This is a genomic window from Serratia sp. GW822-FHT06E05 (assembly GCF_058799445.1).
Map to the genome: position 1 here is coordinate 228,745 of NZ_JBXALM010000005.1, position 56,300 is coordinate 285,044.

Consider the following 56,300-nt stretch of genomic DNA (forward strand, 5'->3'; position numbering starts at 1 on the left):
TGGTGCAGCGCCATGGATTGGGCGTGATTAACTTCTTCTCGCTGGCCAGCGGTTTCCTGACCGGCAAATACCGCAGTGAAAAAGATATCGGCAAGAGCCAACGTGGTGACACCATCGTTGAGCGCTACCTTAATCCACGCGGTTTCAAGATCTTGGCTGCGCTGGATCGGGTTGCGGAAAAACACCACACCTCGCCAACGCAGGTTTCACTGGCCTGGCTGATAGCGCGGCCGGACATCACCGCGCCGATCGTCAGCGCCACGTCGCTAAAGCAGTTGGATGAGCTGATCAGCGCTACCCGGCTGCGGCTGGATGCCGAGGATATCCGCATCCTGAACGACACCAGCGCCTGGTGACCTGCTCAGTTGCCGACGGCGTTAATCAAGGACAGCAACTGAGCCACGGTGGCTTCCACTGGCTGGCCTGCGGTATCAATACGGGCCACCGGGGTATGCCAGGGTAGGTAATCGTGGCGGGTGACGCTGTGCCAGTTAGGGAGGCGCAGTCCGGCAACGTCCCCGTCGCGGGTTTCAACCCTGCGACGGTGTTCGGCACTGTCTGAGCAAACCACCTCAAAATCTATGCAGGCTACACCAGCCCGTTGTGCGACGTTATGCCAGGCTTCGCGAGTGACCGGCAACGGGTTGACCGAGTCGGCAATCACCCAGTGGCCCAGACGCAGGTTGTCTTCGGCAACGCCATAAGCGGCAAAATACCCGGCGGGGCCGACGTCATCAGCCAGGGAGCCACTGTTACGGATAGCTTGTTCAAGGGTATCGATACGCAGATGCATTGCCGGTAATGCGCGAGCCAGCGCCCGTGCGAGCGTGGTTTTACCGCTGCCTGGCAGCCCGGAAAGAACGATCAGCATTGTTGTTCCTGCCATGATTATGGTTCCAGCCGATACAGTACCTGATTTCGCAGCGAATGGCTTGGCGGCAGGGCGCGGCATTGAGCTACCGCGCCCTGGTGCTCTTAACGGAACAGCGTCTGCGCCCAGCGAGCCAACCCGGCGGTGACCGAGCCGAAGTCGTTGCCGCCGACGATAGGAATGCCCGGCAACTGCTGTTGTAGCGCGGCGCGCAACAGCGGGGAACGTGCGCTGCCGCCGGTGAGATAAATCACCTGCGGTGCGGTCTGGCTACTGGCCAGCGCGGCGCTGACCTGCTCCTGAATGCGCAGCAGCGGCTGTGAGATGGCCTCGGCAAGCTGATCCTGGCTGATGGTTTCTGCCAAATCAGTCTGGACGAAGGCCAGCGGAGCGCTGATGTTTTGCTGTGCCGACAGGGCGATTTTACTCTCCTCCGCGGCGCGCACCAGACGGTAGCTCAGGCGTTGCTGATGCACTTTCAGCAGGCGTTTAACTTTTTCAGGCTCGGCGGCATCGCGGATCAAATCGCGCAGCATGCGGCCATTGGCAGCGCTGTAAAAGTCGATCTGCGCCGGAACGTCGTTGGTGGCTACCGCGTTCCAGTAAGGCAACGCAGGCAAAGCGATGCCTTTTTCAGTTTCGCCACCCATACCGAACAGCGGCATCAACTGCTTGAACGCCAGCATGATGTCCAGATCGTTACCGCCAACGCGGCAACCGCTGTGGCCCAGCAGGCTTTGCTGGCGATCGGCACGGTCACGCCATTGCGGCCCCATCAACAGCACCGAACAGTCGGTTGTCCCGCCGCCGATATCCACCACCAGCACGGTTTTTTCTTCTTCCAGGGTCGCTTCGAAATCCAGGCCTGCAGCGACCGGTTCGAACTGGAATTCAATGTCTTTAAAGCCTGCACGCTCGGCAGCGCGGTGCAAAATACCCTGCGCCTGGCGGTTGGCTTCTTCGCCACCGATGCCCTGGAAGTTGATCGGACGGCCGATCACCGCCTGGCTGATGCTGTCTTGCAGTACGTTTTCCGCCTGACGTTTGATGTGGAACATCATGGCGCACACCAGATCTTCAAACAGCGCGATCTGTTGTGGTTTCAGGCCGTTGGCGCCGAGGAAGGATTTCGGGGAGCGGACAAAATACACTTCTTCCGGATCTTCAACGTAGTGCGCCAGAGCCTGCAGGCCAAACAGCACGCTGTCGCTGGCGACCGGGATATCTTCTTCGCGGTTATAGTTGATTGCCCGGCGCAGCAGTTGCTGGTTTTCCTCGCTGGCGGTCGGCACCTGCCAGTGGCGGTGCAAACACTCGCTGACGGCTTCGCGCGTCGGAGCACACAGCATCGACGGCAGATAGGGTTCGTTGTTTTCCAGCGTCAGCAGCTCGGGGCCATTTTCTCGCATCACTGCGACGGAACAGTTGGCCGTTCCGTAGTCAAATCCAATAAACATGTCTTTTCTCTATCCCCATGCCAATGAAGGGGGGCGACTTTACCCGAGACTCGGCCCCTGGGCAATCTGAGAGCGCTTAACTGATGAAAAATTTAGCGGCGACGGCGCTAGCATGCTTAACTTAATGTCCGAATCCCGCACGTCAGCGCACCCATCGAGTCGCATAATGCACAAAAAACTGACCCCGAGCGTGGCTATGAAAAACCAACAGCAGGCGTTGTATGAGGCACTGAGCGCGCGCGATCGCAAATTTGACGGTCGCTTCTTCGTCGGCGTTTCGTCGACCGGTATTTATTGTCGCCCGGTGTGCAGCGCCCGTACGCCAAAAATTGAAAACTGCACGTTTTACCCGAGCGCGGCGGCGGCGGAACTGGCGGGGTTTCGCCCCTGCCTGAAGTGTCGGCCGGAATTGGCGCCGGGGTTGGCATTGATCGATCTCGGCAATCGCTATGCTCAGGTGGCGGTGCAGTTGATCGAGCAGGGGTATCTGTCTGAGCACAGCTGCGAGCAACTGGCGACGCGGCTAGGCATTTCGGATCGCCACCTGCGGCGTATTTTTGCCGATCAGTTTGGCGCCTCGCCGATTGATTATGCCCAGTCGCACCGGCTGTTGCAGGCCAAACGCCTGCTGGCGGATACCGATATGCCGCTGAGTGAGGTGGCCTTTGCCGCCGGTTTCGGCAGCCTGCGGCGTTTTAACGAACTGTTCAAGGCGCGCTACCGGCTGATCCCCTCGGCACTGCGCAGCAGCAGCGGCCGTAACGAACGTACCGTCGCCAGCGGGCTGGTGTTTCATCTGGGCTATCGACCGCCCTATGACTGGTCGCGCATGCTGGGTTTTTTGCAAACCCGTGCGGTGAGCGGTGTGGAGCGGGTGGAGGGGCAACAGTACCTGCGGGCGATAGCCATCACTCAGGGCGGCATCGAATATCGTGGCTGGGTCAGCGTGCAACCGGAAGAGGCACATAATCGGGTACGGGTGGAAATTGCACCTTCCCTGAGCCGGGTGACGACGGAAGTGCTGCGCCGCACTCGCCAACTGTTTGATCTCGACGCCGCGCCGGACCTTATCGCTCAGGCGTTGGGGCCGTTGGCTGCCGAGGCGCCGGGCCTGCGGCTGCCTGGCTGCGTCAACGCATTCGAACAGGCGACCCGCGCAGTGCTTGGGCAGTTGGTCAGCGTCAAAATGGCGGCGATCTTTGCCGGACGGATGGCTGAACTCTGGGGCACCCCGCTGGAACAGCCCTACGGTGGCATTACCCACGTCTTTCCCACTGCCGAACAGATTGCGCGATTACAGCCTGAGGCGCTACGCCCGCTGGGGGTGCAGTTAAAACGAGCGGCGGCGTTAATCGGTATTGCGCAGGCGGTTACCGCAGGGCGGTTGCAATTGGAGAACGTGCTGGATATTGAGCAGGGGATCAAGGCGCTGACTGCGCTGCCGGGGATTGGCAGTTGGACCGCCAGCTATATCGCCATGCGAGCCTGGTCGTGGCCGGACGTGTTCCTGGCGGGGGATTATCTGATCAAACAGCGTTTTCCCGGCATGACGCCACGCCAGATTGAGCGCTATGCTGAAAGCTGGCGACCCTGGCGTTCCTACGCCACGCTGCATCTGTGGCATAACGATGGCTGGGCGCCGTCAACGGAGGCTGTCGGGTAGCGGCGACGGGCTAGTCTTTGGCGGCAATGCGCGTCAGCAGGCCGTCTATTCCTTCGCGCATCAGGAAGGCCAGTACCTTCTCGCGTTCGTTTTCGTTCAGGTGATAGTAATATTCGACCCACACCGCCAGCGGATCCTGACGTTCAACCTGGTATTCAGCGGGATCTTCTCGCAGTATCAGCAGGCTGCGCGCTCCGGTCGGCAGGCTATTGATGTGGTATTCCACCGCTTTGCCCTGCACGCCTTTGCGACGGCGACTGATCCAGCCTTCGCGGCGGGCCATTAAATTGATGCCCTGTGGCGAGGAGGGCAGTCCTGCAATGCCGGTCAGCTCTCTGGCGGCAAACCACTCTTTTTTCATAGCCATTCATCCCTGAACAATTAGGTGTATTGAGAGAGGAAAAAATTAACTCGCATGCTGATTTCCGTATCGAGGTGTTATGCAAGCGATTAACTTTGACCTGTTAGTTATACCACTAACCTCAGGTGGGCTAAGCAAAAAAAGCAGAATGGATGAGATGTGGCGGCGAGGCCGCCGCTCGAAAGGCAGGGGGATATTGCTGGGAATGGCGACTAGCGGATACCAAAGTAACCGCCGCTGAGCAGTTCCGTCAGCGATTGTTCCAGTGCGATGGCGTCGCCGTCCGACAGATCGATGCCAATCGCCTGCAGGGTGTTCAGCGTTATCTGCTGGTGTGCCGGGCCGGCCAGCGTTTGGGCGTGCACCCGATGCGTCGCCCCATTGAGCATCGATACCATCAGTTCGTCCATCTGGTTGCAGTGCACGTTGGTGATGAAGCGTTCGTCGACGCGGATATAGTCAATCTTTTGGCCATGCAACTCGTCAAAGGCGTTGAGGCTGTGCCCAAAACCGTTAACGATCAGCTTGCAGCCCCGTTGCTGCAACTGCTGGAGGAACGGCCTGCAAATACCGGCGTGCTCCAGCACCACCGCATCATCGACCGCCAGCAGCAATGCTCCTGGTTGCAAGGGGGAGGCGTCCAGCGCTGTCAGCAGATCGTCCTGGAAGCTGGCGTCCAGCAGGCTGTCGGTTGTCAGCGGCAGTGCGATGGACAACCCCTTGCGGGCAATATCAGGGGCGCGCTGCGTCAAAATCTGCCCGATGATCCAGCGGTCAACCTCTTGCGTCAGATCGTATAGCCGGGCAGCGGAGATAAAATCGTCGCTCGCCAGCGCCTGACCGTCCTGATCCCTCACCTGCAGTTTCAACTGATAGAAACAGACTGCCAGCGGCGTTTTTGGCGGTGCGACCGCCCTGACATGCAGCAACAATTGCCCATCGTTGATGATGTCCGTCACTTCCTGACGCGTCAGCAGTTCATGCTGACGTTCCAGGATCATTTTTTGACGCGCCTCATAGAGATAAACCTGGCCACGTCCGCGATGCTTGGCGGTATAACAGGCAATATCCGCCTGCGCCAGCAGCTCGCTGCTCTTGCCGGCATCGGCATCAATACGGGTTACGCCTGCACTGGCGCCGACGTGGTAAATCTTCCCTTCCCAAAAGAACGGGTGCTGGCTGATGTGATTAACCAATTGCTGTATCAGCGACTGGGCCTGTTCCCGCGTGCAGTCGAATAGGATCAGCCCGAACTCATCGCCGCCAAGCCGGGCCAGACAGTCGCTGTTACGCAGATGGTGCCGCATCAACAGGGAAAGATCTTTCAACAGCGCGTCGCCCGCGGCGTGGCCGGCATTGTCATTGACCGCCTTGAAACGGTCGAGATCGAGGAACACCAGCGCGTGCTGTAGTCGTTTTTCAGTGGCGTTGGCGATAGCGGCCTTCAGGCGCTTTTCAAAACTGGTGCGATTGGGCAGCGTGGTCAGGGCATCGTGCGACGCGCTGTAACTCAACTTCTGCATCAGTTCGCGCGAGGCCGTGACATCCTGCAGTACCATCACCGCGCCCATGACGTTGCCGTCGATCGTTTTCAATGGCGATACCGACTGCTGGATGTCAAAACAGCGACCGTCGCGACCATGCAGCACCAGGGCATAGTCTGCGGACAGCTGCCGGTTTTCCTGCAGGCAGCACTGGATCGGGTTTTCTACCTCTTCGCCGTCTTTGCCGTTGGTCATTCGAACCACGCCGGCGACGGGCATGCCGATCGCCAGACTGAGCGGCCAGCCGCACATTTGTTCGGCCACCGGGTTCATAAAGGTAATGTGCATTTCGTCGTCGGTGGATATCACCGCTTCGCCGATCGCATCGAGCGTAATGTGCAGGCGCTCTTTTTCTTCGTGCAGTGCTTCGGTCAGATTACGGACTTCCGTCATGTCGATATTGGTGCCGATCATGCGCAGCGGCAGACCCTGAGCGTCTAAAATAACGTTACCTTGGCCGCGGATATGCCGCACTTTTCCCTCGCGGGTGAGCAGTCGGAACTCCAGAACAAAGGGGCCCGGCCGCTTCAACAATGTGGCCATCTCACGGTCGGTGCGTTCACGATCCTCCGGTACCAGCAGCGTCCGCCATAGCGAAAACGTTGGCGTCTGGTCCGGGCTGAGGTCGTAAAGTTCAAACATACGCTTGTCCCAGGTAAGCTCTTCGCCGTGCATCATCCATTCCCAAACGCCGATGCCGCCCACTTTATTCGCCAGCGTAATGCGCTCCATCAGTCGATGGTTCTCTGCGGCCGTGCGTTTCAATTCGCTGATGTCTTCTACCTGCGAAATAAAATACAGCGGCAACCCTTCGGCATCGCGCACCAGCGATACGGCCAGTAGCGCCCAGACGTGCTCGCCGTCGCTGCGAATATAGCGTTTCTCCAGGGTGTAACTGCTGATATGCCCGTCGAGCAGATCGTGCAGCTGCGTCAGATCGGCGTTCAGATCGTCCGGGTGGGTGATTTCCTGGAAAGTCAGGCGCCGCAGAGCCTCCGGGGTATAGTCGAGCAGTTTGCACAACGCCTGATTGACCTGCAGCCATTTCCCCTGCGGTGACACCAGCGCCATGCCGATGGCCGAATATTCCAACGCATTACGAAAGCGAGTTTCACTCTCGACGATATGCTGTTTCTCCACCCGGAAGGCGTGCATCACCATGGCCATCGAGTGCGCCGGGATCAAAATCAACAGGATCGGCAGGTAAATCTCGATATCGCTGAACGGACCGGTGGGCGCATGAAAATGCAGCAACCCGATGGAAATCATCACGGTGATCATCAGCGTGGTGCAAAAGCAGATGACGAAAGCCTCGAGCCGCGGCAGCGCGATTGCCGCCCACAGCAGCGGCAGAATGACGAAGGTGAACGGAAAGGGCAGGTAGCTCAGCGCCAGATAGCTGAAGGTCAGCGCGACTATCAACGTCAGCAGCAGAGTGTACAGATTCAGCGTATCCAGCATGCGACGGCGATAGACCAGCCCGATGGGCGTCAGTGACAGTACGCCGATGGCTTCTGAAATAAACCAGGTACTGAAGGGGTGCCAGAAAGGGTGCCCCGGGGCGGGAACCCACCAGGCGGCCAGCAGGGCGCTGAACAACGGGGTGAATATCACCGCGCAGACGACAAATTTAAGCCAACTGGCCAGGCTGTTCAGCGGATCGTCCTGCAGCAGCATGCGGCGCAACAGCAGGGTGCAAACCACGGCTTCCAGCAGGTTGATCAGGGTCAGTTTTACCGGGAACCAGCTAAAGCCGAACAGCGTGAAGCTGGCGGCCACGATGCCAACCCCGCATGTCAGTAGCGGTAACCCCCATTGGCGTGGCGAGTGGCGGAACAGTACGGCAATAATGGCGGCAGTGGGGAACCACAGCGGGGTAAAGTGGCTGGATTCGTTCGACAGCGTCAGGCACAGCAATGCCAGTAAAAATACCGCCATCGCCGCCAGCAGGCTGTGCGTCAACAAGGCGCCCTGACGCGTGATGAGATGATTCGGTGCGCTGATATCCATAGACAACCCTTAACTCTGGCATCTGTCACTGAACGAGGTCATGACGCGAATGAGATGGAAAGTTTATTGGCAAAGGGTAGTACAGCGCGGCAATAAAACCCACTGAATCAGACAGCTTTAGTGAGCAAACGCAAAAGCCGGCGCGTGGCCGGCCTTCTGGAGGTTTAAAGCAGGAACAAGGTAGCCAGTCCGAGGAAGATAAAGAAGCCGCCGGTATCGGTCAGAGCGGTGATCAATACGCTGGAACCTACCGCCGGATCGCGCCCCAGTTTGAGCATGGTCATCGGGATCACCACCCCCATCAGCGCGGCTACCAGCAGGTTGAGGATCATCGCCAGCGTCATGACGCCGCCCATCGCCCAGTCGCCGTACAGCAGCCAGGTCACGACGCCCATGATGCCGCCCCAGACCACGCCGTTGATAATGGCCACCCCCAGTTCTCTGAACATCAGGCGGGAAATGTTGCCGACCTCAATTTGGTGCAGTGCCAGCGCGCGTACGATCATGGTGATAGTCTGATTACCGGTATTGCCGCCGATCCCCGCGACGATCGGCATTAACGCCGCCAGCGCCACCAGTTGTGAAATGGTGTGTTCGAACAGACCGATGACGCGCGAGGCGATAAACGCGGTACACAGGTTGATGGCCAGCCATGCCCAACGGGTTTTCACCGCCTTGCTGACCGGGGCAAACACATCTTCTTCCGGGCTTAAGCCCCCCATGCGGCGCAGGTTGCTGTCGCTTTCTTCATTGACCACATCGACGATTTCTTCGATAGTCAAACGGCCCATCAGCTTGCCCTTGGCGTCGACCACCGGGGCGCTGATCAGGTCATAACGTTCGAATGCGCTGGCTGCCGCTTCGGCCTTGTCATCCGGCTGGAAGCGGGTAGGGTCGCTGTCCATCACCGTCTGGACCAGGGTTTCCGGGTCATTAAGCAGCACGGCGGTGAGCGGCAGTTCACCCAGCAGAGTATTTTTACGATCGGTGACGAAGAGCTTGTCGGTGGCTTCCGGGATGGTTTTGCGCAGGCGCAAGAAGCGATGTACGGCACCGATAGTGACGTCGGGGCGTACCGTGACCAGTTCAAAATCCATCATCCAGCCGACGGTGTCCTTGCCGTAGTGGATCATCTCGCGCACCTGTGCGCGTTGATCCGGTTCCATGGAGGTCAACAGGCGGCCCATCAGGTTACGCGGCAGGTATTGTGCCAAATAGGCCTGTTCATCGACGTCCAGCGTCTTGATCGCTTTGAGCAGGTCCTTGTCGCTCATCTCTTCGATCAGGCTGTCCCACACGGGCTCGGCAACTTCCACCAGCGTTTGACCGCGTTTGGCGTTCCCCACCAGCCGCCACAGTGCCAGGCGCTCGTCTTGGGGCAGCGCTTCCAGCAGGTCCGCCAGGTCAGCGGCGTGCATGTCGTCCAGCAGGCCGGTGATTTCTGCCGTCTGGTTTAGCAGCTCGCTTTTGCTGAGGGCGTTCTCATCCCCTGGCCGGCCGAGAATGCCATCGACCAGATCTTTATTGTTTAACAGCAGAGAAAGAATGCGCTGGCGGTACTCAGCGACTTTTTTAACGTTATGTGTTGCAGCTGACATGGTCTTCCTTACTGGCACTCAGTGATCGTTAAGACCCACTCTGGACTAGATAGAGCATAGTGAATGCAGGCGTCATTTTTATGAAATGGGAGCAGTTGCTGAGGAATAAGTAAGGGGTCTGGCGCGCCGAGATACTGGCCGACGGCAGGCTGCTTAACTATTCGCAAGCCCTGCGGGATAACTTGAATCTGTGAGTTCAGGGAGTGGTGTCCCGGTTTTCGTCGCTCATCTCAGTGGTGCTTTGCTGAGGGGCGAGTTTTTTTTCCTGATGGTGGGGCACCGCGACGACCGCGGCATACAGCAGACGGCCGACTAAAATGATAAAGCTGACAAACAGCACTATTTTGGTCATCTGTCCGGTGGATTTTCTACGCATATATCACCCGGCATGCCGGTTTCCTGTGTTATGCCCGCCATCTTTCACGCTGGCCGTGCTGCGGCCACTTGAAATTTATAGAGATATTGAACGCTGATGCAGGCCGATAGAGTGTAAACGGAATTCTAGCCATTGATGACAAATATTGTCTATTTATTTCCGGGCAGCAAAACCCGGTATCTCGCCCCTGTTTAGCTTAAGTTTGGCTTTATCTGTCGGATCAGCAGCTTAAGATGAGACAAAAAATAGGCTTACACATTTTTACCCAACTTTTCCTCTTTGGTTGATCGGAGTCAAGCCTCACCCCCGCCTGGCGCCTAAAATTTCCGCCATTCTCCTGTCGCATATGATACTTTCAGCTTGCCTCATGAATGGATAGAGGTACGAAAAGGAACCTGCCTTGTTACCCGAACGCGTGAATGGAATTACGCCCTGACGGACTCGTTATTTTTATGATCAAGCCAATATTCTGGAAGCATTTACGCGAGCGCTGGTGGGGGTGTCCCCTCCTCTGGAGCCTGTTATTGATCCCGTTCGCAGGTTGGCTATCGCCGCGGATAATGCTGCCTGAAGGCAAAGTCTATCTGCTCTATCTACCGCTCACCGCCTGTATTGCACTGTTGATGGTCTACGACTGGCGGGCGCTGCCGGGTATTGCCCTCGCCATCATGCTGCGTTACGCCCACCGGCTGGGGCTGGAAAGTGGCCTGCTGGTGACGCTGCTGTACCTGTCTTGCCTGAGCCTGTGTTGGCTGGGGTATCGCAGGCAAACGCAACGCCGTTGGTGTGCGGCCCCGGGGGGTGCGGCGCTGGTGAAGGAGCGGCTAATCTGGTTGGTGGTGCTACCGGCATTGCTGTTTGTCTTCGGCCTGAAGCTGCTGGTCGCCTTTGCCCGGTTGCCCGACGAACTCGGGATGATGCCCGGCGATAACAGCTACCTGATGGCGCTGGTTAATTTTCAAGCGCTGCTGCTGGGCTGTCTCTCCGCCATGCCCTTGCTCTACATCATGTTGCGCATCTTGAATAAACCCCGTTTTGCCCTGACGCTCTGGCGACGCTTTGGTCGTGAAATGGCGCCAAACGTCGATAAAAAAGAGCTGTCGCTGTGGCTGTTGGTGCTGGTGGGGATGGTGGCGGTGCTGTCCCATCACGCTAAAGAGGCCATTCCCCTGTTGCTCGGGGGGTACGGATTGGTCTTACTGCTGCCGGTAATGCTCTACGGTGCGATGCGTTTTGGCTATCAATTCAACTGCCTTATCTGGTCTGCCACTCTGTTGGTGCTGTTTTTTCATTATCCCGGCGCTTCACAACCCGACAACCTGTTGCATAACCTGGCGGTCATCTCTTCGATGATGGTGGTGTTTACCCTGTGCATTTTCCTGATGTCGGCGCTCAATACTCACCAACGGTTAAGCCATGCCAGGGCACAAAGCGCCTCGCTGCAAGATCCGGTAATTGGCCTGCCGAACCTGCGTGCCCTCAAGCGCGATCTGTCTCAGTCTCCGCCTTCAACCCTGTGTTTCCTGCGCGTCAGCGAACTGGATTTGCTGAGCCGTAACTATGGCATGCAGCTTCGTATTCGTTTCAAACAGCAACTGGCGGCGCTGCTGCATCAGGTATTGGCCCCCGGTGAAGGGGTTTATCATCTGCCGGGCTACGATTTGTTGCTGCGAGTGGATGCGGACAATAGCGAAGAAAAGGTCGAAGCGATTTACCGCGCGTTGGAAAAATTCCGCCTGATCTGGAACGGTTTGCCGCTCCATCCTCCGCTGGGGTTAGGGTATTGCAGCGTGCAGCCCGATTTTGAACACCTCTACCAGTTGCTGGGAGAGCTTAGCGCGTTGGCGGAAGTGTCGCTGACCAGCGGTAAGCCGGAGAATGTGCAGAGCAGCGGCAATTTGGTGCAGGATGAAGTCAAACGCAAGGTGGCGCTCTTGCATGGGGTACAACGTTCGCTGGATAACGACGGCTTTATCTTGATGGCGCAGCCGATAGTGGGCCTGCGAGGTGATCGTTATTATGAGATTCTGCTGCGTATGCGCGACGATCAGGGGAACACAGTATCGCCGAATGATTTTCTGCCGGTGGCGCATGAGTTTGGCCTGGCTTATCGGCTGGATCTGTGGGTGCTGCGCAATACGTTGAAGTTTATGGACCAGCACCGTATTGCGCTGCCCAGTGCGCGCTTTGCGGTGAACTTGTCGCCTTCTTCGCTGTGCCGTCCAATGCTCAGCCAGGATGTGCGCAACCTGATACAGCGGTACCGAATTGAGCCATATCAACTGACGTTGGAAGTGACCGAATCGCATTTGCTGCAGAATACGGATTACGCCGGCGCCAACCTGCAGGCGCTGCGTGAAATGGGCTGCCGCATTGCTCTGGATGATTTCGGCACCGGTTATGCCGGTTACGATCGGCTCAAGATGTTGCCGGTTGATATGCTGAAAATCGACGGCAGCTTTGTACGTGACATGCTGACCAGCGCGGTGGATTTCCAGGTGATTGCCTCTATCTGTAAAGTCGCGCGAATGAAGCGCTTGACCATTGTGGCGGAATACGTAGAAAGCCTGGAGCAATTGGTCGCGTTGAAAGGGGTGGGCGTAGACTATATGCAGGGGTATTTCGTCGGCGAACCGCAACCCTTGGTGACGTTGCTATCAGAACAGAATTGATGGTCGCCCCCGCAGTACGGGGGCGACAGACTCAGGCCGAGCGCTGCTCGTCTTGCGAACCTTCCTCTTCGCAAATCAGTTTCCAGCCCACGACGTCGTTCCAATAGGCTTGTTCACGTTCGAGATCCAGTTGCACCAGGTTGTTCAGCGCCAGATAACCGGCCGGGAAGCGCAGCGTCCAGTGGTTATCGTCGGTGCTCAGGCGCAACGTTTCCGGCGTGGTGGTCGACTGGCGCTGGTTGTTGAGCAGGGTACTCAGACGCAACAGTTGGATCAGCGGCAGGTAATGCTTTTTCTTGAACAGGTTCAGGCGCGGCAATTCTTCCAGCTTGATACCCTTGCGATGGAAGCGTACTAGCGCTGACAGCAGCAACTGCTGCTCCTGGTTGAAGCCCGGCAGGTTGGTGTTTTGCAGAATGTAGGCCGAGTGGCGATGCATGCCGCTGTGGTTGATGCTCAACCCCACCTCGTGCAACATCGCTGCCCATTTCAGCAAGGCTTCCAACTGCGGGTTCGCCAGCTTGGTATTTTGCGCCATCCACTGCGCATACAATAGCTCAGTGGTATCCAGCACCCGTTTGGCCTGCTCGCGGTCGATATTGTAGTGATCGGCCAGGCTCTTGGCGGTGCGGCTGCGAATGTCCTGATGACGGAAACGGCCCTCCATCTCATACAGCACGCCTTCGCGCAGCGCACCGTCGGAAAGGCGCAGGTCGCGGATCGCCAACGCATCGAACACGCCGCACAGAATTGCCAACCCCGGCACAAACACCGACTGGCGGTCTTCCGACAGCCCCGGCAGGCTCATTGCGCTGAAATTTTTAAACTGCAGCACCTGTTCCGCCATCATTTCCAGTCGCTCGAGGGTGATCAGGCCATCTTTTTCGCCCATTGCCACCAGCACTTCGTGCGCGGCCTTGATGGTGCCCGACGCGCCCAGAGCATATTGCCAGCCCTGAATGCGGTACTGCCAGGCCAGCGTTTCCAGCTTCTGTGCCGCCGCCAGGCGTGCGCGTTTGAAGTTGTTTTTGCTGATTTCTCCGCCCGGGAAGAACTGTTGGGCGAAGCTGACGCAGCCCATGCGGCGGCTTTCCGCCAGCAGGGGTTCAAAATCTTCGCCGATCACCAGCTCGGTAGAACCGCCGCCGATGTCGATCACCAGCTTGCGGCCTTTTTCCGGTTGGGTATGTTCCACACCCATAAAGATCAGGCGCGCCTCTTCCTGCCCGGCGATGATTTCGATCGGGTAGGGGATCACTTTGGCTGCGCGCTTGAGGAATACCTCGGCGTTCACCGCCTGGCGCAAGGTGTGGGTACCGACGATGGTGACGTTATCCGCCGGGAAGCCTTGCAGCCGTTCGGCGAACAGCGCCAGGCAGGCCAGGCCGCGTTCTATTGCCTCTTCACTGAGCACATTGTTGCTGTCCAATCCATCGGCGAGGTGGACCCGCTGTTTTAAACGCCCCAATACCTGTAAGGCGCCATTGACGACGCGGGCAATCACCATGTGGAAGCTGTTCGACCCGAGGTCGATGGCAGCGATTTCCTGCGGTTTGTTCGTTGCAGTGCTTTTTAGCGGCATAGTTGCTGGCCTACTGTCCTGGTTGTTCCAGAGCTTTTAAATACTCGTAAATGGCAACCTGAGAACGGACTTTGCGGCGGTTGCCGCGCGGCACGTACTGGTTGCTCAGTTCTTTATCGAGGTAACGCGCCTTGACCGTGTCGCTGAACAGGATTTCCAGAATATCCAGAACCCGTTGTTTCAGCGTTGGATCCAGCAGCGAGACCGCGACTTCGATGCGGTAATCTATGTTACGGGTCATCCAGTCGGCAGAGGACAGATAAACCAGTTTGTCACCTTTGTTTTCGAAAACGTAAACCCGATCGTGTTCCAGATAGCGGTCGACGATGCTGATTATCTGAATATTGTCACTGATCCCCGGCAGGTTGGGAATCAAAGAACACATCCCGCGCACCAACAGGCGGATTTTTACGCCGGCGCCGGAGGCGGTATATAACCGATCTACCAGCCCTTTATCCACCAGATTGTTGATTTTCAGCATAATGCCGGCCGGAAGCCCGGCTTCGGCGTTGGCAATTTCGTTGTCGATCAACTCATACAGTTTCAGACGCGAGTTCTGCGGCGACACCATCAGGTTGTCGAAGGTGACCGGCCGGTACGGGTTTTCGATAAAGTTGAACACCCGGCGTACTTCGTTGGTGATGCGCGAATCGGCGGTCAGCAATGAATAGTCGGTGTAAATGCGCGCGGTTTTCTCGTTAAAGTTACCGGTGCCGATATGAGCATAGCGCACAATCTCGTCGCCTTCACGGCGTGAGATCAGGAACAGTTTGGCGTGAATTTTCAAGCCAGGCGCGGAGAAAATAACGTGTACCCCAGCTTCCGTCAGGCGCTTGGCCCAGTGGATATTGGCCTCTTCATCAAAGCGCGCCTGCAGCTCCACCACCACCGTGACTTTTTTGCCGTTATGGGCGGCGTGGATCATCGATTCGATGATGCGCGAGTCTTTTGCCACGCGGTAAATATTGATTTTGATCGCCAGCACGCTGGGGTCGAACGACGCCTGGCGCACCAGCTCCAGCACGTGTTCAAAGGTGTGGTACGGGTAGTAAAGCAGCACGTCGTGCTCGCGAATGGCGTCAAACCCGTTGCGGAATTTTTCGAACCAGGTATGGCGCAGGCGCGGCAGCGGTTTGTTGACCAGATTGGCCTTGCCGACGTTCGGAAAACCGATGAAGTCTTTGAAATTATGGTAACGGCCGCCGGCAATGACCGAATCATAGTTGGAAATACCGAGCTTGCCGCGCAGCAGTTCCACCATTTCATTGGGCATGTCGCGCTGATAAACAAAGCGCACCGGCTCTGCAGTCAGGCGCTGCTTCAGGCTGGAAGACATCAGTTCCAGCAGGCTGGATTCCATCTCGGTAACCAGATCGTATTCCGCATCGCGGGTCATTTTCATCGAATAGGCGTTGAGCGCGTCGTAATCGAAGAAGCCCTTGAAGATGTCGTCCAGGCAGTAGCGAAGAATGTTATCCAGCAGGATCATCGGCTTGCGGCGACGAGGGGCTTCCGGCGGCAGGTTGACGAAGCGCGGTACCTTGTCGGACGGGATCTCCAGCAGCGCGTAATCGATGCGCGTACCGCGGATAATCTCCACCGCCAGATAGGTGTAATCGTCTTTCAGGAACTGCACCAGGTTGGTTTCATTGTTGATCAGGATCGGCGTGATGTGCTGGCGCAGATGCTGTTTAAAGTATTGCCGCAGCCAGATTTGCTGGTTTTCCGACACCTGGCGTTCGTTGATCAGGAAGATCTGGTTGCGTGCCATTTCCAGCAGCAAATCGTTATACAGGCTGTCGAATTCTTGATCGGTTTTTAATACCTTGGCCTGGATCTTTTTCAGCAGATGGCGTGAAGCGCCGCCAGAGCCCTGTTCTTCGCTGATCAGAATGCGTCGTTTGAGATCGGCAAAGCGGACCTTATAGAACTCGTCAAGGTTATTGGAATAAATGCCCAGAAAACGCATGCGCTCAATCAGGGGATTGCTCTTATCTGCGGCTTCCTGCAACACGCGTTCATTAAAGGATAACCAGCTTAGTTCTTTTTCGATGTAGAGCTTTTCCTGACCCATTGCCACTCCAGTTCAATTTTAGAAAAGGATCCGGGACGCAGCGCCCGAATGCCGCTCTAGTGTCCTTCATCATTATTGCGAGAGATTGACAGGAAAGTCCAACATATCCATTACCTTGGGGCGAGGCATTTTAAGGCGTAAAAATATTCTCTGCGGCGTCCGGGGCGTTGAACATGTCGGAGCAATATAAAATGAAGACAATAATGCTAAATATCTCTACAGATGATCGGCTTAACCATCATTTTTCAGCAATATATAGGGTTAATAATGCTAATGAATAGCGTTAAATTCGATATTGGCGGCAGGCAACTTTGTCATGCAAACGTCACAAAACTGACATAAGATGCCCGGTTATTCTATGGCGCAAGCCTGCTTACATCAGCGACAGCGAGAGACATGGCACAAACTACGGTAAACCAACATCCCCGGGATCGCCTGCGCGCGCGCATCGACCGTAGCGTTCAGGCGGCGGTTACCGTCAGCGGGCTGCTGGTGTTGATGACGCTGATGCTGATCTTCGTTTACCTGCTGTTTGCGGTGCTGCCGCTGTTTAAACCGGCGGCAATGGGGCAGGCGAAACCGCTGACGATCAGTGCCTCTGCACCTGCGCTGGCGCTGGGTATGGATGTGCAGCAACGGATAGGTTACCGCATCGATGCGCAAGGGCAGGGGCAGTTCTATCCTCTGACGCAGCAGAACGCCCATCCTCTGACGCAACAGACGCTGCTGGCCAAACCGACGCTGCTGACTCAGGCGGCCGGCGAACGCGATCTGTTTGCTTTGGCACAGGCCGACGGCCGGTTTATCGTCGCCAGCGCGGACTTCGCAGCAGCCGGGACGTCGGCACCGCAGTGGTTGTTTCCGCTTGGGCAACGACCGCTGACGTTGGATAAACAGGGGCGAGCATTAACGCTGCTGACGTTGGCTGAAGCACGCCGTGGGCAGTACCTTCTGGCCGGTGTTACCGAAGATCGTCGTTTGGTGTTTGGCCGTTTCGGCAGCGACCACCCGCCGCAGCTAAGTGAGATCACGCTGGACAGTGCGGTGCAGCAGTTGGTGTTGACGCCCGACGGTCGCCAATTGTATCTGCTGGCGGGGAATCGGCTGGCGCGCTACCAAATTAACGACACGCAGCTGCAGCTAAAAGAAACGCGTACGCTTGGCGAACAGTCTCCTTATCAACTGACGGCGTTGCCTGGCGGCAGCGCGTTGCTGATCGAAGCGCCTGACGGCAGCGTACGCGAATGGTTTGATGTCGAAAAAGATCGGCGCTGGCAACTGACGCCGGTGCAGCATTTCGACCACCAGTCCGAGCCGCAGGATTTGCTGGTGGCCGAACCTTATCGCCGGGTGTTCGCCACCCTGAGACCGGACGGCGGCTTCTCGCTGTTTTCCAGCATCCAGCCGCAGCCACTGTTGAACGGCAGGCTGAGCGCCGGGGTACAGCAGATGGCGTTCGCTCCACGCGGTGATGGCCTGCTGCTGGAAACGGCACAGGGCTGGCAACATTATGCGATCGACAACCCTTATCCCGACGTCACCTGGCGCTCGCTTTGGCACAAGGTGTGGTACGAGAATTACCCCGAACCGGCTTACGTCTGGCAATCCACCTCTGGTGAGGACAGCTACCAGGCCAAATTCAGCCTGATGCCGGTGATTTTTGGCACCTTCAAGGCTGCGGCCTATGCCATGCTGTTCGCCATTCCGCTGGCGCTGGCCGGGGCCGTTTATACCGCCTATTTCATGTCGGCCGGACTGCGGCGGGTGATTAAACCGGCGATTGAGGTGATGGGGGCTTTACCGACGGTGGTGATCGGGCTGGTGGCGGGCATCTGGCTGGCGCCGGTGATTGAATATTATCTGCTGGCGGTGTTGTCGCTTCCCTTGCTGTTGGCGGCGGTGGTGCTGGCATGCGGTGCGCTGATGAACCGGTTTGCCCCGCGGCGCCTGCCGCCGGGCGTCGATCTGCTGATCCTGTTGCCGCTGATCGTACAGACCGTCTGGCTGGCGTTTAGCGTGGGGCCCTGGCTGGAAGTGAAACTGTTTGGCGAGCCGCTGCATTTCTGGCTGGGCGATGATTATGACCAGCGCAATGCGCTGGTGGTTGGCGTGGCGATGGGCTTTGCGTTAGTGCCGATTATTTTCTCGCTGGCGGAAGACGCGTTGTTCAGCGTACCGGCAACCCTGAGCCAAGGGTCGCTGGCGTTGGGGGCGACCCAGTGGCAAACCGTGATACGCGTGGTGCTGCCTTCGGCCAGCGCCGGCATTTTCTCGGCGCTGATGATTGGCTTTGGCCGTGCGGTGGGGGAGACCATGATTGTGCTGATGGCGACCGGAAATACGCCGGTTATCGACGGCAGCCTGTTCCAGGGCCTGCGTGCCCTGGCGGCCAATATCGCCATAGAAATGCCGGAAGCGGTCGCCGGCAGCAGCCATTATCGGGTGCTGTTCCTGACTGCGCTGGTGCTGTTTATTTTCACCTTTGTCTTCAACACGCTGGCGGAGGCGATCCGACTGCGGCTGCGTGAGCGCTATACCCTGAACCAGGAGGCGCCATGAAGCGCTGGGCGAAGAGCGGTTCGCCGTGGATCTGGCTGACCGCCGGGTCGGTGGCCGTCAGCCTGTTGGCGCTGATCGGCATCATGCTGCTGCTGGCCGGACAGGGGATGCGCTATTTCTGGCCGAGCCCGGTCTATCAGTTTGAGCTCAACCAGAGTGCCGCAGGGCCGGTGACGATGATCGGCGAGCTGTATCAGCAGCAAAGCATTCCGCGCCGGCAACTGCTGGAGTCCGGTATCGCACTGCCGCCGGGAAATGCGCAGAGTTTTGAGCGCTATCTGATTAAGGTGGGCAACCGCGAGAGCGAAGGACAAGACTTCCGTACGCTGCTGGCCGGTGACATTGTTCGCCAAAGCACACCGCGCGATCTGCTGGTGCTGGAACGTAATAACAACGGCACCGCTTACGGTTATCTGGCCGGTATGCTGGAGGATGGTCAGCCGCTGACCGGCCGCAATCTTAGCCAGGCGCTGCTGCAGCGTTTGCCGCAGATTGCCGCGCTTTCGCGTCAGGCCCATGATATTCAGTTTCGCGATATGGCGCGTATTAACCAGCGGTTCGATACGCTGCGTCTGCGAGAGAAAAGCTTACAGCGGGAAGATAAGCTAGACGCCCGCGCACAGGCGTCAATCAACGCCGAGCGGCTGGAACTGCAACGTCAATATCGACTGCTTTCCGATCGTCTGGAAGGTTTGAACCGCGATCGCCACCGCGATGCGCTGTTGCTGCGTGACATGCATGGCCAGACCCATACCATTGCGCTAAGCCAGGTGCGCGATGCCTGGTACCCCAACGCGATGAATACCACGCAAAAGCTGGTGCACTGGGCCGAACAGGTGAAGAAATTCCTCAGCGACAGCCCGCGAGAGGCCAATACCGAAGGCGGCGTATTCCCGGCGATTTTCGGCACGGTGCTGATGGTGATCCTGATGTCGATCGTGGTGATGCCGTTTGGCGTGATTGCCGCCGTTTACCTGCATGAATACGCAGGCAATAATCTGCTGACGCGGCTGATCCGCATTGCCGTGGTTAATCTGGCCGGCGTACCGTCGATTGTCTATGGCGTGTTTGGCCTTGGCTTCTTCGTCTATATGATTGGCGGCACGCTCGATCAGCTGTTCTACCCGGAGTCGTTGCCTAACCCGACCTTTGGCACGCCGGGCGTGCTGTGGGCGGCTTTGACGCTGGCGCTGTTGACGTTGCCGGTGGTGATTGTCGCTACCGAAGAGGGGTTGTCGCGCATTCCTGCTTCGTTGCGCCAGGGCTCGTTGGCGTTGGGCGCCAGCCGGGCTGAAACGCTGTGGCGTATTGTGTTGCCGATGGCGGCGCCGGCGATGATGACCGGCCTGATCCTGGCGGTGGCGCGCGCCGCCGGGGAGACGGCACCATTAATGCTGGTGGGGGTAGTGAAATCCGTGCCGGTGCTGCCGGTAGATGATATTTTCCCGTATATGCATCTGGAGCGGAAGTTTATGCACCTGAGCTTCCAGATCTACGATATGGCCTTCCAGAGCCCGAGCGTGGAGGCCGCCCGGCCGCTGGTGTTCGCCACCGCCTTCCTGCTGGTGGCGATTGTCGTGGGCTTGAATCTGGCGGCGATGGGTATTCGCCATTCGCTGAGGGAGCGGTACAGAGCATGGTCGCAGTAACAACGATGTTATTCCTGGGGAGTGCCTAATGAGTTTGATGACGCCAGGCAGTTTGCCCCGGTTGGATGTCCAGCACCTTGATGATGAACATACCGCGCTGGCGGTAAACGACCTCAACCTGTTTTATGGCGAAAAACAGGTGCTGCACGATATCTCGCTGCGTATTCCCAAGCACCGGGTGACGGCGCTGATCGGCCCGTCCGGCTGCGGCAAATCCACGCTGCTGCGTTGTTTCAACCGTATGAATGATTTGGTGGACAACTGCCGGATTGAAGGCGATTTGCAACTGAACGGTCAAAGCATTGGCGGCGCGCAAATCGACGTTGCGGCGTTAAGACGGCGGGTCGGCATGGTTTTCCAACGGCCGAACCCTTTCCCGAAATCGATTTATGAAAACGTGGTTTACGGCCTGCGTCTGCAGGGCGTGCGTGACCGACGGATCCTTGATGAGGCGGTGGAGCGTTCGCTGCGTGCCGCCGCGCTGTGGCACGAGGTCAAAGACCGGCTGCGCGAGAACGCGTTTCGTCTTTCCAGCGGCCAGCAGCAAAGGTTGGTGATTGCACGGGCGATAGCCATCGAGCCGGAAGTGCTGCTGCTGGATGAGCCGACCTCGGCGTTGGATCCGATCTCCACATTGACCATTGAAGAGCTGATTTCCGCGCTGAAGCAGCAGTATAGCGTGGTGCTGGTGACGCACAACATGCAGCAGGCGGCACGCGTCTCGGATTACACGGCGTTTATTCACCAAGGCCGATTGGTGGAATACAACGACACCGACGACATCTTTACTTCACCGCGCCAGCGCCGCACCGAGGATTATATTACCGGGCGCTATGGTTGATGTCGCAGCTGTCTTATTCTGCCGTTGGGATAAGCCCGAATATCATGATAGTAAAAACCCGCTCTCGCGGGTTTTTTATTGTCACTTAACCAAAGGTTGATCGCTGGCGGCGGTTTTGAATTTCGCCATGTACTGCGGCTGGAAGATGCACATGCGCAGCACGGTACGGTATTCACCGTTAACGAAGAATTCGTCAATCAGCTCGCCTTCGACTTCAAAGCCCAATTTGCTGTAGATGTGGATTGCCTTCGGGTTTTCTTTATCGACGATCAGGTACAGCTTGTACAGGTTCAGTACCGAGAAACCGTAGTCCATCGCCAGCTTGGCGGCGATAGTGGCGTAGCCTTTGCCCTGATGCGTCGGGTCGATGATGATCTGAAATTCCGCGCGGCGGTGGATATGGTCGATCTCCACCAGTTCCACCAGCCCGACCTTGGCACCCTGGTGTTCGATGATAAAGCGGCGTTCGCTCTGGTCGTGGATATGTTTGTCGTAGAGATCGGAAAGTTCTACGAAGGCTTCATAGGGTTCTTCAAACCAGTAGCGCATCACGCTGGCGTTGTTGTCCATCTGATGGACAAACGTCAAATCATCCCGTTCCAGTGGGCGTAGCCTGACGTTGGTAGTGCTGGACATGGGGGTTCCTCAATGTCGTTATTGATAGGGGCGGTTGCCACTGTGGGCAAGTATAACGTCGGCGATGGGTTGCGGCGAAAAAAAAACGGCGCCGTGAGCGGCACCGTTTAGAAGGGGTTAAGATTGGCTTTTTAGTCTGCCGCATGCCCTTGTTCGGGCAGGCGCTCGCCATCCAGCCAGGCGGCGTTATCGCGCATCGCCAGGCGGCCTTCGACAAACCAGTTCACCACCAGCGGGTAAAGGGTATGTTCCTGAGACTGTACCCGTTCAACCACCTCGTCTTCCTCGTCACCGGGGAAGATTGGCACCTTGGCCTGCAGGATCACCGGGCCGCCGTCGAGCTGTTCGGTCACGAAGTGCACCGAAGTGCCGTGTTCGCTGTCGCCGTTGTCGATGGCCTGACGGTGAGTATGCAGCCCAGGGTATTTGGGCAGCAGGGAAGGGTGGATATTCAGCATGCGTCCGGCATAGCGCTGCACGAACTGCGGGCTGAGAATGCGCATGTAACCGGCCAGCACCACCAGATCCGGTTGGTATTGGTCGATGGCATCCGCCAGGGCGACGTCAAACGCGGCCCGGTCGGCAAAGGCCTTGGCGTCCAGTGCATGAGCGGCAATACCTGCCGCTTCTGCACGCTGCAAACCGTAAGCCTGCGCCCTGTTGCTGAACACCGCCACAATCTCGCCGGCAATTCTGCCCTGCTGGCAGGCGTCAATCAGCGCCTGGAGATTACTCCCCTGGCCGGAGACCAACACCACGATCTTTTTCATCCGTTGATGACCACTTGTTGTTCGTCAGAAGAAGCGGTCAGTTTACCGATCTTCCACGCTTTTTCACCGGCTGCGGTCAACAATGCGATGGCGGATCCCACGGCTTCTTCCGGCAGCGCGATCACCATGCCCACGCCACAGTTAAAGGTGCGGTACATTTCGTGACGGCTGACGTTGCCGTTTTGCTGCAGCCAGTTGAAGACGGCCGGCCATTGCCAGCTGGATTCTTCGATCACGGCCTGCATGCCTTCCGGCAGCACGCGCGGGATGTTTTCCCAGAAGCCGCCACCGGTCAGGTGGGCGATAGCGTGCACGTCGATTTTCTCGATCAGCTCCAGCACCGATTTCACGTAAATTTTGGTCGGCGCCAGCAGGTGGTCCGCCAGCGGTTTGCCTGAAAGTAAGGTAGTGGTCGGGTCGGTGTTGCTGACTTCCAGAATTTTGCGTACCAGCGAGTAGCCGTTGGAGTGCGGGCCGGAAGCGCCCAGGGCGATCAGTGCGTCGCCGGACTGCACCTTGCTGCCGTCGATAATCTCGGACTTTTCGACCACGCCGACGCAAAAGCCGGCCACGTCGTAGTCTTCGCCGTGGTACATGCCCGGCATTTCAGCGGTTTCACCGCCCACCAGAGCACAGCCAGACTGCTTACAGCCTTCGGCGATGCCGGTGATCACGCTGGCCGCGGTGTCCACGTCCAGTTTGCCGGTGGCAAAGTAATCCAGGAAGAACAGCGGCTCAGCGCCCTGAACCACCAGGTCGTTCACACACATTGCGACCAGATCGATGCCGATGGTGTCGTGTCGTTTCAGGTCCATCGCCAGACGCAGCTTGGTGCCTACGCCGTCGGTACCGGAAACCAGTATCGGCTCGCGGTATTTCTGCGGCAACGCACACAGGGCGCCAAAACCGCCCAGACCACCCATCACTTCCGGGCGGCGGGTCTGTTTTACTACACCTTTGATGCGGTCTACCAATGCATTGCCAGCATCGATATCGACACCTGCGTCTTTATAGCTGAGAGAGGTTTTGTCGGTCACTGCGCGATCCCCACGACGGTTTGCGGTTTGAATACTGTGCTTCCGGCATTGATTCCGGAATAAGGCGCGGCAATTCTAACAGCGCAGGCAAACGTTTGCGAGTGGCTTGTGAACCAGCTCCGCTTTTTCGTCATCTATACTGTTATTCAAACTTTTGTTGATCCCGATCGGGCTATTGTGGGTGGCGCAGTCGGCAAAAGGAGGTATAATCCGGCGATTTTTTTGGCCGTAAACCACCTTAATAGGAGAAAAATGATGAAGATCGTTGAGGTGAAACACCCGCTGGTGAAACACAAGCTTGGCCTGATGCGTGAAAATGATATCAGCACCAAACGCTTCCGTGAGCTGGCCTCAGAAGTGGGTAGTTTGCTGACCTATGAAGCGACCGCCGATCTGGAAACAGAGAAAGTCACCATCGATGGCTGGTGCGGCCCGGTTGAAATAGACCAGATTAAAGGGAAAAAAATTACCGTTGTGCCTATTCTGCGTGCCGGTCTGGGCATGATGGAAGGGGTATTGGAAAACGTACCGAGCGCACGTATCAGCGTGGTTGGCGTTTACCGTGACGAAGAAACTCTGGAGCCGGTGCCGTATTTCCAAAAGCTGGTGTCCAACATCGAAGAGCGTTTGGCACTGGTTGTCGACCCTATGCTGGCTACCGGCGGCTCGATGATCGCCACTATCGATCTGCTGAAGAAAGCCGGCTGCAACAGCATCAAGGTGCTGGTGCTGGTTGCCGCGCCGGAAGGGATCGCCGCGCTGGAGAAAGCGCACCCGGACGTCGAGCTGTATACGGCCTCCATCGATCAATGCCTGAACGAGAAGGGCTACATCGTACCGGGCCTGGGTGATGCGGGCGACAAGATATTTGGTACCAAATAAACAAAAATAAAGCCGACTGATGAGTCGGCTTTTTAATGCTCGTCGTCTTTCAAGCTACAGCGTTGTTGTCTGCGGGCGCTAACCCCAGTCACTTATTATAAATAAGCTCCTGGGGATTAACGCCCTTGCCGCCTAGCTGTAACTTGAAATCCATTGAGCATATATCATTAGGCTTACACAACTGATAACGACCCAGAGGAAAAACATCCATGACCCGTCGCGTGATAGGCGTAAGCGAACGCCCGCCGCTACTCCAGACTATTCCGCTCAGCTTCCAACACCTGTTCGCCATGTTTGGCGCGACCGTGCTGGTGCCTATTTTGTTCAAGATTAACCCGGCGACGGTGTTGCTGTTTAACGGCGTCGGAACCTTGCTGTACCTGTTTATCTGCAAGGGCAAGATCCCGGCCTATCTCGGCTCCAGCTTTGCGTTTATTTCCCCGGTGCTGCTGCTGTTGCCGTTGGGTTATGAAGTGGCGTTGGGCGGTTTTATCATGTGCGGGGTGCTGTTTTGCCTGGTCGCGTTGCTGGTAAAAAAAGCCGGTACCGGCTGGCTGGACGTCATTTTTCCTCCAGCGGCGATGGGGGCGATTGTGGCGGTCATCGGCCTGGAATTGGCCGGTGTGGCGGCGAACATGGCGGGCTTGTTGCCGGCTGACGGCGTCAGCGCAGACACCACTACCATCACTATCTCGCTGGTGACGCTGGGCGTGACCATCCTGGGTTCCGTGCTGTTCCGCGGTTTTCTGGCGATTATCCCGATCCTGATCGGTGTGCTGGTAGGGTATGCGCTGTCGTTCTTTATGGGCGTGGTGGATCTGACCCCGATCCGCGAGGCGCACTGGTTCGCGCTGCCGACGTTCTACACCCCGCGTTTTGAATGGTTCGCCATCTTCACCATCCTGCCGGCGGCGCTGGTGGTGATCGCCGAGCACGTCGGCCACTTGGTGGTGACTGCGAATATCGTCAAAAAAGACCTGCTCCGTGACCCTGGCCTGCACCGTTCAATGTTCGCTAATGGCATATCGACAGTGATTTCAGGCTTCTTCGGTTCCACACCAAATACCACCTACGGTGAGAATATCGGCGTGATGGCTATCACCAAGGTATACAGCACCTGGGTGATCGGCGGCGCGGCGGTTCTGGCCATTCTGCTGTCCTGCGTCGGTAAACTGGCGGCGGCTATCCAGGCGGTACCGGTGCCGGTGATGGGCGGGGTCTCTTTGCTGCTGTATGGGGTGATCGGCGCGTCAGGTATTCGTGTGCTGATTGAATCCAAAGTGGATTACAACAAGGCGCAAAACCTGATCCTGACCTCGGTGATCCTGATTATCGGCGTCAGCGGGGCCAAGGTGCACATCGGTGCTGCCGAATTGAAAGGCATGGCGCTGGCGACTATCGTCGGCATCGGCCTCAGCCTGCTGTTTAAGGTCATCAGCCTGTACCGCAAGGAAGAGGAAGTGATCGAAGCGCCGGACGAGTCGGCCGAACAGAAGTAGTAAGGAAAACGGGCAGCCAATGGGCTGCCCGTCAGATTATTGACAAAGGGGATAAAAGCGTGGTTTTTCCCCCTTTGTGTTATCAGCCGAAAATCAATGAATTGATTTTCCTGATTTATTTTCAAAACCTTTAGCGCCTGCCGCCAAACATTATATGTTTGTCAGCCGTCTCACGGGCAGCCAATGGGCTGCCCGTTTTGTTGATGCGCAATAAATTAACTGCGGATTTTACGGTATACAAACAGCACCACGATGGCACCAATCACCGCCACCACGAAGCTGCCGAAGTTGAAACCGTCAACTCTGCCGTAGCCAAAGAAGGTGCTGATATAGCCCCCAACCACGGCACCGACGATACCCAGGACAACGGTCAGAATAAAACCGCCGCCGTCTTTGCCTGGCATAATCCACTTGGCTAAAATACCGGCGATCAGACCGAAGATAATCCAGGAAATAATCCCCATTTACTGCTCCTTTCTTTATTGCTAAGTATTATTGTTGTGCGGCCGGCGGGGTATTTTCTTTCCCTGCTGCGTCGGCATCACTTTTTAATTCTTCCGCTTTATTTTCTGCGCTGTTTTTAATCGCTTCGGTTTTCGCTTTGGCTTGCTCGGTCAAATCATTGGCACCATTAATGGCATCGTTCTTAATGGTTTTAGCCTGATCGACCAACTGCTGGCTTTGCTTGCTGGCATCTTCTTTGATGGCGTCAGCCTTGGCTTTCGCATCATTGGTGATGGCATCAGCCTGCTTGGCGGCATCGTCTTTGATTGCCGAAGCCTTGTCTTTCAATTGGTCGGCCTGAGTGGTGGCCTCTTTCTTGATGTCCTTGGCCACTGCGGCGGCTTTATCGGTCAGATCGTCCGCTTTTTTCTGTGCGGCATCTTTCATTTGCTCAGCGCTGTCTTTGGCTTTTTCAAGATTGGCGTCGACTTTGGATGAGTCATCACAGCCGGCAAGCAATAGCCCAATGATTGAGGCCAAAAGCACTTTATTCCATACTTTCATTGTCTATATCCTTGTAGAAACCTTGTTTAAGGAGATTGCGTTTCGCCCCTCTATACTAGGATAACTCTTGGATAAAATACAAATTTCACCGGTGAAAGTCGTTGGCAATTTAATCTTGCTGCCGAGCGTTGTTCACTATTACGCCATAAAATCCTGCCGGTTCAACAGAGCCCGTTTTCTGTGGTAGACTTACCGCGTTTTCCTGCCAGTTTTGGTTGAGGTGCTTTTCTGAATACGCCGGCACAGCTTTCACTGCCACTTTATCTTCCCGATGATGAGACTTTCGCCAGTTTTTATCCGGGGGAGAACCCATCCCTATTGAGCGCGATCCAGTCCGCCGTTCGTCAGGAACATGGCAGCTATATCTATTTCTGGTCACGCGAGGGCGGTGGGCGCAGTCACCTGTTGCATGCGGCCTGTGCGGAGCTTTCGCAGCGCGGTGAAGCCGTGGGCTATGTGCCGCTGGATAAGCGAGCCTATTTCGTGCCGGAAGTCTTGGACGGGATGGAGCAGCTGGCGCTGGTGTGCATCGACAATATCGAATGCATTGCCGGTGACGAAGAGTGGGAAATGGCGATCTTTAATCTCTACAACCGCATTCTGGAAACTGGCCGCACGCGCCTGTTCATTACCGGCGATCGTCCGCCACGTCAATTGAACCTTCATCTACCCGACCTCGCTTCTCGCCTGGACTGGGGGCAAATCTACAAGTTACAGCCGCTGTCAGATGAAGAAAAACTGCTGGCCCTGCAACTGCGTGGCAAACTGCGCGGCTTTGAGCTGCCGGAAGACGTCGGCCGCTTCCTGTTGAAGCGGCTGGATCGCGAAATGCGCACCTTGTTTATGACCTTGGATCAACTCGATCACGCCTCGATCACCGCCCAACGCAAGCTGACTATCCCGTTTGTGAAAGAGATCCTCGGGTTATAATTCTGGCTCGCCAGGCTCAATTCTCGCCGTGCTCCAGCAGGGTTACGTAGCTATCGATCTGGCTGCGTTGATTGCTGGCCCGGAGCTGCAACGCTAAATTGATATTTTCCAGATACTGCGCATTCTCGGCCAGTGCCTGGCCAATTTTCCCCTTGCTTGCCAACCAGGCCGCAACGCTATGCCAACGCCACAAAGGGGATGACCCCTTAAGCCTTTGAATGGGAGAAGGGAAGTCTCCAGAGCCGCGAGTACCGTCCTTTAGCATCGCGATAGCTTGCCGAGACATGCCGGTGAGTGCTGCGATATCACTTAATCCTACCAGATGAGAATCGACTGCCATTACCTGCGCGTCCAGACCGGCGGATTCGATATTTTTGATGGCCCCAAGAATGGCGTTGGCGAAGCTATCGCTTTCTCTATCGAACTCCACGTAAACCGCTTTGCCATAGAAACAAATCAACCCGTCATCGCAACCACTGGCGTAGAGAGCATCTTCCAAACCCGGAGTTTGCGACGTCACGCCGGAGAGTGTTAACGAGAAATTATAGAGCGCCATGATGGACCTCCTTTATCCTTTCTGGGAAAGAGCCAGACATTCATCGACTTTACGGCGTATCTGTTTGGCATGTTGTTCTGGGTTCTTCGGCGTAGACCAGATACTCATCATATGCTCCCTGTGCTGAGGAAGAGCGCACTGGAGGCGGCCGAACGCATGTCCATTACTGGCGCGAAATAACCAACCCTGCGAAATGGCATAGGCTAACGCAGCCTGAATATGTTTATTAGGATGGTTTTTCATCACCTGCCTGCCGTCTTTATTGAGGATATTTTAGCTGTTGACATATGTCAACGCTGGCTGTGAGTTAATACAACACACCGGGGGGATAATATCAGTCAGGACTCAGGGGGATGATGAAAAGTATTTATATAACAATCAATTAAAAATAGCCCAGGTAAGGGCTATTATCATAATGTTGCTCAATAAAGTGCCGGGAGACTTACAAAATCTCCAGCACCTGTTCCGGTGGCCGACCGATGCGTGCCTGGGTGCCTTTGACCACGATGGGACGCTCAATCAGCTTTGGATTGTCTACCATCGCCTGCAACAGTTGGGCTTCGCTCAGGCTTTCATCCGCCAGCTTCAATGCCTTGTACAGATCTTCTTTTTTGCGCATTAACTCGCGTGCGGAACTGAAACCCAGTTCTTTCAGCAGTTTCTTCAGTTGGTCTACCGACGGCGGCGTTTCCAGATACAGCACCACGTCGGGCGTCACGCCATGCTGTTCCAACAGCGCCAGGGTTTCACGGCTCTTGGAGCAGCGTGGGTTGTGGTAAATAGTGACGTTTTTCATTTAACTTCATCCTTTATGAAAATCAGCTGCGCTGGTACTGGCGGAAACGCTGTTGCAACTGGCGCAGTTGGTCGATGCGAGCATCATAACGCGCCTGTTTCAGGCTGCCGAGTTTTTGCAGTGAACTGGCATTGCTGAGCAAGCCAATAGCCTGATCGAGACGGCCGGTCAGGGCCAGGCTTTCGGCACGGGCGGAAAGCTCTTCATCGCGTAGCCCCTGTGCGGCGCTGGCCTGCGCCAGCAGATCCCAGGCGTTGGGATCGTCCGGATGGGCGAAGGTGTAACGGTTGAGAATTTTTGACGCCTGCGCCGGTTGGTTACCTTCCACGTAGGCGTTGGCCAGGTTGAGTTGCAGCACCGGGTTGTTGCTTTGAGCGGCATTGGCGGCCTGCAGACGGGCAATCGCCTGCGGTGCACGTTTCTGACCGAGGTCGATATCGGTCATCAGATCGATCAGCCAGACGTTTTTCGGATCTTGCGTCAGCAGTGGCTGAATGATGTTACGGGCATCGTCATACTTTTTGGCCTCGTAGAACAAAATGGCACGGCCATATTTGGCTGCCGCCTGCTCGCGTACGTTACCTTTGCTGTAAGTATCGAGCAGCTCTTCACGCAGGCCGTACCCCTCTGAGCTGTACATACCAAGCGAACGCACCTTGGCCATCAGATAATCCTGCGTCGATTGCACCAGGTGCTTGGGCATCTGGTTGGCGCGGTTGCGCGCATCGGACAGGCGGCTGTCGGGCAGGGGGTGGGTCAACAGCATTTCCGGCGGTTTGGAGGCGTAGCGTGACTGATCGGACAGCTTTTGCAAAAAGTCGGGCATGGCTTCAGGATCGAACCCGGCGCGTTGCAGCACCTGAATGCCAATACGATCGGCTTCCTGTTCGTTCGATTGGGTAAAACTGATCATGCCTTGCTGGGTACCGGCCAGAGTGCCGCTCAACGCCGCCATCCCCATGGTTGGGTTGGCCATCGCCAGCAGGATGGAGCCAAGGGCGCCTACCCAGGTCAGCGGGGCGTTGCGTTGCTGGTCTTCCATCGCTCGCGCCAGGTGGCGTTGAGTCACGTGCGAGATTTCGTGCGCCAGTACCGAGGCGAGTTGGCTTTCGTTGTCGGTTTCGCGGAACAGGGCTGAGTGCAACACCACGTTACCGCCAAAGAAGGCGAAGGCGTTGATCTCGTCGTTGCGCACCAGATAAAAATGAAACGGCGTGCGTACCGAATAGGCGCTCGCCACCAACCGGTTACCCAATTGGTTAATATATTGTGTGAGTAGGGGATCGTTGATCAGGGGCGCGCTGGCGCGAAGCTGACGCACGTAAAAATCACCCATCGCCATTTCCTGGCCAATACTCAGGGTGCCACCCGCAGAGGTGCCCATATCCGGCAGTTGATCCTGGGTTTCCGCCTGCACCGGCGCCAGTGCCGTGGCGTTGAGTGTGCCGAGCAACAGTACTGCAATCGCTGTTTTGGTCAACCGGGTGGTCATAGTCAGGCCTTTCCCTTAAATAGTCATCTCTAAGACGTCAGCATCACACAAGAGTTCTTCTTCCTTGCCGGACTCGCCAAAACAATCAGTGCGAAAGCGTGTTGGCTCACAAAAATGCACGCATTGCGGCGCCCTGTCGGCAGATAACATCATAGTCAGCCGAAGACGACAAGGAAACTTCTGTTCGGCAATAATCAGACAGAATTGTTTGATTTTTCATTTCTGAATCTTCCCTTGATGATCAACGTCCTTGGGCCTCGTCGATGCCGCTTTTTCGCCACCCATAAAAACAAAGACAAAGTTTGTCCGTGTTTTAATTGACAGAATAAACGTGGACTAATATAGTCTGCGTTATTGAATTCAAGAGTGCAGCGCAAACCCAATATGGCTTACATCACTACCAGCGTTGAATACGGCATCCACTGCTTGCTTTGGTTGGTCGGCGAGGATCAACGCGCGTTAAGCAGTCGCGATCTCGCGGAACTGCAGGGAATTTCACCCAGTTTCCTGGCCAAGATTTTCCCCAAGCTGGAGAAGGCGGGGATCGTCGCCGCCAGCGAAGGCGTGCGCGGTGGGTATCGGTTGGCCCGTCCGGCAGAGGAGATCACTTTCCTGGAGATTATCGATGCCATTGAAGGACACAAGCCGTTGTTCGATTGTCAGGAAGTCCGCGGTCGCTGCGCGGTATTCGATGATAACCCGCCTGACTGGGCCATATCAGGCAAGTGTGCGATCCATGCAGTGATGCTGCAGGCCGAAAAGGCCATGCGCGATGCGCTGGCGCTACAAACACTGGGCACTGTCGCCTCTCGTTTTGGGCGCAAGGCGCCGGAAGGGTTCTTTGGCGAGGTCAATATCTGGCTTGATGAACGCCTGAGCGAGCGTACGACTCGCAGCGGCAAGCCCCCTCGCGCCAAACCGCAATAACGCCCCCGTCATTTTTCTGATGCTTTTTACCCGCCTGTGTGCCACAGGCGGTCACCCTTCTGCACCCTTTTTCTGGGGGGCAGCGGTAAAACTCGCCTGAAAAATACGTCAGGCGCTCGACAACAGGTATTTGAAGGAGTCATTCCATGACGCAGAAAATAGTGATCGCCGGTTCTGGTTTTGCCGGGTTTTGGGCCGCTGTCTCCGCCATGCGAGCCGTAGCGCTTGCCGGTAAGGAACAGAGCGTTGAAGTGACGATGGTTTCGCCGACCCCGAACGTCACCATCCGCCCTAGATTGTACGAAGCCGTACTGGAAAATATGAGCCCGGACATTTCGGCACAGCTCGCTGCGATTGGCGTTCGTCATTTGGCCGGTCTGGTTGAGCAGATAGATGGCGAAAACAAGACGCTGGTGGTGGAGAGCGCCGAAGGGAAAAAACTTCAGTTGGCGTATGACCGGCTGGTACTGGCAACCGGCAGCAAACTGTTCGTGCCTGCGGTCGCCGGTTTTGCCGAGCATGGTTTTAATGTTGATACGCTGCAAAGCGCGCAACGGCTGGATGCCCATTTAAAAGCGTTGGTGACTCAACCTGAGACCCCGGCACGCAATACCGTGGTGGTGGTCGGTGGTGGGCTTACCGGGCTGGAAAGTGCTGCTGAAATGCCGATGCGCTTACGTGCCATTTTGGGCAACCAGGCCGATATTCGCGTGGTGATTGTCGATACGGCGGCCGAGGTTGGCGCCGGCATGGGGGCTGAACCTGCCGTGGTGATCCGCCAGGCACTGGAAGAATGTGGCGTTGAGTCTCGAGCCGGGGTTCGCGTTACGGCTATTGACGCAGGCAGTGTGACCTTGTCTAGCGGTGAGCGCATCGCCACCGATACGGTGATTCTGGCCGCCGGGGTACGGGCGCATCCATTAGTTGAGCAAATCCCGGGTGAGCGCGACAGTGCCGGACGTATTGTCGGTGATGCCTTCCTGCACGCGCCTGCGGCGGACGGCGTGTTTGTTAGCGGGGACACGGTCAAGGCAGCGACCGACGAGCTGGGCAATAACAACCTGATGACCTGCCAGCATGCGATGAGTCTGGGCCGTGTAGCGGGCCATAATGCCGCAGCGGAACTGGTAGGTTTGCCGCTGCACCCTTACAGCCAGCCAAAGTATGTGACCTGTCTTGATCTTGGAGCCTGGGGCGCGCTCTACACCGAAGGTTGGGATCGTCAGGTGCGCTTTACGCGTGAAGAGGGCAAAAAGATCAAACAGGAAATCAATACGCAGTGGATTTATCCACCGGCAGCGGATCGGCAGGCGTTGTTCGCCGTTGCCAATCCCGACTACGTGATTGTGCCCTGAATACCCTATGGGAGCGGAGACGCTCCCATTTTTTTCACCAGAACGGCAGCCCAGAGTGCGGTAATGACCTGGTAACACCCGTAAAAGCAAGGTAATCGGCGCTACTTATCGCTCCAGCCACTCAATCGCCAATTCGCGCGCTTCATCCAAATTGACATCACGACCTTCGCGGGTGATCGCCGTTTTAAGCTCATTAATTACGTCCGCTTTTTGCGTTTCATGCTCTTCATTGGCCAACGCCAGAAAGGCATCGCCTACCACCGTGCATATGCCGATGTACAAGGCCTTTGAGTCCTCGAAACCACTGTTCATAACTGTATCCTTCTGGATTTGATTGTGATCTACAACGGCAGAAAGGGCCGGTCCTGCACCACGCTTTTCATCACCAGCGTGGAGGTCAGGCGTTGAACGCCGGGCAGGGCGGAAAGCTGTTCGTCGTAAAGCCGCTGAAAAGCCGGTAAATCGCGGGCGATGACATGCAACAGGTAGTCGGGATCGCCGAACAATCGCTGCGCCTGGATAACCTGGGGAATATCCACCATGGCGTTTTCGAAGGCTTCAACAGCCTGGCGATCCCCTTCCCGCATGGTGACGAAAACCAGCGCGGAAAAGTTAAAGCCCAGACTGCCGGGATCGAGGTGAGCACGATAGCCTCTGATCACGCCAGATTGTTCCAACGCTCGCACCCTGCGGTGGCAGGGGGAAACGCTCAGCCCAATTCGGTCAGCCAGGTCGGTAACAGAAAGACGCCCATCAAACTGAAGTTCAGCAAGGATTTTGCGGTCAATCTTGTCCATTTGGAAAAATTTCCCTCAATTTGCGATTTATAAGCAAATAATTGAAACCACATTCTAACAACTTGGGGATATTCTTTTCAATAATTGAACAACTTTGGACATAAATGGCTTTTGGCCTGTTAACGCTGTCCAGCGGAGGAACGCGAAGTGATGAAATGGATAAGCCAGACTGCTGGGTGTCGGTGGCGGGGGCGATATTTATGACGCTCGCCATTTTTGCGGCTTTCTGGGCCGTTTCGATTCTGTTCGTTATTACGCCGGGGTTGGACTGGGCGTACATCATCTCGGCCGGCATCCGTGGGCGGGTGGTGGTGCCTGCGGTAGTAGGGTTGCTGTGTGGGCACCTTATCGCTATAGCGATCGTGGCGGCAGGCGTGGGCGCTTTGGTGACAGGTAGTCCTATGGCCCTCACGGCGCTCACCCTGCTGGGGGCCGGCTACCTGTTGTGGATTGGCATCAACATGCTGCGCCATCCCCCGACGCCGAGCGCCGGCGATGCGCAGGCGTCTGGCTCCTGGCTGCGTTGGGCCGGCAAGGGCATTTGCGTCAGCGGCCTGAACCCCAAGGTATTCCTGCTATTTTTGGCTTTACTGCCTCAGTTCACCGATGCGGGTGCCAGTTGGTCGATCCCCAACCAAATTCTCGCGCTTGGCTTGTTGCATCTGATCAGCTGCGGGGTGGTTTATTTGATCGTGGGGTATGGCTCGCAGTCGGTACTGCAGACGCGCCCGCAGGCTGCACGGGTTGTCAGCCGTTTTTCCGGCGCGGCCATGGTGTTGATCGCCGTCGGGCTGCTTGTCGAGCAGGGGATAAAGTAATGTCTCAGGCAGTTGCCTCACTAAAAAGCCCGCCGATGCGGGCTTGAAAGGGCCTGGAAACTACGCCCTGACGGCAAGCAGCACGGAGGAGGCTTTGACCAGAGCGATGACACGGGCCCCGTTCTTTAACGCCATCTCCTGCAGGCTTTCATTGGTGATCACCGAGGTCAGTTTGAAACCGGCATCCGTTTTAATGTGCACGGTGCTGTTCACCGCCCCTTGCTCCACTGCACTGACTTCCCCGGCGAATTGATTGCGGGCGGAGAAACGCAGTCCGCAGTCTTCCGAAGCCAAAATAACCCAGGGGGCCTTAATCAGCGCCACCGCTTCCTTACCGGCGACCAGGCCAAGCGACTGCTGGCTTTGTACCGTCACAATAGCGACTAACTTCTCGCCGCCCGGCAAAGTGATTTCCACCTCGTCATTTACGGCGCCTTTAGCGACGGCAGACACGATGCCGGATAACTGGTTACGGGCTGAAACTGACATAAATTCTCCTTGGTCAGACATGAGGATGAGATGGCCTTACAGCATGACCACTTCCCGCCGCGTTTGCCAATGTCGCGAGATAATTCTGTGAGCGGCGGAGGGCATTCGCAGCACGACGTTTTCCCCTGTTCAAGATGACCAATTACATTTGCTCGCCAAAAAAGTAATGAGTATGATTATTATTCTCTTTGTCATTCGCAGCTAAGGCGATCCAGCCGCCTGCGATAAAGTGAACCCCCATTCACAAGGAAACATTGAGACGTACGGTGGAGCTCATTTCTCCTGTTGAGAAAGCCAAAAATAATCCGCAAGAGCCTCCACTCAATCAGTTTATATGGCCAAGGATTTCCTGATGAAGATGAAAGTTTCTGCGCTCGCCGTGGTGATGACCCTGGCGCTGAGCGGTTGCGTCGCCCCTAAGCAACACGCCGCTTCTCCGATTGCCCAACCTGTCGCTGCGGCGGCTCAATCTGCCGACAACGTGGTTAGACGCGATCTGGCGGATGGCCTGTATGAGATGGCGCTGACGCCGGCGGGCGATGCCTTGTACGTGGCCAGTTCCGAAGGCTTTAAAGATGTGCAGGGCGGGGTGGTTTATAAGCTGGATGCGAAAACGCTGAAAACGCTCGGCGCAACCCACACCGATCTGAAAAACTTCGCCATGCAGATCTCCCCGAATGGCAAAACCCTTTATGTCACTAACTCCCTGGACGGCGGCATCACCGCGATCAATACCGCCGACGGCAAAGTGAAAGGCCGCTTGCTGTTTAGCGAACGCAACGAGAAAGGGCTGCCGTATGGCGCGCGTCAAATTCTGCTGCACAAAGATACGCTGTACGTAGGCGCGGTGGCTGACCCGGCGTTGATTTGGGTGGTGGACGCCAACACGCTGAAATTAAAAGCGCGGATCAAAAACACCGGCAAATGGATGACCGGCCTGCATTACTCGGAACAAACCCAGCGTTTGTACGCCGCGAACGGCAGCGGTGAAATTCTGGTCATCAACCCGAAAAACAACCGAATCGAAAAACGCTGGAAGCCACTGGGCGAGAAGCCGGCGCTGCTGCTTAACCTGGCGGAAGACAGCGAAACCGGGCGCCTGTTTGTGACCGACAATTCCAAAGCCAAAACCACGCTGGTGCTGGATATTCATAGTGGAAAACTGCTCAAGCAGCTGGATGTCGGCGACTCTCTGGCGGTGCTGTTCAATGCCAAACGCAATGAAATCTACCTCTCGCAGCGTGAGTCCGGCAAGGTGCTGAGCCTCAATGCCACGACCTATGCCGTGAAACAGAGCTGGGCGGTAACGCCAAATCCAAACAGCCTGCAGCTTTCCCCAGACGGCCAGGTGCTGTTTGTCACCGTCAAGCAACCCTTTAATAAGGATCACTCTACTCAGGGGCCGGACAGCGTCGTTCGCATTGATTTAAATAAATAAGCTCTATCGGCCCGGTAACGGGCCATTTTGTTCCACTTCTCCTCATACATGAGTGAATTATGCACAACACCAGTTCAACATCATTTCCGCAACGCCTGACGTTATTGGCGCTGGCCATCGGTGCGGTAAGCCAGGGCGCGCTGGCCGCTCCGGCAGAAAGCAGCAAAAAAAATCAGGAAGAAACCCTGGTGGTTCAGGCCACCAAAGAGAGCGATTTTAAAGCCGGCGGCGAAGATCTGGTTCCCGCTTATCTCGATGGACAAATCGCGCATGGCGGACGTCTGGGGATGCTGGGCGAACAAAAAGCCATGGACGTACCTTTTAACGTGGTCGGCTACACCGCGAAGCTGGTGCAGGATCAACAGGCGAAAACCATTGCCGATGTCATCAGCAATGACGCAGGCGTTCAGGCGGTGCAGGGCTACGGCAACTTCGCCGAAACCTACCGCATTCGCGGCTTCCAGTTGGATGGTGAGGACATGACCATGGGCGGCCTGTCGGGCGTGGTGCCGCGTCAGGTTATGGATACCCAAATGCTGGAGCGCGTGGAGGTGTTCAAAGGCGCTAACGCCTTGCTGAACGGCGTAGCCACCAGTGGGGTGGGCGGTATGATTAACCTCGAACCCAAACGTGCGGAAGAGACGCCTACCACGCAGGTGGGCATCGATTACACCTCTGACTCTCAGGTCGGCGGCAAGCTGGATGTAGGCCGTCGCTTCGGTGACGACAACCAGTTTGGCGCGCGGGTGAACCTGGTACACCGCGAAGGTGAAGCTGCCGTCAACGACGACAAACGCCGTACCACGCTGGCCTCGGTGGGACTGGATTACCGTGGCGATCGCTTCCGCACTTCGCTGGATTTTGGCTACCAGAAGAAGACCTTCCACGGTGGAACCATGGGGGTCAACATCAGCGGCGTCGACTTTATTCCAGCCGTGCCGGATCCGACCAAAAACTACAGCCAGAAATGGGGCTACAGCGATATCGAAAACGAATTCGGTATGGTGAAGGCGGAATACGACCTCACTCAACGCTGGAAAATTTATACCGGGTTGGGCGCGCAGCATGCTCATGAAACCGGGCTCTACAGCGCACCCAAGCTGATCAATGCCAACGGCGACGCCACGGTAGGGCGTCTGGACACCAACCGCATTATCGATGCGTTCAGCGGCATGGCCGGGGTCAGCGGCGAATTCAATACCTGGGATGTCTCGCACAAGGTGAACCTGGGTTATTCTGCGCAAATCAAACGCGACAAAACCGCCTGGCGCATGTCGGCCAACAACCCGACGACCAATATTTATGACAATCACGATGTGGCGGTGCCGGATAACGCTTACTTTGGCGGCAACTATTCCGATCCGTTAACCACCGCCCGTAATCGCACCCAGGGCTGGCTGTTCAGCGATACTTTGGGGTTCTTTAGCGATCGTGTGCTGTTTACCGCAGCGGCGCGCCATCAGAAAGTGGTGGTGCGCAACTACAGCAACGCCACCGGCCTGGAGGAAGCCTCGTCCCGTTATACCCAAAGCCGCTGGATGCCGACCTTTGGTCTGGTCTACAAGCCGTGGGAAGAAGTGTCGCTCTACGCCAACCACACCGAAGCTCTGCAGCCGGGGAGCAACGCGCCGAAGGAAGCCACGAACTTTGGCCAGAGCACTGGTATTGCCCGTTCCAAACAAAATGAAGTGGGGGTGAAGGTCGATTTCGAGCGCGTGGGCGGTTCGCTGGCGCTGTTTGAAATCAAGAAGCCTTCAGCCATGCTCAACAGCGAGAATTATTATGCGCTGGATGGCGAGCAACGTAACCGCGGCGTGGAACTGAACGTGTTCGGTGAGCCGATGCTCGGGCTGCGCCTTAACGGCAGCACCACCTGGCTGTCGCCTGAGCTGACCAAAACCAAAAATGGCACCAACGACGGCAAAGATGCTATCGGCGTTTCGAATTTCTATATGGTGATGGGCGCCGAGTATGACATCCAACCGGTTGAAGGCCTGACTGCGACCGCCAGGGTTCGCCATACCGGCTCGCAGTTTGCCGATGCGGCGAACACCAAGAAACTCGACAGTTACACCACGCTGGATCTCGGTGTGCGTTACCGGATGCGCATGAACGCGGATCAAAACACCCTGGTTTGGCGCGTTGGCGTGGATAACGTCACCAACGAGAAGTATTGGTCCAGCGTGGAGAGCAACGGCACCTATATCTTCCAGGGGCAATCGCGCACCCTTAAAGCCTCGCTGACTTACGACTTCTGATCTTCTCAGGCCTGATGGCATAGCGGCGGTTTGACTCACCGTTAAACCGCCGCGACTTTCCCCGCGGTAAATCGATCGTTTTCTTTCCCCCGGTCTGTGCCGACAATCGCTGGATGGCAAAGGGGCGGCATGGTACAACCATACGCTGAATGCCCGGCCTTCAGCCTTTCCTCTTTTTGGCTTGGCCAGCGTAGGGTCAATAATACTTATTACAGGAACAGCAATGCCTGCCAGTCAAACCTCTAGGAGCCCTCTCTGATGCTGGAGATGTTATTACAGTGGTACCGCCGCCGCTTCACCGATCCGCAAGCCATCGCGCTGTTGGTGATCCTGCTCGCCGGGTTCCTCATTCTCTATTTTCTGCATGGTATTCTGACCCCGCTGCTGGTGGCCATCGTGCTGGCGTATCTGCTGGAGTGGCCAACCGCGCGGTTGCAGCGCATCGGCTGTTCGCGAAATTGGGCGGCGAGCATGGTGATGATCCTGTTTGCCGGTATCGCGATGCTGCTGGTCTTCGTGGTGGCGCCGACCGCCTGGCAACAGGGCATCAACCTGATGACCGATCTGCCGGGCATGCTCAACCAGTTCTATAACTTCGCCGCGACGCTGCCGAAGCGTTACCCGGCGCTGGTGGATGCCGGCATCATCGACATGATGGCGGAGAACCTGCGTGGACGCCTGTCGGGCATGGGCGAGTCGGTGGTGAAATTCTCGTTGGCGTCGCTGGTGGGCCTGCTGACGCTGGCGATTTATCTGATTCTGGTCCCGATGATGATGTTCTTCCTGTTGAAGGACAAGGAACAGATGCTCAATGCCGTGCGCCGGGTACTGCCACGCAACCGTGGGCTGGCCGGGCAGGTGTGGATCGAAATGAACCAGCAGATCACCAACTATATTCGCGGCAAGGTGCTGGAGATGGTGATCGTCGGGGTGGCGACCTATCTGGTGTTCGCGGTTCTCGATATGCGTTATTCGCTGCTGCTGGCGGTGCTGGTCGGTTTTTCGGTGCTGATCCCCTATATCGGTGCGGTACTGGTGACCATTCCGGTGGTGGTAGTGGCGATGTTCCAATGGGGGGGTGGCGCCGATTTTTGGACGCTGATCGTCGCCTATCTGGTGGTGCAGGGGCTGGATGGCAACCTGCTGGTGCCGATTCTGTTCTCTGAAGCGGTCAACCTGCATCCGCTGGTGATCATTCTGTCGGTGATTATCTTTGGCGGGCTGTGGGGCTTCTGGGGCGTGTTCTTCGCTATCCCGCTGGCAACCTTGGTGAAGGCGGTGATCCATGCCTGGCCGGACGAACTGCGGGTAGAAACGGAACAGGAATAAGCGTGGATAACGAAGCGCAGCAGGTCGCTGCGCTTCGTGAGGATTATTGTTTCAGGTAATCCAGAACGATGTCGTGATGATTGGTGGTCTTAAAATCATCAAACACTTTTTCAACCTTGCCTTTGGCGTCGATCAGGAAGCTGATGCGGTGGATGCCGTCATAGGTTTTCCCCATGAAGGTTTTCTCACCCCAAACGCCGAACTGCTGCGCCACCTGATGATCCTCATCAGACAACAACGTGAAGTTTAACAACTCTTTCTCGGCAAAACGCGACAGTTTCTCTGGTTTATCCGTGCTGATGCCCAGAACTTCGACACCCGCTTTTTTCAAGTCATCCATGTTATCCCGCAAACCGCAGGCCTGTACGGTACAGCCCGGCGTCATCGCCTTGGGATAAAAATAAACAAGCACTCGCTGTCCCTGGAAGTCGGCCAAATTAATTTCCTCACCGTCCTGGTCAGGCAAACTAAACTTCGGCGCTGTGTCACCGGCTTTCAATGGGCTCATCACTACTCTCCATCTTTCTCATCATGCTGTGGATAGTTCACAACGCTAATACTGCCTTGTGCTTTCAATTCTGTACATAGGCGATGAAAGGCTTGTTCAATCTTTGAGGCATCCTGATTGCCGGGGCTGTGCGCGGTGATCTGGATATACAGCTGCGGCGGCAGGTCGCCTTCCGCAGGCTGGGTGCGCGATACCAGCTCGGCAATGTTCATCTGGCTGGAGTCGAACAAATCGGTAAAGCGTTCGATGATGTGCGGCGAGTCTTTCACCTCCACCTGTACCCACACCGTGGCCGGCATCGGTGGCCTTTCGTGTGAGTTGGTGCGCTTCATCACAATCAGCAGCTCCAGCTCCGCGCCTTTTTGCGGCAGGGTTGATTCGATCAGGGTAATGGCGTTCCAACTGCCGGAAAGCAGCATGATGAAAGTGAACTCTTCACCCAGCATGGCCAGACGGCTATCTTCGATATTGCACCCGCAGCTACTGACGTGGCGGGTGATGGCATTGACGATTCCGGGGCGATCGGCGCCGAGCGCGGTAATCACGAGATAGTGTTCATCTGGCTTAGGCAAAATGGAGCTTCCTGTCGTGCTCAATGGGGTTACCATGGTAAACATAAAAAAAACCGCCTGCCAAGCGCTTACAACGCCGTTGTTTGCTTGCTTTTGGATAGGCAGCAAAAGTACCATGAGTGACTTGTTTGTGGAGGGGACGGCCAATGTTTACGGGAAGTATTGTTGCACTGGTTACGCCGATGGACGACACAGGTGCTGTCGATCGCGCGAGCCTAAAAAAATTGATTGATTATCATGTAGCCAGTGGAACTGCGGCCATCGTTTCCGTAGGGACTACCGGCGAGTCCGCAACGCTTGCCCATGACGAGCACGTTGACGTGGTATTGCAGACGCTGGAACTGGCCGCAGGCCGTATTCCGGTGATCGCAGGTACCGGCGCCAACGCCACCGCCGAAGCCATTTCGCTGACCCAGCGCTTTGAAAATACCGGCGTAGTGGGTTGCCTGACGGTCACGCCTTACTACAACAAACCGACTCAGGAAGGGCTGTACCAGCACTTCAAGGCGATTGCCGAAAGCACCGCACTGCCGCAGATCCTCTATAACGTGCCTTCGCGCACCGGGTGTGACATGCTGCCGCCGGTGATTGCGCGTTTGGCAAAAATTAAGAATATTGTTGCTGTTAAAGAGGCAACAGGGAACTTAAGTCGTGTAAGTCAGATCCAAGTGCTGGTTGATGATGAAGATTTCATTTTGCTGAGCGGCGATGACGCCAGCGGTCTGGACTTCATGCAACTGGGCGGCAAAGGGGTGATTTCCGTGACGGCCAACGTGGCGGCGCGTGAAATGGCGCAGCTTTGCGCGCTGGCAGCACAGGGCGACTTTGCTGAAGCACGCCGCTTAAATCAGCGCTTGATGCCGTTGCATCAGGATTTGTTTGTAGAAGCAAACCCAATTCCGGTGAAATGGGCCTGTAAGGCATTGGGATTGATGGCAACCGATACGATGCGTCTGCCTATGACGCCGTTGACCGACGCTGCCCGTCCGGTAGTGGAACGCGCGTTGAAAAGCGCCGGTTTGCTGTAACTCTAAGGGAAATTTGATGGTTTATTCATTGCAAAAGTCGACGGTAGCAAAAGTCGTGGGTATTTCGCTGGTTATGATGCTGGCCGCCTGCACCACCGATCAGCGTTACAAACGCCAGGTGAGCGGCGATGAGTCTTACCTCGATGCGTCGGTGCTCAAGCCACTGAACGCACCAGCCGGTATGATCCTGCCGGTGCAAAGCGGTAATTATGATGTTCCGGCCACCACGCTGAAAGGCGGCGTCGGCAAGCAACTGGATATTCGTCCGCCGGTGCAGCCACTGGCGTTGCTGAGCGGTTCACGCGCGCAATATGCCGGCGACAGCGGTACGCTGCTGTTGGAAAACAACCCGCAGAACCAGAACCTGTGGTCGCGCGTTGTCAGCATGCTGCAGACGAAAAATATCGCAATCGCCTCACGTCAGGACGCCGGTCAGACGCTGACCACCGACTGGGTGAAGTGGAACCGTCTGGATGAAGACAACCAGTACGAAGGCCGCTACCAGATCAGCGTACAGCAGCAGGGTTACCAGCAGGCGCTGACGGTGAAAACCGTGGGCCTGCAGCAGCAGGGTAAAACCGAACAGATTACCGACCCGTCAGAAGTGCAGCGCTACAACGGCATGATGATGAACACCATCGTTGAAGGCCTGGACAAGCAGGACAACCTGGCAAGCAGCCAGACGGCCAACCGCTTCGGCGCGCTGGACGTGCAGAGCAGCGCCGATGACACCGGCCTGCCGATGCTGGTAGTGCGCGGCCCTTACACCGTGGTATGGGATCGCCTGCCTGCGGCGTTGGAGAAACTGGGGATGAAAGTGGGTGACCGCAGCCGTCCGCAGGGCACCGTCGCCGTCACCTACAAATCCCTGAGCGGTAGCGATTGGGATGCGTTGGGCGCCAAGGATCCTGAACTGAAAGAGGGCGATTACAAACTGCAGGTCGGGGACTTGAACAACCGCACCAGCCTGCAATTTATCGATCCTAAAGGGAAGCCATTGACCCAGTCGCAAAACGACGGCTTGGTGGCGGCCTTCCAGGCAGCATTCAGTAAAACCAGCGTTAACTGATTGAAAAGGGGCTACGGCCCCTTTTTCTTTGAACAATACGGTATCGTTTGCGTCGCAGTTTTGGCACAATATACCCATCATTTTTGAAGCTACAACCGTGTTGGCTACGTGCATTCGCCCTGTCACTTACTTGAGTAAGCTCGCGGGGAGTTCCGCACCTGCCGCCTTGCTGTAACTCCAATTATTTTGGGTATATCACGCCTGTGTGTTAAAGCATTTTTAAAACAATTCTTTATTGGAGTATGTAAGATGCAAAAGCTAGCTGAGTTGTATCGCGGAAAGGCAAAAACCGTCTACACCACCGAAAACCCTGATTTGCTGGTGTTGGAGTTCCGCAACGATACGTCAGCACTGGATGGTCAGCGCATTGAGCAGTTCGATCGCAAAGGCATGGTGAACAACAAGTTTAACCATTTCATTATGAGCAAACTGGAAGAGGCCGGCATCCCGACACAAATGGAACGCCTGCTGTCAGACAACGAAGTGCTGGTGAAGAAGCTGGACATGGTGCCGGTCGAATGCGTGATCCGCAACCGCGCTGCCGGTTCACTGGTGAAGCGTCTGGGCATCGAAGAAGGCCTGGTACTGAACCCGCCGCTGTTCGACCTGTTCCTGAAAAACGATGCCATGCACGATCCGATGGTCAACGAATCCTACTGTGAAACCTTCGGCTGGGTGAACAAAGAGCACCTGGCGCGTATGCGCGAGCTGAGCTACAAGGCAAACGACGTGCTGAGCAAGCTGTTTGACGACGCGGGCCTGATCCTGGTCGATTTCAAGCTGGAGTTCGGCCTGTTCAACGGTGAAGTGGTGCTGGGCGATGAGTTCTCGCCGGACGGCAGCCGCCTGTGGGATAAAAATACCCTGGACAAGATGGATAAAGACCGCTTCCGCCAGAGCCTGGGTGGCCTGATCGAAGCCTACGAAGAAGTGGCCCGTCGCATCGGCGTCAAGCTCGACTAAGCGTTTTCGTGCTCTACGGGGTCATCCGGCCCCGTCAGATTTTGACAAAGGGGGATAAAAGCGTGGTTTTTCCCCCTTTGTGTTATCAGCCGAAAATCAATAAATTGATTTTCCAGATTTATTTTCAAAACCTTTAGCGCTTGCCGCCAAACATTCTCTGTTTGTCAGCAGTCTCACGGAGCCATTCGGCCCCGTTAACTTCCCGCAATATTTCTCTCTGATTGCATTTCCGGAAAAATTCTACATTTCCTCCGCTGCTCAGCACTTATAATGATAATACCCGGCATACTTGAAGCTGCATCTGTGTTGGCTGCACTCGTTCACCCGAATCACTTACATGAGTAAGTTCATCGGGATTCACTCATTTGCCGCCTTGATGCAACTCCAATTATTTTGGGTATTGCGTACAATGACAAAAACCTAATCTGGAGTTTATTTATGCGTTGGCAAGGGCGTCGGGAAAGTGACAATGTTGAGGATCGTCGCGGGCAGTCTTCAGGTCTGGGTGGCGGCGGTGGCGGCTTTCGTGTTCCTCGCGGCAAAGGCGGTATCGCCATTCTGGTGGTGGTGTTGGTGGCCGGCTATTACGGCATCGATCTCTCGCCGCTGTTGAACGGTGGGGACGTGAGCCCGCAAACTCAGCAACAAAGCGCCAGCATCAGTCCAAAAGACGATGAACTGGCTAAATTTACCTCGGTGGTGCTGGCGTCTACCGAAGATAACTGGAAAGAAGTTTTCCAGCGTATGGGCAAAACCTATCAGCCACCCAAACTGGTGATGTATCGTGGCGTAACGCGCACCAGTTGCGGTACCGGTCAGGCGGCGATGGGGCCGTTCTATTGCCCGGGTGACAAAACGGTGTATATCGACCTGTCGTTCTATCAGGATATGAAAACCAAGCTGGGTGCCGGCGGTGACTTTGCCCAGGCCTACGTAGTGGCGCACGAAGTCGGCCACCATGTGCAGAACCTGCTGGGTATCGAGCCGAAAGTGCGCCAAATGCAGCAGGGTGCCAGCCAGGCGGAAGTGAACCGCCTGTCGGTGAAAATGGAACTGCAGGCGGACTGCTTTGCCGGCGTGTGGGGCAAATACGCCGAGAAACAGCAGATGTTGGAAGAGGGCGACTTGCAGGCGGCATTGAACGCCGCGCAGGCGATCGGCGACGACCGTTTGCAGCAGCAAGGGCAGGGACGGGTGGTACCGGACAGCTTCACCCACGGTACTTCGCAGCAGCGCTACACCTGGTTTAAACAGGGCTTCGACAGCGGCGATCCGAACACCTGCAATACCTTCGCATCCCGTTAATATGCCATGCCGGAGCCTGACTCCGGCATTTTTTTCAGGTCTGGATCCACGGTTATGTTACTGGCAATGCAACAACTTATGCAGCAGCAGGGCATCAGGCGCCTGCTGGTGATCAGTGGCGAGCCGCAATGGTGTCGCCAGCAGGCGCTACAACTGGCGAGTACCCTGCCGGGTGACTGGCCGTGGGTAGGGGAAAACCCATCGCCGGGCCTGCAGGCCTTGGCGAGCGGTGCGGTGCGGACGCTGCTGGGGCAAGAGCGCCAGCACGCGGTGTTTGATGCGACGAAAGGGCTGGACGTTGAAGCCCTGGCCGCGCTGTCGGGCACGCTGCGAGCCGGCAGTTGGCTGCTGTTGCTGACGCCGCCGTGGCAGCAGTGGCCTCAGCAACCGGATGACGACAGCCTGCGCTGGAGCGATTGCCCACAACCGATCACCACCCCAAATTTTATTCATCATCTGCAGCGGCATCTGGCGGCGGACAGCGAAGTCACCGTCTGGCGGCAGGGTGAGGCGCTGACGCTGGCGCCATTGCCGCTGCGTCCACAGTGGCAGGCACCAGACGGCCAACCCACCGCCGAGCAGCAGCGGCTGCTGGCGCAATTACTGAGCGCGGCGTCGGGCATTTGGGTTTTGACCGCCGCACGCGGGCGCGGCAAGTCAACGGTAGCGGGGATGCTGGTGGCGAACACCTCGCAGACCTGCTGGTTGGTCGGACCGAGCCGCGCCGCCACCGAAGTCGCCGCCGAATGGGCGCAGGGACGTGCGCAATTCTGGGCACCGGATGCGCTGTTGGCCCATTGCCGCGAACAGGACGTCAGTGACGTAGGGTGGTTGCTGGTGGACGAAGCGGCGGCGATACCTGGCCCACTGTTGCAGCAGTTGGTGAGCTATTTCCCGCGCGTTTTGCTGACCACCACGGTGCAGGGTTATGAAGGCACCGGCCGGGGTTTTTTACTGAAATTCTGCGCCGGACTGCCCGCGTTCCAGCCATTGGGGTTAGATCAACCGATGCGTTGGGCGCAGGGCGATGCGCTGGAGCGCATTATAGATAACGCGCTGCTGTTTAACGAGCAACCCTCCTGGCCGGTAACGGATAAGCCGGTGAGCATCAGCGGGGCTGAGCAAGCCATGCTGTGCGCCGATCCGCAAAGGTTAGCGCGTTTTTACGCTTTGTTGAGCAGTGCCCATTACCGTACTTCACCACTGGACTTACGGCGGTTGATGGATGCGCCGGGCATGCACTTTGGTTTGGCTCAGGTAGACGATGAGGTTGTCGGCGCCCTGTGGCTGGTGGAAGAAGGCGGGCTGAGCGCCGAACTGGCACACGAAGTCTGGGCCGGTCGACGGCGTCCGCGTGGCAACCTGGTGGCACAATCGCTGGCGGCGCACGGGGGCCAGTGGTGGGCACCTACGCTACGTTCGCGGCGCATCACCCGCATTGCGGTGTTACCCGCACTGCGTCAACAGGGCATTGCCCGCGATCTCATTGCTCAGCAGCGCCAGCAAGCACAGGGGCTGGATTATCTCTCGGTCAGCTTTGGCTATACCGAGCCGCTGTGGCGTTTCTGGCAATCTTGCGGTTTTGAACTGGCTCGTATCGGCAGCAAGACAGAGGCCAGCAGTGGTTGTTACACCGCGATGGCCATCCTGCCGCTGAGCGAACAGGGCGAGGCGTTGCGCCATGCCGCCCATAAACACCTGGCACGTGATTGGCGCTGGTTGCAGCCGCGTATTGATCTGCAGATAGAGATCCCCGGAGACGACGGCGATACGCAGCTCGGGGAGGACGACTGGCGTGAGCTGGCAGGATTTGCCTTCGCGCATCGACCGCTGGAGGCCAGCCTCGGGGCACTGCAACGCTTACTGTTGGCCAGTACGCTATCATTGCCCGCACTGCGGATGCATCTGCAGCAGTCGCTGGCGCCAGCAGTCTGCGTGGAACGGCTAGGGTTTAGCGGGCAGAAAACCTTGCTGCGCCGCTGGCGACACGAGGCAGGACTGGCGCTCGAACAGCTGGATGCGCAGCACGGTCTGCGCTGGAAAGCGTGGGCCCAGTCGTTGCAATAAATTGAAGATGTTGCTCAATAAAACCCGATTTTCCTGATTTCTCAGCGGCGTATAGTAGCTGGCAGAAACCGGGGCATCTGGCGCCGGACAGGATCTTAATCACACGAGGAGTCACCGATGAAACATGAGCATTTCGTTGTCCAGAGCCCGGCAACACCGGCTGCGCAGCTGATCCTGCTGTTTCACGGTGTCGGCGATACCCCGGTGGCAATGGGGGAGATTGGCCGTTATTTTGCTAAAGAGTTCCCGCAGGCGTTGGTGGTCAGCGTGGGTGGCCCTTCTGCTTTTGGTAACGGCAGCGGCCGCCAGTGGTTTTCAGTGCAGGACGTCACCGAAGAAAATCGCGTTGAGCGCATTGCTGAAGTGATGCCACTGTTTATTGAAACCGTGCGTTACTGGCAGCAACACAGCGGCGTGAATGACGCCGGCACGGCGTTGGTGGGCTTCTCTCAGGGGTCTATCATGGCGCTGGAAGCCCTGAAGGCGGAACCTAAATTGGCCGGCCGCGTGGTGGCTTTCAGCGGGCGCTTTGCCAGTCTGCCCGACCATGCGTTCGGTGACAGCGTGGTGCATTTGATCCACGGTGAGCAGGATGCGGTGATTTCAGTGCAACATGCCCAGGCGGCGGCGGAAAGGCTGCAGGCCAACGGCGTCGATTTTACGCTGGATGTGGAAGAGGGCGTGGGGCATGCCATCAATCAGGACATGATGGACAGCGCGCTTGAACGGCTGCATTACTACGTGCCGCAGCGCTACTGGGAAGAGGCTATGTTCGGCAAGCGCGGCGACTTGATCGCCTTTAAATAAGCTTCAGGGCGCATAATGCGCCCTGATGTCATTTTTTCTTCGGCCAGTCGTCTTCGTCATCCCACTCGGCGTTGTTATCGCGGTGCGGCGGCAGCTTCGGCTTATCGGCCAGATAGCCTTTCACGTCGACGCGGCGTAGTTCTTTGATCCCGCTGATGATCATCCCTACTAGAATCAGCAGGATAATCCACCAGTAGTCAGCTAACCATTCCATATTCACTCCTTTCCTTCAGCGCGTATAAAACGCGAAAATATCGCTGGCAGATGGGCTTCAAGCCATTGAGCACCGGCAATGTCCTTATCTTTCCAGGCCGCCAACAGCAGCGCAGGCGTCAGCAGATGTTCGGCTTCCTGCGCCAGCGGGCGGTAGCTCAGGTGCCAGGGCTCCACCGCCACGCCGTCGCCGTCTTCGGTGAACGGACGATAAAAGCCAAATTCGGCCATGTGTTCCGTCATCCACTGATTGAGCGGGTAAAAGTAACCGCCTTGTTCGTATTCCCACGGCTCCAGCTGCAGCTTTTGCCCTTCGGGCAACAGTGTGGGGTCATAGACATCCAGGTCGCTGCCCCAGTGATGGCGGCTGGCACCCGGCAAGGCCGACCAACGCAGGATCGCTTCGCAGCGCTCGGCAGCAGACAGCGGCGTGATGTCGATCGGTCGGCTGTCCTTATCTAATACTGGTCGCTCGCCGCAGAATTTTCCATTCCAGATCGCCTGTTGCCGTTCAAAATCGCGAAATGTGCTGGCGGGTTGCAGATTGAACCCGGCGGCGTGCGCCGCTTGCTGCATGGCGAGAAACGCGGCCACTGCGGCAGGCTGCATGCGGTGGTTACCGCTTAGCGGCGCCAGATGGTCGGTCGAGCGCCCGGTCAGCATTTCTGGCGTGATCATGCGATCAATTGCTCCATGATGCGCTGATACATGCGGCTCAGCAGTTGCAGATCGGCCGCGTGGACGCATTCGTTAACCTTATGGATGGTGGCGTTTACCGGGCCCAACTCAACCACTTGCGCCCCCATCTGGGCGATGAAGCGACCGTCTGAAGTCCCGCCGGTGGTCAGCAACTGCGGCGTCAGCTCAGAATAATGTTCGACGGCATTAACCACCGCATCCACCAATGCGCCGCGCGCAGTGAGGAACGGCTGACCAGACAGACGCCATTCGATGCTGTAGTTCAGTTGATGACGCTCGAGCAGCTCTTCCACGCGTTGTTTGATCGTCGCATCGGTCGATTCGGTGCTGAAACGGAAGTTGAACTGGACGAACATCTCACCGGGGATCACGTTGTTGCTGCCGGTACCGGCCTGCACGTTGGCGATCTGCATGCTGGTCGGCGGGAAGAATTCATTGCCGCGATCCCATTCTATCGCCACCAGCTCATTCAGCGCCGGCATGGCGCGATGTACCGGGTTATCCGCCAGGTGCGGGTAGGCGACGTGGCCCTGAATGCCGTGGATGTGCAGGTTTGCGGTGATAGAGCCACGACGGCCGTTTTTCACCACGTCACCAACGCGTTCGGTACTGGACGGCTCGCCGACCAGGCAGTAATCCAGACGCTCGTTGCGTGCCATCAGGGCTTCGACCACTTTCACCGTGCCGTGGGTTGCGCTGGCCTCTTCATCGGAGGTGATCAGGAATGCCAGGCGCCCCTGATGGTGCGGATTGGCGGCCACAAAGCGCTCGGCCGCCACTACCATGGCTGCCAACGAACCTTTCATGTCCGCCGCGCCGCGGCCATACAGCATGCCGTCGCGGATGGTCGGTTCAAACGGCGGGTTGTCCCAGCGTTTTTCATCGCCGGTCGGCACCACGTCGGTGTGACCGGCAAATGCCAGGGTTTTCCCCTCGCCACGCCAGGCCCAAAAATTCAGGGTATCACCGAAAGGCATAGGCTCAACGGTGAAGCCGATGGCTTCAAGACGTTCAATCATCAACGCCTGACAGCCTTCGTCGTGCGGGCTGAGGGAAGGACGTTTGATCAGCTGTTGGGCCAGTTCGATTACCGGGCAAGTCATGCTGCCACCTCGGAAATAAATTGCTGATAGCTGTCGGCGTTGAAACCGAGCAGAGCATGCCCCTTGCCGTCGCTCAGCAGCGGGCGCTTGATGATGGCCGGCTGGGCCAGCATCAGTTCGATGGCCGCATCGGCATTATCGCAGGCGTTGCGCTGCGCTTCGTCCAGTTTGCGCCAGGTGGTGCCACGGGTATTCAGCAGCGGTTCCCAGCCCAAAAGTTCGACAAAACCCCGCAGTTGCTGTTCGTCCAGCCCGTCGGCGCGGTAGTCGTGAAAGTGATAAGCCACGCCCTGTTCTTCCAGCCAGCGGCGTGCTTTTTTGATGGTGTCACAATTTTTGATGCCGTACATGGTTAACGTCATGGAGTAAGAACCTTCTCTGCAACCCACACCGGCGCGTGTGGCCGGTGGTAAACCGCCGGGGGCGGTGAAATGAAAACCAGCGACCAGCATGCCGAAAAATGGCGGGGAGTTCCACCGTCCAATGGCCTGAAAGCCGGGGAAAAGCTGAAAAAAAACGGCGCGCATTTATTGCGGCGGATTTTGCTAATCTTAGTGCGCTATTCAGTCACCCTACATAAGAAGAAGATGATCATGGAAAAATACCTGATTGAAGTTGCCGAAAATGCGACGGAAGAAATAGAAGCCCTGATTGAAGCCGGGCTGAATCAATATAACGACGAGGTAACCGGCACCAACGATCGTCGCCCGTTGGCGGTGGTGGTGCGAGATCCGGCCAGCGGTGAAGTGTTGGGCGGCATCAGCGGACGTTCATCGTTGGGCATGCTGTTTGTGGATCTGTTTCATTTGCCAAAATCGCTGCGCGGATCGGGGTTGGGCAGCGAACTGCTGCGCCGTTTCGAGCTGGAAGGGCGGCGCAGAGGCTGTGTTTCCGCCGTGCTGTACACCATCAGCTTTCAGGCGCCGAAGTTTTATGAATTGAACGGCTGGACGCGCTTTGGCGAGGTACCCTGTCTGCCGGCGGGCACCAGCCGCGTTTTCATGATGAAGACGCTGTAGCTTAGCGGACCGTTACTCGTCTCTGACCTGTCGCAACTTATAACCCAGGTTCTTTTTCACCATCGGCCATTCGTGGTCGATGATGGAGAAAACCACCGTATCCCGATAGCTGCCATCCGCATTTTTCTGGTGATTCCGGAGGACTCCGTCTTGCTTGGCACCCAGTCGTGCGATAGCCGCTCTGGAAGCCTGGTTGTGCCAGTGAGTGCGAAACTCAACGGCAATCACCGCCAGAGAGTCAAACAGATAACTGAGCAGCAGTAGTTTGCACTCGGTGTTGACGGTGGTTTTTTGATGACTCTTGGCATACCAGGTGTAGCCAATTTCAACGCGACGGTTTTGCGCATCGGCATGACAAACACGGGTGGTACCGATGATTTTTTGCGTGGCGTTGTGCACGACGACGAACGGCAACGCTCGTCCTGCGGCCTGTTCACTCAAGGCAAAGTCGATGTAATCTGAGACGGTATTTTCTGTGGGTACCGAGGTAAACCAAAGTTCCCAAAGGCGTCCGTCGGCGGCTGCCTGTACCAGGGGCTGCGCATGCTCTCTACGCAGTGGCAGCAGGCTGACGTTGTCGCTTTTCAGCTCGGTTTCACCAAGCCAGCATAGGTCAGACATATTCTGCAACTTTCCTCGTTAAATTGACTGTTTAGCGGACATAGCCATTCTGCTCCAGGCGTTCCAAAGCCACGCTGTCAGCATAGACCATGCCGGTGGTCAGCTCGCGGAAGCGGTATTTTTTATAGAATGCCAGCTTGTCGGGAACCGAGTAGATAAACACTTTGCCGAGCGGCGCCAAATCCTGCATCACCCGATCCATCAGCTGTCGCCCCAGTCCCAGCCCCTGAAAGTCCGGATGGATTGCCACGTCGGCCAGATAGGCTACCGAGGTCATGTCGCTGATGGCATGGGCGGTGGCCATCAATCGGCCGTCGCGATAGCCCCAGTAGCAAAATTGGCTGTGTTGGTAAACGCGCTGCAGCACCTGCGGGTCACGTTGGCCCAGCCCAGCAGCTTCCAACAGCGCGGCCAATTGCGACCAGTCGACGCCATAGCGATTTGGATCGGTGACAATTTCCATGTTTTCCTCCTAGCCGATACGGTCCAGATCGGCAGCGTATTGGCGAATGGCGCGCTGATAACTGCTGATGTCGCTGTGTGAGGAGGTTTCCGCTAACAGCACCAACAAATCGGCCACTGCCTGTTTGGTTTCACCCAGGTTGTACAGCGTCATGGCGCGAAACAGGGTGATCTCTTTGGCCTCGGGAAATTCGGCCAACCCCTGGTCGAAGGTGGCCAGCGATTGCTGATACAGGCCAAGCGCCCGATAGGTGCTGCCCAGGCCAAGCCAGGCTTCCTGTCGCTGCGGAGCCGGTAAATTACGTGCCAGCGCAGCCTGGTAGCAGGGAATTGCCTGTTGCTCGAATCCTTGCACGTCGTACAGACAGGCTAATTGGTAGTGCAGCACCGCGTCTTCCGGTTGTTGCAGCAACTGCTGCTGCGCCAGTTCGGTGGCGTCTTGATAACGGCCCAGCTCTTTCAGTTGTTCGATGGTCAGCGTAGGGGACATGACATGGCCTCAGAGAAATGGGGGTTTTTTATACCTTTGGCACGCTACTACGGAAGAATTCATCATACAAGGGATATAGCGGTTAGAAATAAATCGGCCCCGTTATCCGGGGCCGTTTAATACTGTAGAGCGATCAGAACTCGTGCTTCAGCGTCACCATAACGTTACGTGGCTCGCCATAGTTGCGGGTGCTGTAGAAATTCACCTGCGAGTAGTATTTCTCGTCGAAAACGTTGTTCAGGTTCAACTGCACCGAGGTTTGCGGCGTCAGCTTGTAACGCGCCATCGCATCGACCAGCACGTAGGACCCTTGCTCGGCTTTGCGCTCGACAAATTCACCGTTGCTGGCGCCCTGGACGTTGGCATAAACATTACTCTGCCAGCGTGCGCCACCGCCCAGCGTCAGATCGCGCAGCGCACCCGTCAACTGATAGGTGGTGAACAGAGTGATGCGAGTGCGGGGCTGCTCGGTGTTGAGATCAACCTTATCCTTGTCCTTCAAGGAGAAATGGGTGATGCCCAACTGGGCATTCCAGCCCTGCGCCAGTTCACCGCTCAGCTCGAACTCCACCCCTTTGCTGGTTGCGCCCTGACTCTCATGATAGGTCTGTTGCAGCGCGTTGATGTTTTCCGGATTTTCATCCAGTACGCCCAGATTATCCTGAGTAATGCGGAACGCCGACAGCGAAACGTTGAGACGCTCATCCAGCAGCGCGGCCTTGATGCCCACCTCTTTGTTGACCCCTTCGATCGGCGCCAGATAGTGGCCGCTGCTGTCGAGATAGTTCTGGTCCTTGAAGATGTCGGTGTAGCTGGCATAGGCAGAGACCTGATCGGTCAGCTTATACACCGCCCCCAGGAACGGAGTCACTTTGTTCGCCGTGGTGGTGGTGGTGTTTTTAAAACTGTTGAAGCGGGCACCGAGCACCAGATCCAGTTGATCCGTCACCGAGAAGTCGGCGCTGCTGTAAATCCCGATTTGCCGCGTACGGAAATCCTGCTGCGGCATTTTGTCTAACCACGCAGGTTCACCCAGGCCGCCGTTCCAGTCCTTCAGGCTGCCGCTAAACAGCTGTGTGGTGCTGGCACTGCGATAGGTGCTGTAGCTGTGTTGCCAGGCGGAGGAGCTGCCCACCACAAACTTGTGGGTCCGGCCCAGCAGTGGAAAGTCCCCGTTCAGCTTCAGGTCTACCGCGTGCTGATCCCGATAGCCTTCATAGCGCCCGGCGTAAGGGGTTGAAGGCTTCACCGCCCAGGTGTCCGGGTCGATCAGGCCGCCGAGGCTCATCGCCATTTTGGCATCGAAGGCCTGACGGTTGTGGGTGTAGTTGGCTACGCCTTTCCAGTCGTTAGCGAACTGGTGTTCCAGCGTGGCGAACTGGGTGCTGAGGGTGGTGTCCCAGCTTGACCAGTCAGAAGCCCCGCTGTAGTGGCGATCCCAGTTGATCTCGCTGCCGTCGCTGAACCAGCCGGTCGGCAGCGCGCCGCCCCAGGTGGAAGCTTTTGGCCGGTTTTGCTGATAGTCAGCCCCCAGACGTAGCAGGGTGGCGCTGGTCAGGTCAGCTTCCAACGTCCCGTAGACCGTCCCTTTGCGTTCTTGATGGCGATCCATGAAAGAGTGGCTGCGTTCATCGGAGGCAGCGACGCGCACCCTGACGGTACCTTCATCATTGAGCGGGGTACCGGCATCGATCGTGGTGCGATAGTGATCCCAGGAACCGGCCGAAAGCTCGGTACGGGCAAAAGGAGAAAGGCTGGAGGCTTTTTTCCTGACCAGATTGATCGCAGCGCCCGGGTTTCCGACGCCGTTCAACAATCCTGCCGCACCCCTGACGATCTCCACGTGATCGAGCGTGATCGAGTCAATTTCGGATTCCCCGCCGGAATAGCCCGAGTCAAAGAAAGTAGGGATACCATCGTATTGATAGCTGTCCACGCTGAAACCACGGTAGTTGAACGAAGAACGTTCGCTATCGTAATTGCTTTCACTGACGCCGGTAGACCAGCGCAGAATTTCCTTCAGCGAGTTGGCGTTGAGATCGTCAATCAATTGGCGCGAGATCACCGAAACCGACTGTGGCGTATCCTTAATGCTCAACGGCAACCCGGTTGCCGTGGTCATCTGTTTGGTGGTGTAGGAGCCGGTATTCTCGGTGCTGCCGTCATCGCTGAAGGGGGACGCGACCACCTCCAGGGTTTCTTCTTTTTGGCTGTGGGCGGTCTGCTCGGTGCCTGCCGCCTGCGCCATCATCACCGGGACGCACAACAGTGCGCCGCCGGAGAGGCGAATCATAAAGCTAGCCATGGAGATGCCTCACAATCCGCCAAGATCAATCTTGATCAGGTAATCCTGTTTTTTCTCCATCTCTTCCTTGGACTGCTTGATGCTGACGAACAGCTGCTGGCCGTCGGAAGAAAGCGCCAGGCTGTTAGGCAATGCATGGGTAGTGATGCTGTTTTTCACCTGATAGCTGTTGCTGTCGACGATGCTGATGCGCTTGGCTTCACGGTGAGTGATGTAGATCTCGCTGCGCAGCGGGTTAAATAGCACCGCCAGAGAATTGATTACGTCAATCTGGTGCAGGATTTTCCCGCTGTTGACGTCCACGACCAGGACGTTTGGCAGATCCGGATCGGTGATAAACGCACGACCGGTTTTGCTGTCCAGAGCGACATTGAGGAAGAAGTGTTTCTTGGTCGGTTCGACCACCACGCGTTTGAGGATCTTATGGCTGGTGGCGTCCAGCGTAATCAGTTCGCCACGGCCGTTAACGCAGTAGATATGGCCGCGTTCACTGTCCAGCGCAATACCGGTCGGGTATTCACCCATGTTGTCCAGCGTGGCAATTTTTTCCCGCTTGGCGGTATCGATGACCCACAGCACGCCTTTTTGCGCCGTGCCGGAAACATAAAGGCGCTGATTTTTCTTATCGAGCAGCAGTTCGCGCGTCGGGACAAACTGATCGTCTTTCACGCTTTCATTGAGTTGAATAGTCGTGAGTTCTTTACCGGTCTGGGTATCGATCACCGTGACTGAGCCGTCGACGGTGTTGCCGATGTACAACAGATGGCGCTGCTCATCCAATGCGGTGGCGAAGGC

53 protein-coding genes (2 of these 53 only partly in view) are annotated in these 56,300 nt (G+C 56.7%); 22 read left to right on the forward strand and 31 right to left on the reverse strand.

Translation table 11 applies throughout. The annotated features are described in order from the left end of the window. On the forward strand, nt 1-356 hold the 3' portion of the coding sequence (locus tag AC1RKC_RS14570) for an aldo/keto reductase (protein WP_490633393.1). 598 nt of this gene lie to the left of the window's left edge; 356 of the gene's 954 nt are visible here — the last part of the coding sequence; its start codon lies off the left edge, out of view; the stop codon is at nt 354-356. Nucleotides 357-361: 5 nt separating this feature from the next. Here AC1RKC_RS14570 and AC1RKC_RS14575 read toward each other — a convergent pair whose 3' ends face one another. Together AC1RKC_RS14575 and yegD are read right to left on the reverse strand one after the other, a co-directional pair. After that, nucleotides 362-886 (reverse strand): P-loop nucleotide/nucleoside kinase family protein, encoded by a 525-nt coding sequence (locus tag AC1RKC_RS14575; protein ID WP_046372942.1) that lies wholly within the window; start codon nt 884-886, stop codon nt 362-364. An 89-nt stretch (nt 887-975) separates the two neighbouring features. Next, nucleotides 976-2,328: a molecular chaperone gene (gene yegD / locus AC1RKC_RS14580; RefSeq protein WP_020828087.1), complete on the reverse strand. Its 1,353-nt coding sequence runs from the start codon at nt 2,326-2,328 to the stop codon at nt 976-978. Between the two features lie 166 nt (nt 2,329-2,494). On the opposite strand from yegD, the gene alkA reads away from it, so the two are divergent. Then, nucleotides 2,495-3,991: a DNA-3-methyladenine glycosylase 2 gene (gene alkA, locus AC1RKC_RS14585; RefSeq protein ID WP_046372943.1), complete on the forward strand. Its 1,497-nt coding sequence runs from the start codon at nt 2,495-2,497 to the stop codon at nt 3,989-3,991. A gap of 10 nt (nt 3,992-4,001) precedes the next feature. Here alkA and AC1RKC_RS14590 read toward each other — a convergent pair whose 3' ends face one another. The 4 genes from AC1RKC_RS14590 to AC1RKC_RS14605 form a co-directional block, all read right to left on the reverse strand. After that, nucleotides 4,002-4,352 carry a DNA-binding protein gene (locus tag AC1RKC_RS14590; protein ID WP_046372944.1) on the reverse strand — a complete coding sequence of 117 codons (351 nt, stop codon included), beginning with the start codon at nt 4,350-4,352 and terminating at the stop codon, nt 4,002-4,004. A 212-nt stretch (nt 4,353-4,564) separates the two neighbouring features. Further along, nucleotides 4,565-7,906: a diguanylate cyclase gene (locus AC1RKC_RS14595; protein ID WP_493092637.1), complete on the reverse strand. Its 3,342-nt coding sequence runs from the start codon at nt 7,904-7,906 to the stop codon at nt 4,565-4,567. A 164-nt stretch (nt 7,907-8,070) separates the two neighbouring features. After that, the gene (mgtE, locus tag AC1RKC_RS14600) at nt 8,071-9,504 is read right to left on the reverse strand and encodes a magnesium transporter (RefSeq protein WP_409325148.1); all 1,434 of its coding nucleotides are present in this window, start codon (nt 9,502-9,504) and stop codon (nt 8,071-8,073) included. Between the two features lie 196 nt (nt 9,505-9,700). Next, entirely contained in the window at nt 9,701-9,880 is a 180-nt protein-coding gene (locus AC1RKC_RS14605; RefSeq protein WP_020828082.1) for a YfgG family protein, read from the reverse strand. 524 nt (nt 9,881-10,404) lie between these two features. Between AC1RKC_RS14605 and AC1RKC_RS14610 the strand changes: the two genes are divergently transcribed. Beyond that, a complete protein-coding gene (locus AC1RKC_RS14610) occupies nt 10,405-12,552 on the forward strand; it encodes an EAL domain-containing protein (RefSeq protein WP_493092638.1) in 2,148 nt (715 codons plus the stop codon). A 31-nt stretch (nt 12,553-12,583) separates the two neighbouring features. Here the strand turns inward: AC1RKC_RS14610 and ppx are convergent, their stop codons facing one another. After that, nucleotides 12,584-14,134 (reverse strand): exopolyphosphatase, encoded by a 1,551-nt coding sequence (ppx, locus tag AC1RKC_RS14615; RefSeq protein WP_020828080.1) that lies wholly within the window; start codon nt 14,132-14,134, stop codon nt 12,584-12,586. Nucleotides 14,135-14,144: 10 nt separating this feature from the next. Then, entirely contained in the window at nt 14,145-16,208 is a 2,064-nt protein-coding gene (gene ppk1 / locus AC1RKC_RS14620) for a polyphosphate kinase 1 (RefSeq protein WP_020828079.1), read from the reverse strand. Nucleotides 16,209-16,604: 396 nt separating this feature from the next. On the opposite strand from ppk1, the gene AC1RKC_RS14625 reads away from it, so the two are divergent. From AC1RKC_RS14625 to pstB, 3 genes are read left to right on the forward strand one after another with little or no spacing between them, the layout of a single operon-like run. Further along, nucleotides 16,605-18,767 carry an ABC transporter permease subunit gene (locus AC1RKC_RS14625; protein ID WP_493092639.1) on the forward strand — a complete coding sequence of 721 codons (2,163 nt, stop codon included), beginning with the start codon at nt 16,605-16,607 and terminating at the stop codon, nt 18,765-18,767. Beyond that, a complete protein-coding gene (gene pstA / locus AC1RKC_RS14630; RefSeq protein ID WP_493092640.1) occupies nt 18,764-20,416 on the forward strand; it encodes a phosphate ABC transporter permease PstA in 1,653 nt (550 codons plus the stop codon). Before AC1RKC_RS14625 ends, pstA begins: the two co-directional genes overlap by 4 nt. Before the next feature lie 28 nt (nt 20,417-20,444). Further along, nucleotides 20,445-21,257 (forward strand): phosphate ABC transporter ATP-binding protein PstB, encoded by an 813-nt coding sequence (gene pstB, locus AC1RKC_RS14635; protein ID WP_020828076.1) that lies wholly within the window; start codon nt 20,445-20,447, stop codon nt 21,255-21,257. An 81-nt stretch (nt 21,258-21,338) separates the two neighbouring features. Here pstB and speG read toward each other — a convergent pair whose 3' ends face one another. The 3 genes from speG to purM all read right to left on the reverse strand — a co-directional run bounded on the left by speG (nt 21,339) and on the right by purM (nt 23,700). Beyond that, nucleotides 21,339-21,893: a spermidine N1-acetyltransferase gene (gene speG / locus AC1RKC_RS14640; protein WP_020828075.1), complete on the reverse strand. Its 555-nt coding sequence runs from the start codon at nt 21,891-21,893 to the stop codon at nt 21,339-21,341. A 131-nt stretch (nt 21,894-22,024) separates the two neighbouring features. Then, nucleotides 22,025-22,663 (reverse strand): phosphoribosylglycinamide formyltransferase, encoded by a 639-nt coding sequence (gene purN, locus AC1RKC_RS14645; RefSeq protein ID WP_493092641.1) that lies wholly within the window; start codon nt 22,661-22,663, stop codon nt 22,025-22,027. Further along, nucleotides 22,660-23,700 carry a phosphoribosylformylglycinamidine cyclo-ligase gene (gene purM, locus AC1RKC_RS14650; RefSeq protein ID WP_046372952.1) on the reverse strand — a complete coding sequence of 347 codons (1,041 nt, stop codon included), beginning with the start codon at nt 23,698-23,700 and terminating at the stop codon, nt 22,660-22,662. Before purM ends, purN begins: the two co-directional genes overlap by 4 nt. 255 nt (nt 23,701-23,955) lie before the next feature. On the opposite strand from purM, the gene upp reads away from it, so the two are divergent. After that, on the forward strand, nt 23,956-24,582 hold the full coding sequence (gene upp, locus AC1RKC_RS14655) for a uracil phosphoribosyltransferase (protein ID WP_020828072.1): 627 nt from the start codon (nt 23,956-23,958) through the stop codon (nt 24,580-24,582). Nucleotides 24,583-24,791: 209 nt separating this feature from the next. Then, a complete protein-coding gene (gene uraA / locus AC1RKC_RS14660) occupies nt 24,792-26,081 on the forward strand; it encodes a uracil permease (RefSeq protein ID WP_020828071.1) in 1,290 nt (429 codons plus the stop codon). 215 nt (nt 26,082-26,296) lie between these two features. Here uraA and AC1RKC_RS14665 read toward each other — a convergent pair whose 3' ends face one another. Both AC1RKC_RS14665 and AC1RKC_RS14670 read right to left on the reverse strand, forming a co-directional pair. Then, nucleotides 26,297-26,545: a GlsB/YeaQ/YmgE family stress response membrane protein gene (locus AC1RKC_RS14665; protein ID WP_002487967.1), complete on the reverse strand. Its 249-nt coding sequence runs from the start codon at nt 26,543-26,545 to the stop codon at nt 26,297-26,299. Between the two features lie 28 nt (nt 26,546-26,573). Further along, the gene (locus tag AC1RKC_RS14670; protein ID WP_020828070.1) at nt 26,574-27,089 is read right to left on the reverse strand and encodes a hypothetical protein; all 516 of its coding nucleotides are present in this window, start codon (nt 27,087-27,089) and stop codon (nt 26,574-26,576) included. Nucleotides 27,090-27,317: 228 nt separating this feature from the next. On the opposite strand from AC1RKC_RS14670, the gene hda reads away from it, so the two are divergent. Further along, nucleotides 27,318-28,019 (forward strand): DnaA inactivator Hda, encoded by a 702-nt coding sequence (gene hda / locus AC1RKC_RS14675; RefSeq protein WP_041414814.1) that lies wholly within the window; start codon nt 27,318-27,320, stop codon nt 28,017-28,019. Between the two features lie 16 nt (nt 28,020-28,035). On the opposite strand, the gene AC1RKC_RS14680 is transcribed toward hda, so the two are convergent. The 4 genes from AC1RKC_RS14680 to bepA form a co-directional block, all read right to left on the reverse strand. After that, entirely contained in the window at nt 28,036-28,575 is a 540-nt protein-coding gene (locus AC1RKC_RS14680; protein ID WP_115058299.1) for a helix-turn-helix transcriptional regulator, read from the reverse strand. Nucleotides 28,576-28,587: 12 nt separating this feature from the next. Then, on the reverse strand, nt 28,588-28,818 hold the full coding sequence (locus tag AC1RKC_RS14685; protein ID WP_020828067.1) for a hypothetical protein: 231 nt from the start codon (nt 28,816-28,818) through the stop codon (nt 28,588-28,590). A 199-nt stretch (nt 28,819-29,017) separates the two neighbouring features. Beyond that, complete coding sequence (arsC, locus tag AC1RKC_RS14690; protein ID WP_020828066.1) at nt 29,018-29,371, reverse strand: arsenate reductase (glutaredoxin); 354 nt, start codon at nt 29,369-29,371, stop codon at nt 29,018-29,020. 22 nt (nt 29,372-29,393) lie between these two features. Beyond that, the gene (bepA, locus tag AC1RKC_RS14695) at nt 29,394-30,863 is read right to left on the reverse strand and encodes a beta-barrel assembly-enhancing protease (RefSeq protein WP_046372954.1); all 1,470 of its coding nucleotides are present in this window, start codon (nt 30,861-30,863) and stop codon (nt 29,394-29,396) included. Between the two features lie 384 nt (nt 30,864-31,247). On the opposite strand from bepA, the gene AC1RKC_RS14700 reads away from it, so the two are divergent. Further along, complete coding sequence (locus AC1RKC_RS14700; RefSeq protein WP_041415582.1) at nt 31,248-31,790, forward strand: RrF2 family transcriptional regulator; 543 nt, start codon at nt 31,248-31,250, stop codon at nt 31,788-31,790. Between the two features lie 146 nt (nt 31,791-31,936). Further along, nucleotides 31,937-33,145, forward strand: coding sequence for an NAD(P)/FAD-dependent oxidoreductase (locus AC1RKC_RS14705; protein ID WP_490633386.1), 1,209 nt, complete (start codon nt 31,937-31,939; stop codon nt 33,143-33,145). A 105-nt stretch (nt 33,146-33,250) separates the two neighbouring features. Here AC1RKC_RS14705 and fumD read toward each other — a convergent pair whose 3' ends face one another. Both fumD and AC1RKC_RS14715 read right to left on the reverse strand, forming a co-directional pair. Continuing rightward, a complete protein-coding gene (gene fumD, locus AC1RKC_RS14710; protein ID WP_020828062.1) occupies nt 33,251-33,457 on the reverse strand; it encodes a fumarate hydratase FumD in 207 nt (68 codons plus the stop codon). Between the two features lie 29 nt (nt 33,458-33,486). Then, entirely contained in the window at nt 33,487-33,942 is a 456-nt protein-coding gene (locus AC1RKC_RS14715; RefSeq protein WP_020828061.1) for an Lrp/AsnC family transcriptional regulator, read from the reverse strand. A gap of 200 nt (nt 33,943-34,142) precedes the next feature. On the opposite strand from AC1RKC_RS14715, the gene AC1RKC_RS14720 reads away from it, so the two are divergent. Then, nucleotides 34,143-34,760 (forward strand): LysE family translocator, encoded by a 618-nt coding sequence (locus AC1RKC_RS14720; RefSeq protein WP_046374993.1) that lies wholly within the window; start codon nt 34,143-34,145, stop codon nt 34,758-34,760. Between the two features lie 60 nt (nt 34,761-34,820). Here AC1RKC_RS14720 and AC1RKC_RS14725 read toward each other — a convergent pair whose 3' ends face one another. Continuing rightward, a complete protein-coding gene (locus AC1RKC_RS14725; protein WP_046372956.1) occupies nt 34,821-35,249 on the reverse strand; it encodes a TOBE domain-containing protein in 429 nt (142 codons plus the stop codon). A 352-nt stretch (nt 35,250-35,601) separates the two neighbouring features. Here AC1RKC_RS14725 and AC1RKC_RS14730 point away from each other — a divergent pair, with 352 nt between their 5' ends. From AC1RKC_RS14730 to AC1RKC_RS14740, 3 genes are all read left to right on the forward strand, one after another. Further along, complete coding sequence (locus AC1RKC_RS14730; protein WP_129983477.1) at nt 35,602-36,687, forward strand: YncE family protein; 1,086 nt, start codon at nt 35,602-35,604, stop codon at nt 36,685-36,687. 59 nt (nt 36,688-36,746) lie between these two features. After that, on the forward strand, nt 36,747-38,945 hold the full coding sequence (locus AC1RKC_RS14735; RefSeq protein ID WP_490633385.1) for a TonB-dependent receptor: 2,199 nt from the start codon (nt 36,747-36,749) through the stop codon (nt 38,943-38,945). A gap of 258 nt (nt 38,946-39,203) precedes the next feature. Beyond that, nucleotides 39,204-40,274, forward strand: a complete 1,071-nt coding sequence (locus AC1RKC_RS14740) for an AI-2E family transporter (protein WP_490633384.1) — start codon at nt 39,204-39,206, stop codon at nt 40,272-40,274. A gap of 43 nt (nt 40,275-40,317) precedes the next feature. On the opposite strand, the gene bcp is transcribed toward AC1RKC_RS14740, so the two are convergent. Together bcp and AC1RKC_RS14750 are read right to left on the reverse strand one after the other, a co-directional pair. Continuing rightward, nucleotides 40,318-40,782 carry a thioredoxin-dependent thiol peroxidase gene (bcp, locus tag AC1RKC_RS14745; protein WP_020828055.1) on the reverse strand — a complete coding sequence of 155 codons (465 nt, stop codon included), beginning with the start codon at nt 40,780-40,782 and terminating at the stop codon, nt 40,318-40,320. 2 nt (nt 40,783-40,784) lie between these two features. Then, nucleotides 40,785-41,390, reverse strand: a complete 606-nt coding sequence (locus AC1RKC_RS14750) for a glycine cleavage system transcriptional repressor (RefSeq protein WP_195869537.1) — start codon at nt 41,388-41,390, stop codon at nt 40,785-40,787. Nucleotides 41,391-41,500: 110 nt separating this feature from the next. Here AC1RKC_RS14750 and dapA point away from each other — a divergent pair, with 110 nt between their 5' ends. The 6 genes from dapA to ypfH all read left to right on the forward strand — a co-directional run bounded on the left by dapA (nt 41,501) and on the right by ypfH (nt 48,593). Further along, complete coding sequence (gene dapA / locus AC1RKC_RS14755) at nt 41,501-42,382, forward strand: 4-hydroxy-tetrahydrodipicolinate synthase (protein WP_020828053.1); 882 nt, start codon at nt 41,501-41,503, stop codon at nt 42,380-42,382. Between the two features lie 16 nt (nt 42,383-42,398). Then, nucleotides 42,399-43,451, forward strand: a complete 1,053-nt coding sequence (bamC, locus tag AC1RKC_RS14760; RefSeq protein WP_020828052.1) for an outer membrane protein assembly factor BamC — start codon at nt 42,399-42,401, stop codon at nt 43,449-43,451. A 249-nt stretch (nt 43,452-43,700) separates the two neighbouring features. Then, the gene (gene purC / locus AC1RKC_RS14765; protein WP_020828051.1) at nt 43,701-44,414 is read left to right on the forward strand and encodes a phosphoribosylaminoimidazolesuccinocarboxamide synthase; all 714 of its coding nucleotides are present in this window, start codon (nt 43,701-43,703) and stop codon (nt 44,412-44,414) included. A 438-nt stretch (nt 44,415-44,852) separates the two neighbouring features. Further along, entirely contained in the window at nt 44,853-45,719 is an 867-nt protein-coding gene (gene ypfJ, locus AC1RKC_RS14770) for a KPN_02809 family neutral zinc metallopeptidase (protein ID WP_012146218.1), read from the forward strand. Nucleotides 45,720-45,773: 54 nt separating this feature from the next. Then, on the forward strand, nt 45,774-47,786 hold the full coding sequence (locus AC1RKC_RS14775) for a tRNA(Met) cytidine acetyltransferase TmcA (protein WP_493092642.1): 2,013 nt from the start codon (nt 45,774-45,776) through the stop codon (nt 47,784-47,786). A 117-nt stretch (nt 47,787-47,903) separates the two neighbouring features. Next, nucleotides 47,904-48,593 carry an esterase gene (ypfH, locus tag AC1RKC_RS14780; protein ID WP_129983474.1) on the forward strand — a complete coding sequence of 230 codons (690 nt, stop codon included), beginning with the start codon at nt 47,904-47,906 and terminating at the stop codon, nt 48,591-48,593. Between the two features lie 28 nt (nt 48,594-48,621). On the opposite strand, the gene AC1RKC_RS14785 is transcribed toward ypfH, so the two are convergent. From AC1RKC_RS14785 to AC1RKC_RS14800, 4 genes are read right to left on the reverse strand one after another with little or no spacing between them, the layout of a single operon-like run. Continuing rightward, nucleotides 48,622-48,807 (reverse strand): YpfN family protein, encoded by a 186-nt coding sequence (locus AC1RKC_RS14785; RefSeq protein ID WP_020828048.1) that lies wholly within the window; start codon nt 48,805-48,807, stop codon nt 48,622-48,624. Nucleotides 48,808-48,809: 2 nt separating this feature from the next. Further along, nucleotides 48,810-49,484: a M15 family metallopeptidase gene (locus tag AC1RKC_RS14790; protein WP_130016630.1), complete on the reverse strand. Its 675-nt coding sequence runs from the start codon at nt 49,482-49,484 to the stop codon at nt 48,810-48,812. Beyond that, the gene (gene dapE / locus AC1RKC_RS14795) at nt 49,481-50,608 is read right to left on the reverse strand and encodes a succinyl-diaminopimelate desuccinylase (protein ID WP_142814706.1); all 1,128 of its coding nucleotides are present in this window, start codon (nt 50,606-50,608) and stop codon (nt 49,481-49,483) included. The genes AC1RKC_RS14790 and dapE overlap by 4 nt, the downstream gene beginning before the upstream one ends. Further along, entirely contained in the window at nt 50,605-50,970 is a 366-nt protein-coding gene (locus tag AC1RKC_RS14800; RefSeq protein ID WP_046374994.1) for an ArsC family reductase, read from the reverse strand. The genes dapE and AC1RKC_RS14800 overlap by 4 nt, the downstream gene beginning before the upstream one ends. Before the next feature lie 231 nt (nt 50,971-51,201). Here AC1RKC_RS14800 and AC1RKC_RS14805 point away from each other — a divergent pair, with 231 nt between their 5' ends. Beyond that, nucleotides 51,202-51,627: a GNAT family N-acetyltransferase gene (locus AC1RKC_RS14805; RefSeq protein WP_041415576.1), complete on the forward strand. Its 426-nt coding sequence runs from the start codon at nt 51,202-51,204 to the stop codon at nt 51,625-51,627. Nucleotides 51,628-51,639: 12 nt separating this feature from the next. Here AC1RKC_RS14805 and AC1RKC_RS14810 read toward each other — a convergent pair whose 3' ends face one another. The 5 genes from AC1RKC_RS14810 to yncE all read right to left on the reverse strand — a co-directional run. After that, nucleotides 51,640-52,248: a GNAT family N-acetyltransferase gene (locus AC1RKC_RS14810; RefSeq protein WP_020828043.1), complete on the reverse strand. Its 609-nt coding sequence runs from the start codon at nt 52,246-52,248 to the stop codon at nt 51,640-51,642. Between the two features lie 31 nt (nt 52,249-52,279). Continuing rightward, entirely contained in the window at nt 52,280-52,711 is a 432-nt protein-coding gene (locus AC1RKC_RS14815) for a GNAT family N-acetyltransferase (RefSeq protein WP_020828042.1), read from the reverse strand. Nucleotides 52,712-52,720: 9 nt separating this feature from the next. Continuing rightward, on the reverse strand, nt 52,721-53,200 hold the full coding sequence (locus AC1RKC_RS14820) for a tetratricopeptide repeat protein (RefSeq protein WP_020828041.1): 480 nt from the start codon (nt 53,198-53,200) through the stop codon (nt 52,721-52,723). A 133-nt stretch (nt 53,201-53,333) separates the two neighbouring features. After that, nucleotides 53,334-55,505, reverse strand: a complete 2,172-nt coding sequence (locus AC1RKC_RS14825) for a TonB-dependent siderophore receptor (protein ID WP_493092643.1) — start codon at nt 55,503-55,505, stop codon at nt 53,334-53,336. Nucleotides 55,506-55,514: 9 nt separating this feature from the next. Next, nucleotides 55,515-56,300, reverse strand: the 3' portion of a protein-coding gene (gene yncE, locus AC1RKC_RS14830) for a 7-bladed beta-propeller protein YncE (protein WP_493092644.1). It continues 285 nt past the right edge of the window; the window shows 786 of its 1,071 coding nt (coding positions 286-1,071); its start codon lies beyond the right edge, outside the window — the gene reads right to left on this strand; the stop codon is at nt 55,515-55,517.

Coding starts and splice junctions, on each gene's coding strand:
- AC1RKC_RS14575 (WP_046372942.1), bottom strand. CDS start 886: ATGGCAGGAACAACAATGCTGATCGTTCTTTCCGGGCTGCCAGGCAGC.
- yegD (WP_020828087.1), bottom strand. CDS start 2,328: ATGTTTATTGGATTTGACTACGGAACGGCCAACTGTTCCGTCGCAGTG.
- alkA (WP_046372943.1), top strand. CDS start 2,495: ATGCACAAAAAACTGACCCCGAGCGTGGCTATGAAAAACCAACAGCAG.
- AC1RKC_RS14590 (WP_046372944.1), bottom strand. CDS start 4,352: ATGAAAAAAGAGTGGTTTGCCGCCAGAGAGCTGACCGGCATTGCAGGA.
- AC1RKC_RS14595 (WP_493092637.1), bottom strand. CDS start 7,906: ATGGATATCAGCGCACCGAATCATCTCATCACGCGTCAGGGCGCCTTG.
- mgtE (WP_409325148.1), bottom strand. CDS start 9,504: ATGTCAGCTGCAACACATAACGTTAAAAAAGTCGCTGAGTACCGCCAG.
- AC1RKC_RS14605 (WP_020828082.1), bottom strand. CDS start 9,880: ATGCGTAGAAAATCCACCGGACAGATGACCAAAATAGTGCTGTTTGTC.
- ppx (WP_020828080.1), bottom strand. CDS start 14,134: ATGCCGCTAAAAAGCACTGCAACGAACAAACCGCAGGAAATCGCTGCC.
- ppk1 (WP_020828079.1), bottom strand. CDS start 16,208: ATGGGTCAGGAAAAGCTCTACATCGAAAAAGAACTAAGCTGGTTATCC.
- AC1RKC_RS14625 (WP_493092639.1), top strand. CDS start 16,605: ATGGCACAAACTACGGTAAACCAACATCCCCGGGATCGCCTGCGCGCG.
- pstA (WP_493092640.1), top strand. CDS start 18,764: ATGAAGCGCTGGGCGAAGAGCGGTTCGCCGTGGATCTGGCTGACCGCC.
- pstB (WP_020828076.1), top strand. CDS start 20,445: ATGAGTTTGATGACGCCAGGCAGTTTGCCCCGGTTGGATGTCCAGCAC.
- speG (WP_020828075.1), bottom strand. CDS start 21,893: ATGTCCAGCACTACCAACGTCAGGCTACGCCCACTGGAACGGGATGAT.
- purN (WP_493092641.1), bottom strand. CDS start 22,663: ATGAAAAAGATCGTGGTGTTGGTCTCCGGCCAGGGGAGTAATCTCCAG.
- upp (WP_020828072.1), top strand. CDS start 23,956: ATGAAGATCGTTGAGGTGAAACACCCGCTGGTGAAACACAAGCTTGGC.
- uraA (WP_020828071.1), top strand. CDS start 24,792: ATGACCCGTCGCGTGATAGGCGTAAGCGAACGCCCGCCGCTACTCCAG.
- AC1RKC_RS14665 (WP_002487967.1), bottom strand. CDS start 26,545: ATGGGGATTATTTCCTGGATTATCTTCGGTCTGATCGCCGGTATTTTA.
- AC1RKC_RS14670 (WP_020828070.1), bottom strand. CDS start 27,089: ATGAAAGTATGGAATAAAGTGCTTTTGGCCTCAATCATTGGGCTATTG.
- AC1RKC_RS14680 (WP_115058299.1), bottom strand. CDS start 28,575: ATGGCGCTCTATAATTTCTCGTTAACACTCTCCGGCGTGACGTCGCAA.
- AC1RKC_RS14685 (WP_020828067.1), bottom strand. CDS start 28,818: ATGAAAAACCATCCTAATAAACATATTCAGGCTGCGTTAGCCTATGCC.
- arsC (WP_020828066.1), bottom strand. CDS start 29,371: ATGAAAAACGTCACTATTTACCACAACCCACGCTGCTCCAAGAGCCGT.
- bepA (WP_046372954.1), bottom strand. CDS start 30,863: ATGACCACCCGGTTGACCAAAACAGCGATTGCAGTACTGTTGCTCGGC.
- AC1RKC_RS14700 (WP_041415582.1), top strand. CDS start 31,248: ATGGCTTACATCACTACCAGCGTTGAATACGGCATCCACTGCTTGCTT.
- AC1RKC_RS14705 (WP_490633386.1), top strand. CDS start 31,937: ATGACGCAGAAAATAGTGATCGCCGGTTCTGGTTTTGCCGGGTTTTGG.
- fumD (WP_020828062.1), bottom strand. CDS start 33,457: ATGAACAGTGGTTTCGAGGACTCAAAGGCCTTGTACATCGGCATATGC.
- AC1RKC_RS14715 (WP_020828061.1), bottom strand. CDS start 33,942: ATGGACAAGATTGACCGCAAAATCCTTGCTGAACTTCAGTTTGATGGG.
- AC1RKC_RS14720 (WP_046374993.1), top strand. CDS start 34,143: ATGACGCTCGCCATTTTTGCGGCTTTCTGGGCCGTTTCGATTCTGTTC.
- AC1RKC_RS14725 (WP_046372956.1), bottom strand. CDS start 35,249: ATGTCAGTTTCAGCCCGTAACCAGTTATCCGGCATCGTGTCTGCCGTC.
- AC1RKC_RS14730 (WP_129983477.1), top strand. CDS start 35,602: ATGAAGATGAAAGTTTCTGCGCTCGCCGTGGTGATGACCCTGGCGCTG.
- AC1RKC_RS14735 (WP_490633385.1), top strand. CDS start 36,747: ATGCACAACACCAGTTCAACATCATTTCCGCAACGCCTGACGTTATTG.
- AC1RKC_RS14740 (WP_490633384.1), top strand. CDS start 39,204: ATGCTGGAGATGTTATTACAGTGGTACCGCCGCCGCTTCACCGATCCG.
- bcp (WP_020828055.1), bottom strand. CDS start 40,782: ATGAGCCCATTGAAAGCCGGTGACACAGCGCCGAAGTTTAGTTTGCCT.
- AC1RKC_RS14750 (WP_195869537.1), bottom strand. CDS start 41,390: ATGGTAACCCCATTGAGCACGACAGGAAGCTCCATTTTGCCTAAGCCA.
- dapA (WP_020828053.1), top strand. CDS start 41,501: ATGTTTACGGGAAGTATTGTTGCACTGGTTACGCCGATGGACGACACA.
- bamC (WP_020828052.1), top strand. CDS start 42,399: ATGGTTTATTCATTGCAAAAGTCGACGGTAGCAAAAGTCGTGGGTATT.
- purC (WP_020828051.1), top strand. CDS start 43,701: ATGCAAAAGCTAGCTGAGTTGTATCGCGGAAAGGCAAAAACCGTCTAC.
- ypfJ (WP_012146218.1), top strand. CDS start 44,853: ATGCGTTGGCAAGGGCGTCGGGAAAGTGACAATGTTGAGGATCGTCGC.
- AC1RKC_RS14775 (WP_493092642.1), top strand. CDS start 45,774: ATGTTACTGGCAATGCAACAACTTATGCAGCAGCAGGGCATCAGGCGC.
- ypfH (WP_129983474.1), top strand. CDS start 47,904: ATGAAACATGAGCATTTCGTTGTCCAGAGCCCGGCAACACCGGCTGCG.
- AC1RKC_RS14785 (WP_020828048.1), bottom strand. CDS start 48,807: ATGGAATGGTTAGCTGACTACTGGTGGATTATCCTGCTGATTCTAGTA.
- AC1RKC_RS14790 (WP_130016630.1), bottom strand. CDS start 49,484: ATGATCACGCCAGAAATGCTGACCGGGCGCTCGACCGACCATCTGGCG.
- dapE (WP_142814706.1), bottom strand. CDS start 50,608: ATGACTTGCCCGGTAATCGAACTGGCCCAACAGCTGATCAAACGTCCT.
- AC1RKC_RS14800 (WP_046374994.1), bottom strand. CDS start 50,970: ATGACGTTAACCATGTACGGCATCAAAAATTGTGACACCATCAAAAAA.
- AC1RKC_RS14805 (WP_041415576.1), top strand. CDS start 51,202: ATGGAAAAATACCTGATTGAAGTTGCCGAAAATGCGACGGAAGAAATA.
- AC1RKC_RS14810 (WP_020828043.1), bottom strand. CDS start 52,248: ATGTCTGACCTATGCTGGCTTGGTGAAACCGAGCTGAAAAGCGACAAC.
- AC1RKC_RS14815 (WP_020828042.1), bottom strand. CDS start 52,711: ATGGAAATTGTCACCGATCCAAATCGCTATGGCGTCGACTGGTCGCAA.
- AC1RKC_RS14820 (WP_020828041.1), bottom strand. CDS start 53,200: ATGTCCCCTACGCTGACCATCGAACAACTGAAAGAGCTGGGCCGTTAT.
- AC1RKC_RS14825 (WP_493092643.1), bottom strand. CDS start 55,505: ATGGCTAGCTTTATGATTCGCCTCTCCGGCGGCGCACTGTTGTGCGTC.